General features: G+C 43.2%; 56 protein-coding genes, 1 tRNA gene and 1 pseudogene. 32 read left to right on the forward strand and 26 right to left on the reverse strand.

Going from position 1 to position 57,671, the window contains the following annotated elements; translation table 11 throughout:
• Window positions 1–69 precede the first annotated feature (69 nt).
• The 10 genes and pseudogenes from EO95_RS00510 (at window position 70) to EO95_RS00550 (ending at window position 7,610) form a co-directional block, all read left to right on the forward strand.
• The gene (locus EO95_RS00510) at window positions 70–288 is read left to right on the forward strand and encodes a nitroreductase family protein (RefSeq protein WP_235282791.1); all 219 of its coding nucleotides are present in this window, start codon (window positions 70–72) and stop codon (window positions 286–288) included.
• Window positions 289–341: 53 nt separating this feature from the next.
• On the forward strand, window positions 342–641 hold the full coding sequence (locus EO95_RS00515; protein WP_235282786.1) for a putative quinol monooxygenase: 300 nt from the start codon (window positions 342–344) through the stop codon (window positions 639–641).
• 120 nt (window positions 642–761) lie between these two features.
• Complete coding sequence (locus tag EO95_RS00520; protein WP_048131313.1) at window positions 762–1,337, forward strand: flavodoxin family protein; 576 nt, start codon at window positions 762–764, stop codon at window positions 1,335–1,337.
• Window positions 1,338–1,411: 74 nt separating this feature from the next.
• Entirely contained in the window at window positions 1,412–2,068 is a 657-nt protein-coding gene (locus tag EO95_RS00525; RefSeq protein ID WP_048131314.1) for an NAD(P)H-dependent oxidoreductase, read from the forward strand.
• A gap of 1,082 nt (window positions 2,069–3,150) precedes the next feature.
• Window positions 3,151–3,746 (forward strand): annotated as a pseudogene (locus EO95_RS16875) (IS5 family transposase).
• A 441-nt stretch (window positions 3,747–4,187) separates the two neighbouring features.
• The gene (locus EO95_RS00530) at window positions 4,188–4,367 is read left to right on the forward strand and encodes a hypothetical protein (RefSeq protein ID WP_048131315.1); all 180 of its coding nucleotides are present in this window, start codon (window positions 4,188–4,190) and stop codon (window positions 4,365–4,367) included.
• Between the two features lie 135 nt (window positions 4,368–4,502).
• Window positions 4,503–5,216 (forward strand): hypothetical protein, encoded by a 714-nt coding sequence (locus EO95_RS00535; protein WP_048131316.1) that lies wholly within the window; start codon window positions 4,503–4,505, stop codon window positions 5,214–5,216.
• Between the two features lie 15 nt (window positions 5,217–5,231).
• Window positions 5,232–5,642, forward strand: coding sequence for an NAD(P)H-dependent oxidoreductase (locus EO95_RS18100; protein WP_082105870.1), 411 nt, complete (start codon window positions 5,232–5,234; stop codon window positions 5,640–5,642).
• Between the two features lie 303 nt (window positions 5,643–5,945).
• Window positions 5,946–6,737, forward strand: a complete 792-nt coding sequence (locus EO95_RS00545; RefSeq protein WP_048131317.1) for a nicotinate-nucleotide pyrophosphorylase — start codon at window positions 5,946–5,948, stop codon at window positions 6,735–6,737.
• Window positions 6,738–6,761: 24 nt separating this feature from the next.
• On the forward strand, window positions 6,762–7,610 hold the full coding sequence (locus EO95_RS00550; protein ID WP_048131318.1) for a Rossmann-like domain-containing protein: 849 nt from the start codon (window positions 6,762–6,764) through the stop codon (window positions 7,608–7,610).
• Between the two features lie 57 nt (window positions 7,611–7,667).
• Here the strand turns inward: EO95_RS00550 and EO95_RS00555 are convergent, their stop codons facing one another.
• Window positions 7,668–8,678, reverse strand: coding sequence for a hypothetical protein (locus EO95_RS00555; RefSeq protein ID WP_048131319.1), 1,011 nt, complete (start codon window positions 8,676–8,678; stop codon window positions 7,668–7,670).
• A gap of 611 nt (window positions 8,679–9,289) precedes the next feature.
• On the opposite strand from EO95_RS00555, the gene EO95_RS00560 reads away from it, so the two are divergent.
• Both EO95_RS00560 and EO95_RS00565 read left to right on the forward strand, forming a co-directional pair.
• Window positions 9,290–9,994, forward strand: a complete 705-nt coding sequence (locus EO95_RS00560; RefSeq protein ID WP_048131357.1) for a methyltransferase domain-containing protein — start codon at window positions 9,290–9,292, stop codon at window positions 9,992–9,994.
• A gap of 163 nt (window positions 9,995–10,157) precedes the next feature.
• On the forward strand, window positions 10,158–11,165 hold the full coding sequence (locus EO95_RS00565) for a GNAT family N-acetyltransferase (protein WP_048131320.1): 1,008 nt from the start codon (window positions 10,158–10,160) through the stop codon (window positions 11,163–11,165).
• 264 nt (window positions 11,166–11,429) lie between these two features.
• On the opposite strand, the gene EO95_RS00570 is transcribed toward EO95_RS00565, so the two are convergent.
• The 10 genes from EO95_RS00570 to EO95_RS00615 form a co-directional block, all read right to left on the reverse strand.
• Window positions 11,430–12,179 (reverse strand): SIMPL domain-containing protein, encoded by a 750-nt coding sequence (locus EO95_RS00570; protein ID WP_048131321.1) that lies wholly within the window; start codon window positions 12,177–12,179, stop codon window positions 11,430–11,432.
• 259 nt (window positions 12,180–12,438) lie between these two features.
• The gene (locus EO95_RS00575) at window positions 12,439–13,740 is read right to left on the reverse strand and encodes a formylmethanofuran dehydrogenase subunit B (protein ID WP_048131322.1); all 1,302 of its coding nucleotides are present in this window, start codon (window positions 13,738–13,740) and stop codon (window positions 12,439–12,441) included.
• Window positions 13,741–13,742: 2 nt separating this feature from the next.
• Entirely contained in the window at window positions 13,743–14,132 is a 390-nt protein-coding gene (locus EO95_RS00580; protein WP_048131323.1) for a molybdopterin dinucleotide binding domain-containing protein, read from the reverse strand.
• 10 nt (window positions 14,133–14,142) lie between these two features.
• Window positions 14,143–14,952, reverse strand: a complete 810-nt coding sequence (locus tag EO95_RS00585; protein WP_048131358.1) for a formylmethanofuran dehydrogenase subunit C — start codon at window positions 14,950–14,952, stop codon at window positions 14,143–14,145.
• Window positions 14,953–14,956: 4 nt separating this feature from the next.
• Window positions 14,957–16,711, reverse strand: a complete 1,755-nt coding sequence (locus tag EO95_RS00590) for a formylmethanofuran dehydrogenase subunit A (RefSeq protein ID WP_048131324.1) — start codon at window positions 16,709–16,711, stop codon at window positions 14,957–14,959.
• On the reverse strand, window positions 16,712–17,752 hold the full coding sequence (locus tag EO95_RS00595) for a 4Fe-4S binding protein (RefSeq protein WP_048131325.1): 1,041 nt from the start codon (window positions 17,750–17,752) through the stop codon (window positions 16,712–16,714).
• Between the two features lie 18 nt (window positions 17,753–17,770).
• A complete protein-coding gene (locus tag EO95_RS00600; RefSeq protein ID WP_048131326.1) occupies window positions 17,771–18,373 on the reverse strand; it encodes an FmdE family protein in 603 nt (200 codons plus the stop codon).
• An 809-nt stretch (window positions 18,374–19,182) separates the two neighbouring features.
• A complete protein-coding gene (locus tag EO95_RS00605) occupies window positions 19,183–19,869 on the reverse strand; it encodes a type IV pilin (protein ID WP_235282787.1) in 687 nt (228 codons plus the stop codon).
• 105 nt (window positions 19,870–19,974) lie between these two features.
• Window positions 19,975–20,835, reverse strand: a complete 861-nt coding sequence (locus EO95_RS00610) for a DUF5803 family protein (RefSeq protein ID WP_235282792.1) — start codon at window positions 20,833–20,835, stop codon at window positions 19,975–19,977.
• A 261-nt stretch (window positions 20,836–21,096) separates the two neighbouring features.
• A complete protein-coding gene (locus tag EO95_RS00615) occupies window positions 21,097–21,354 on the reverse strand; it encodes a hypothetical protein (RefSeq protein WP_048131328.1) in 258 nt (85 codons plus the stop codon).
• 187 nt (window positions 21,355–21,541) lie between these two features.
• Here EO95_RS00615 and EO95_RS00620 point away from each other — a divergent pair, with 187 nt between their 5' ends.
• Together EO95_RS00620 and EO95_RS00625 are read left to right on the forward strand one after the other, a co-directional pair.
• On the forward strand, window positions 21,542–21,847 hold the full coding sequence (locus EO95_RS00620) for a signal recognition particle protein Srp19 (RefSeq protein WP_048131360.1): 306 nt from the start codon (window positions 21,542–21,544) through the stop codon (window positions 21,845–21,847).
• Between the two features lie 134 nt (window positions 21,848–21,981).
• Entirely contained in the window at window positions 21,982–22,251 is a 270-nt protein-coding gene (locus EO95_RS00625) for a hypothetical protein (protein WP_156163937.1), read from the forward strand.
• Window positions 22,252–22,296: 45 nt separating this feature from the next.
• On the opposite strand, the gene EO95_RS00630 is transcribed toward EO95_RS00625, so the two are convergent.
• The 3 genes from EO95_RS00630 to EO95_RS00640 form a co-directional block, all read right to left on the reverse strand.
• A complete protein-coding gene (locus tag EO95_RS00630) occupies window positions 22,297–22,620 on the reverse strand; it encodes a ribonuclease P protein component 4 (RefSeq protein WP_048131361.1) in 324 nt (107 codons plus the stop codon).
• Between the two features lie 63 nt (window positions 22,621–22,683).
• Window positions 22,684–23,346 (reverse strand): MBL fold metallo-hydrolase, encoded by a 663-nt coding sequence (locus tag EO95_RS00635; RefSeq protein WP_048131330.1) that lies wholly within the window; start codon window positions 23,344–23,346, stop codon window positions 22,684–22,686.
• Between the two features lie 172 nt (window positions 23,347–23,518).
• On the reverse strand, window positions 23,519–24,298 hold the full coding sequence (locus EO95_RS00640; protein ID WP_048131331.1) for a TrmB family transcriptional regulator: 780 nt from the start codon (window positions 24,296–24,298) through the stop codon (window positions 23,519–23,521).
• A 225-nt stretch (window positions 24,299–24,523) separates the two neighbouring features.
• On the opposite strand from EO95_RS00640, the gene EO95_RS00645 reads away from it, so the two are divergent.
• The 3 genes from EO95_RS00645 (at window position 24,524) to EO95_RS00655 (ending at window position 29,077) form a co-directional block, all read left to right on the forward strand.
• Window positions 24,524–26,884 (forward strand): RND family transporter, encoded by a 2,361-nt coding sequence (locus EO95_RS00645; protein ID WP_052733445.1) that lies wholly within the window; start codon window positions 24,524–24,526, stop codon window positions 26,882–26,884.
• A gap of 80 nt (window positions 26,885–26,964) precedes the next feature.
• Window positions 26,965–28,029: a COG1361 S-layer family protein gene (locus tag EO95_RS00650; RefSeq protein WP_235282789.1), complete on the forward strand. Its 1,065-nt coding sequence runs from the start codon at window positions 26,965–26,967 to the stop codon at window positions 28,027–28,029.
• On the forward strand, window positions 28,022–29,077 hold the full coding sequence (locus tag EO95_RS00655; protein WP_048131334.1) for a COG1361 S-layer family protein: 1,056 nt from the start codon (window positions 28,022–28,024) through the stop codon (window positions 29,075–29,077). Before EO95_RS00650 ends, EO95_RS00655 begins: the two co-directional genes overlap by 8 nt.
• A 317-nt stretch (window positions 29,078–29,394) precedes the next feature.
• Here the strand turns inward: EO95_RS00655 and EO95_RS00660 are convergent, their stop codons facing one another.
• The 4 genes from EO95_RS00660 to wtpA form a co-directional block, all read right to left on the reverse strand.
• Window positions 29,395–29,976 (reverse strand): TOBE domain-containing protein, encoded by a 582-nt coding sequence (locus tag EO95_RS00660; protein WP_048131362.1) that lies wholly within the window; start codon window positions 29,974–29,976, stop codon window positions 29,395–29,397.
• Window positions 29,977–29,990: 14 nt separating this feature from the next.
• On the reverse strand, window positions 29,991–31,037 hold the full coding sequence (locus EO95_RS00665; protein ID WP_048131335.1) for an ATP-binding cassette domain-containing protein: 1,047 nt from the start codon (window positions 31,035–31,037) through the stop codon (window positions 29,991–29,993).
• Window positions 31,024–31,842 (reverse strand): ABC transporter permease, encoded by an 819-nt coding sequence (locus EO95_RS00670; protein ID WP_082098482.1) that lies wholly within the window; start codon window positions 31,840–31,842, stop codon window positions 31,024–31,026. The genes EO95_RS00665 and EO95_RS00670 overlap by 14 nt, the downstream gene beginning before the upstream one ends.
• A 117-nt stretch (window positions 31,843–31,959) precedes the next feature.
• Window positions 31,960–33,051, reverse strand: coding sequence for a tungstate ABC transporter substrate-binding protein WtpA (wtpA, locus tag EO95_RS00675; protein WP_048131336.1), 1,092 nt, complete (start codon window positions 33,049–33,051; stop codon window positions 31,960–31,962).
• 448 nt (window positions 33,052–33,499) lie between these two features.
• On the opposite strand from wtpA, the gene EO95_RS00680 reads away from it, so the two are divergent.
• Window positions 33,500–35,419, forward strand: coding sequence for a sodium:solute symporter (locus tag EO95_RS00680; protein WP_048131337.1), 1,920 nt, complete (start codon window positions 33,500–33,502; stop codon window positions 35,417–35,419).
• Between the two features lie 74 nt (window positions 35,420–35,493).
• Here EO95_RS00680 and EO95_RS00685 read toward each other — a convergent pair whose 3' ends face one another.
• Window positions 35,494–36,303, reverse strand: coding sequence for a sugar phosphate isomerase/epimerase family protein (locus EO95_RS00685; protein ID WP_048131338.1), 810 nt, complete (start codon window positions 36,301–36,303; stop codon window positions 35,494–35,496).
• Window positions 36,304–37,083: 780 nt separating this feature from the next.
• Between EO95_RS00685 and mtrE the strand changes: the two genes are divergently transcribed.
• The 9 genes from mtrE (at window position 37,084) to EO95_RS00730 (ending at window position 44,304) form a co-directional block, all read left to right on the forward strand.
• Complete coding sequence (mtrE, locus tag EO95_RS00690; RefSeq protein ID WP_048131339.1) at window positions 37,084–37,998, forward strand: tetrahydromethanopterin S-methyltransferase subunit E; 915 nt, start codon at window positions 37,084–37,086, stop codon at window positions 37,996–37,998.
• A complete protein-coding gene (gene mtrD, locus EO95_RS00695; RefSeq protein WP_048131340.1) occupies window positions 37,995–38,744 on the forward strand; it encodes a tetrahydromethanopterin S-methyltransferase subunit D in 750 nt (249 codons plus the stop codon). Before mtrE ends, mtrD begins: the two co-directional genes overlap by 4 nt.
• A gap of 2 nt (window positions 38,745–38,746) precedes the next feature.
• The gene (gene mtrC, locus EO95_RS00700; RefSeq protein ID WP_048131341.1) at window positions 38,747–39,550 is read left to right on the forward strand and encodes a tetrahydromethanopterin S-methyltransferase subunit MtrC; all 804 of its coding nucleotides are present in this window, start codon (window positions 38,747–38,749) and stop codon (window positions 39,548–39,550) included.
• A complete protein-coding gene (locus EO95_RS00705; RefSeq protein ID WP_048131342.1) occupies window positions 39,547–39,873 on the forward strand; it encodes a tetrahydromethanopterin S-methyltransferase subunit B in 327 nt (108 codons plus the stop codon). Before mtrC ends, EO95_RS00705 begins: the two co-directional genes overlap by 4 nt.
• A 1-nt stretch (window position 39,874) precedes the next feature.
• A complete protein-coding gene (gene mtrA, locus EO95_RS00710) occupies window positions 39,875–40,597 on the forward strand; it encodes a tetrahydromethanopterin S-methyltransferase subunit A (RefSeq protein WP_048131343.1) in 723 nt (240 codons plus the stop codon).
• The gene (mtrF, locus tag EO95_RS00715) at window positions 40,597–40,821 is read left to right on the forward strand and encodes a tetrahydromethanopterin S-methyltransferase subunit F (protein WP_011020329.1); all 225 of its coding nucleotides are present in this window, start codon (window positions 40,597–40,599) and stop codon (window positions 40,819–40,821) included. Before mtrA ends, mtrF begins: the two co-directional genes overlap by 1 nt.
• Before the next feature lie 17 nt (window positions 40,822–40,838).
• On the forward strand, window positions 40,839–41,060 hold the full coding sequence (gene mtrG, locus EO95_RS00720; RefSeq protein WP_048131344.1) for a tetrahydromethanopterin S-methyltransferase subunit MtrG: 222 nt from the start codon (window positions 40,839–40,841) through the stop codon (window positions 41,058–41,060).
• Window positions 41,061–41,072: 12 nt separating this feature from the next.
• Window positions 41,073–42,023 carry a tetrahydromethanopterin S-methyltransferase subunit H gene (gene mtrH / locus EO95_RS00725; RefSeq protein WP_048131345.1) on the forward strand — a complete coding sequence of 317 codons (951 nt, stop codon included), beginning with the start codon at window positions 41,073–41,075 and terminating at the stop codon, window positions 42,021–42,023.
• A gap of 1,150 nt (window positions 42,024–43,173) precedes the next feature.
• Complete coding sequence (locus EO95_RS00730; protein ID WP_048131364.1) at window positions 43,174–44,304, forward strand: hypothetical protein; 1,131 nt, start codon at window positions 43,174–43,176, stop codon at window positions 44,302–44,304.
• Between the two features lie 70 nt (window positions 44,305–44,374).
• On the opposite strand, the gene EO95_RS00735 is transcribed toward EO95_RS00730, so the two are convergent.
• The 4 genes from EO95_RS00735 to EO95_RS00750 all read right to left on the reverse strand — a co-directional run bounded on the left by EO95_RS00735 (window position 44,375) and on the right by EO95_RS00750 (window position 48,381).
• A complete protein-coding gene (locus tag EO95_RS00735) occupies window positions 44,375–45,877 on the reverse strand; it encodes an RtcB family protein (protein ID WP_048131346.1) in 1,503 nt (500 codons plus the stop codon).
• A gap of 542 nt (window positions 45,878–46,419) precedes the next feature.
• Window positions 46,420–46,860, reverse strand: coding sequence for an archease (locus tag EO95_RS00740; RefSeq protein ID WP_048131347.1), 441 nt, complete (start codon window positions 46,858–46,860; stop codon window positions 46,420–46,422).
• Between the two features lie 133 nt (window positions 46,861–46,993).
• Entirely contained in the window at window positions 46,994–47,605 is a 612-nt protein-coding gene (locus EO95_RS00745) for a CDP-alcohol phosphatidyltransferase family protein (protein WP_048131348.1), read from the reverse strand.
• 215 nt (window positions 47,606–47,820) lie between these two features.
• The gene (locus EO95_RS00750; RefSeq protein WP_200894965.1) at window positions 47,821–48,381 is read right to left on the reverse strand and encodes an aldolase; all 561 of its coding nucleotides are present in this window, start codon (window positions 48,379–48,381) and stop codon (window positions 47,821–47,823) included.
• Between the two features lie 181 nt (window positions 48,382–48,562).
• Between EO95_RS00750 and EO95_RS00755 the strand changes: the two genes are divergently transcribed.
• Together EO95_RS00755 and EO95_RS00760 are read left to right on the forward strand one after the other, a co-directional pair.
• Window positions 48,563–48,636 (forward strand) — tRNA-Thr (locus EO95_RS00755).
• Between the two features lie 561 nt (window positions 48,637–49,197).
• Window positions 49,198–49,683, forward strand: a complete 486-nt coding sequence (locus EO95_RS00760) for a peroxiredoxin (RefSeq protein WP_048131350.1) — start codon at window positions 49,198–49,200, stop codon at window positions 49,681–49,683.
• A 266-nt stretch (window positions 49,684–49,949) separates the two neighbouring features.
• Here EO95_RS00760 and EO95_RS00765 read toward each other — a convergent pair whose 3' ends face one another.
• Together EO95_RS00765 and EO95_RS00770 are read right to left on the reverse strand one after the other, a co-directional pair.
• On the reverse strand, window positions 49,950–50,888 hold the full coding sequence (locus EO95_RS00765; protein ID WP_048131351.1) for a hypothetical protein: 939 nt from the start codon (window positions 50,886–50,888) through the stop codon (window positions 49,950–49,952).
• A gap of 282 nt (window positions 50,889–51,170) precedes the next feature.
• Window positions 51,171–51,914 (reverse strand): HesA/MoeB/ThiF family protein, encoded by a 744-nt coding sequence (locus EO95_RS00770; RefSeq protein ID WP_048131352.1) that lies wholly within the window; start codon window positions 51,912–51,914, stop codon window positions 51,171–51,173.
• 211 nt (window positions 51,915–52,125) lie between these two features.
• Here EO95_RS00770 and EO95_RS17340 point away from each other — a divergent pair, with 211 nt between their 5' ends.
• The 3 genes from EO95_RS17340 to EO95_RS00780 are packed head-to-tail and all read left to right on the forward strand — an operon-like array spanning window position 52,126 to window position 55,658.
• Window positions 52,126–52,320 carry a hypothetical protein gene (locus tag EO95_RS17340; protein ID WP_156161313.1) on the forward strand — a complete coding sequence of 65 codons (195 nt, stop codon included), beginning with the start codon at window positions 52,126–52,128 and terminating at the stop codon, window positions 52,318–52,320.
• 39 nt (window positions 52,321–52,359) lie between these two features.
• Window positions 52,360–53,871, forward strand: a complete 1,512-nt coding sequence (locus EO95_RS00775; RefSeq protein ID WP_048131353.1) for an AAA family ATPase — start codon at window positions 52,360–52,362, stop codon at window positions 53,869–53,871.
• A gap of 44 nt (window positions 53,872–53,915) precedes the next feature.
• On the forward strand, window positions 53,916–55,658 hold the full coding sequence (locus tag EO95_RS00780; protein ID WP_048131354.1) for a VWA domain-containing protein: 1,743 nt from the start codon (window positions 53,916–53,918) through the stop codon (window positions 55,656–55,658).
• Window positions 55,659–55,746: 88 nt separating this feature from the next.
• Here the strand turns inward: EO95_RS00780 and EO95_RS00785 are convergent, their stop codons facing one another.
• Window positions 55,747–56,529: a hypothetical protein gene (locus tag EO95_RS00785; RefSeq protein ID WP_235282790.1), complete on the reverse strand. Its 783-nt coding sequence runs from the start codon at window positions 56,527–56,529 to the stop codon at window positions 55,747–55,749.
• Window positions 56,530–57,671: the final 1,142 nt, after the last annotated feature.

A 57,671-nucleotide genomic window follows, 5' to 3' on the forward strand; every position in this document is an offset into this window, starting at 1 on the left:
TTCGTCGGCAGCGTCAGATGTGTATAAGAGACAGGGGTACAGGACTGCTCGGCAGCCACTCAGAACCTCCTGCTTGCAGCTCACGATTTTGGGCTTGGGGCAGTCTGGACAGGGATTTATCCGATGAAGGACAGGGTCGATGGTTTTCGTAAAGCTTTTGGGCTGCCTGACCATGTATTTCCTCTTGGTCTTGTGCCTATCGGCTACCCTGCCCAGAAACCCGCACTTCAAGACCGATACACTGAGGATAAAGTTTACCACAACAGGTACGGCCAGAAAAAAGAATGATTCTGTGATTGATGCTGTTCAATACTGGCAGAATCAAAAATCTGTACAAACTGGTGATTTTATTGACTATAAGAGTTGTTGCAAAAAATCATATCAAAACTGACAAAATTCAAGAATATATAGATTTGTGTAAAAATCTTGTTGAAGAATCGTTAAAAGAAGAAGGCTGCATAGAATATGGGTTGTATCAGGAATTAGAGAATCCGGGAATCCTGACGATATTAGAAGAATGGAAAGATAAAAGCAGCCTGGATGAACACTTAAACTCCAATCATTTTAGAGAAATAGTCCCTTTACTTTCAGAATATCTTGAGAAAGAAACTGAAATTAATGTATACAAAAAAAAGCTGTGATTTATCTTTTTCATTCCCCAAATTCTACTCCCATGCATTTTTTGAAGAAGTGGCATCAAACTCGATATGAGAAATGAAACTGAAGAAGAATGAGTAATGAATAATCGGAGGATACAAACAGTGAAAGTCGTCGCATTTAACGGAAGTCCACGGAAGGGAGGCAATACAGCCTCTCTCATAGAACACGTTTTTTCAGAACTTGAAAAAGAAGGCATTGAAACCGAAATGGTGCAGCTTGGAGGAAAAAGCATTCACGGCTGCATAGCCTGTATGAAATGTTTTGAAAACATGGATCGAAGGTGTGTAATCGACAAAGACATTGTCAACGAATGTATTGAAAAAATGATTGAAGCCGATGGTATAATCCTTGCATCGCCTACATATTTCGCCGATCTGACACCTGAGCTCAAAGCTCTTATAGATAGGGCGGGCTTTGTTGCGAAAGTCAATAACGAAATGTTCAGGAATAAAGTTGGAGTGGCTGTAGTTGCGGTAAGGAGAGCCGGATCAATCCACGTTTTTGATTCTATCAACCATTTCTTCACCATTTCCCAGATGATTATCCCCGGATCCAGTTACTGGAACATAGGGATAGGGCTTGCTGAGGGGGACGTTGAAAAGGACGAAGAGGGCATCCGGACAATGGAGACCCTGGGACAGAATATGGCATGGCTTTTGAAAAAGCTCCATTCATAACTTAATGAGAGAGGCAGACTTACTTTTTTATTCCGGGAAACGAATTCCATAGGTAGAATAAGGGGGGAAATAAAATGAAAATTCTTTACATTTACGCACAGCAGGAACCGAAGTCCTTTAACGCTGCCCTTAAAAACACTGCCCTTGCAACCCTAGAGGAAAAGGGTCACGAAGTCAAACTCTCAGACCTTTACGCAATGAACTTCAATCCCGTGCTCACTGAGGGGGATTTCACGGACCGGAAAAAGCCGGATATTTTCAAGCCTTTCTTTGAAGCAATCCACGCCTCAAAAACCGGGGCATTTGCTCCCGACATCAAAGCCGAGATGGAGAAAGTAAAATGGGCCGACATCCTGATTTTCCAGTTTCCGATCTACTTCACGTCCATGCCTGCGATCATGAAAGGCTGGATTGACCGGGTCCTGGCTCCGGGTTTTAGCTTTAACCCGATTACAAAAAACACCTACGAAACAGGGCTCCTGAAAGGAAAATCAGCAATGATTGTCACCACCACCGGGACTCCGCAGGCATTGTATGTAGAAGGAGGGGTTCACGGGGACATGAACAGGCATCTGGAATCCGTAACCCACTGCGTCTTTGAGTTCATGGGGATGAAAGTACTGCCATCTTACATCATCTATGAAGTGAGCAGCTTTTCAAAGGAAAAAGGGGCAGAAGAACTCGAAAAGTACAGACAGAAAATATTTAGATTAGGGTCAGATTCTGTGTAACTCCTTTGCTTAAAAAATTGGATCTTGGATCAAATACAATAGCAATGAACCAAAGTAATTCCAAAACTAAGTTATGAAAAATATTAAAATATAACATCCAACCCCATATTCCGCAGTATTTTATCCAAAATCAACATTTTTCCCGATAAAGTTTTGCAACATCTCCAAATAATGACAGAATTGTATAGAATCCTGTGAATGTACAGATGTTATAAAAATTCATATTGTGATAAAAATTTATAGCTGGAAAAATATAAAAATCAAGAAATTTGGTGCGAAAAGTTGAATTTATCATCATAAAGAAATTTAGAAATCTATATATCATTGGATACATATTATTATGAAGTACTTTTACAAGTTCCCATCTGGAAGTTCATTCTTGAACACTCGAAGTAAAAATAGTAGAGGATACAGACACTTACAGATAATATGAATAAGATCAATTTGAGATAATAGAACCAAAACTCGGGGAATAAGGGGTTGAAATGATTAAAATGGCTACATATATGAGAAAGGTATACATAGGGACCATAATTTTGTTAATCCTAGTTATATGTATAATCCTCTATTATACTTAAGTAACGGATTAATTACAAACATTGCACTTTTAAATATAATCCTTCATATTATTCTCGTTTTCACTGTATTAATATTTGCAGATGGCTTTGCAATTAAATATGCAGACCGATAAATATTATGGATGTGATAGTTTTCATTATTACTTTTTGGATTATTTTAAATATACGTATTTTAATTTTGTATTTAATACAGATAAACCACTTCTTTTTTGAGTTCGTGGGCGTGGATGTGCTGATTTGTCTAATCATCTACTATAATGTCAGAGTCAGTCCAAGAGAAAGGGGACGAAACAGTTTGAGGTACAGGCAGAATTGTTGAGGTTAGGGCGAGAGAATAGATACTTCATTGGCTTTTAAAAATTGGAATCTATGGGTCAGCGAAATTACATTAGTGGAGGGTGAGTTATTAATCGAATATCACAAAAAGGCACATTGACACATAAAAGAGCAGGTCTTAGAGGCTGTCTTAAAATTAAATACTCCTTTTCTCTTGCTTCTTCTTCAATGTCAAAACGATGTATAAGGCTTCCTTATCCCAGTGATTTATCCAACAGAGAATGGGACTTAATTAATCCTCATCTTCCCACTCTTCGAAGTACTCGTGGTCGAAAACGTGTTCATTCTTATCGAGAAATACTAAAACCACAGAAACTCCAGGAGTCCGTGGGTATGATGCTGGCAAGAAAGTTAAAGGGAGAAAACGTCACATTCTGGTGGATACAATAGGGTTACTGTTGATGGTTGTGGTTCATACAGCAGATATCCAGGATCGAGATGGTGCTAGACTTGTTCTGGAACAAGTTAAAGGAGCATTCCCTCGATTATAGCTTATTTGGGCTGACGCTGGTTACTCAGGTAAACTGATTGAATGGGTCAAGATAACATGTGGATGGGTACTAGAAATAGTTAAGCATAGAGATAATATCAAAGAATTTCAAGTACTTCCACATAGATGGATAGTAGAGCGGACATTTGGATGGCTAGGTAGATATCGAAGGTTAAGTAAAGAATACGAAGGATTAACAGAATCAAGTCAAGCATTGATATATGCTGCCATGATCAGAATGATGATTAAAAGAATCGATAATATAAAAAATTGAAGAGAAGGAGAATAATTTTAAGACACGCTCTTATAATTACGATTTTTTAGAAACGGATTTCCTAAGTTTTCAAAGCAAATAGTAAAGTTTATTATATCGAATGTTTATTATTGCTGTTGGATCTTTCATCCAAAACTCTAGAACTAAGTTCGTTAGAGATTCAATATCACCAATTGAAGTTTAAAAAGTAGAAAACTCGATTGATCATTCGGAATTTGAAATACATAGACGCGATTTTGAGTTTTGCGATCGGCTCGCAATAAAAGAACTTGCTTCAAAATGTCTCCAATACCTCTGAACCAATATTTAGGAGTAGATAAACCAAGATCAATGGAAAGAAATGGAATATCTGCTTTTGGCCAAAAACATGAGTAGTCGGATTTTAATAACCAGCTCAAGAATAGAAATATAATAGAGTAGAAACTAGAAGGCGAATAAGCTATGGAAATAATCAAAATGGCTATGCGTATGATGAGAGTATACTTCATATTTGCAGTGCTAATTATAGCTACTTCATATATTGGAAATGAATACTTAGGGTTCGCACTTTTGTTAACTGTAATTATACTCAATGCGGATTTGCTTAAAGATTTAGTCAAAGCTAAAAAAGCTGAAAGCTAAAAATAGATCCTGATATTAATTCTCCAAATGAAGGCGAATCCATATTTAGAATCTTCTTAATCACTTCATCTCTCTCATTTTCAGTACACAAACATTGCAGAGCTGTGCGGCTAAATATGCGTTTAGGTGAATTATATGATGCGGCTATTCGTTTTTTTTGGGGTACTTTTTGCTTTATTTGGACTTTACTTAACTCAATACATTAATCAATATCGAGAGGCATATGGGCTTTGGGTACAGGAAATTGTATATAAAAAGGACACTAGAACTACTGGGATCAAAAAATCAGAATTATTTAGTAAAATTGAATCTCTTGCAAAAGAGTTATGCCAACTCGCAGATGCGATATCTTTTTTATTCACCATTCTCTGCTTCACTTTTCTTATAACAGCTAGTGCAACTATTTTGAATTTGAGATTAATCAACAGTAGTACTCAAAACAGTAGCGTCCCCAATGAAACAGCTTGCGCAGCGATTTTGAGATTACTCAACATTAGTACTCAAAATGATTGCGAATGTATGATGTTAATATTATCTTTAATCCTTTCTATAATTTTGTTCGGTTCATTACCAAGAATCTTAAGATATGCGAATATAAATATAATAAACCCCAGTAAGACGAGTAAAATCGATGAAAAATTATTTGATGTGTGGTATAAACACCGGTGTTTTGAACACAAAGACGATCCCTTTAGTTTAAAATTACAACCAAGAAGACTTTACGAAATACTTGCAAGGAAATACGAGAATGAAGAAAAAATAAATGGAAAAGATATTGAGATACCTAAGAATATAAAAAACAAAATGGAAAAAGAGGGATTATTTAAGAAGAAAAACTTTAATCCATAAATATGAGATTATCGAGTGGATTTTAAATTTTTGAGAACAGAATCTGGACTTCGAGTTTGGGACAACAAACGAAAGCAAAATCCGGACCTTCATACAATCAAATTGAAATCCTTACTAGATACCCAAGGTCTCAATTATAAAACCGATATTTTAAGACATGTCTGGAGCCAGCCATACTTCAAAAACCAGACCTTTGCCACAGCATTTAACAGTAAATTTACCATGCTCGCTGCTATCACAGGCTCTCCGAAAAAAGGAGCGCATGGAGACCTGAACAGGCATCTGGAATCCGTAACCCACTGCATCTTTGAGTTCATGGGGATGAAAGTGCTGCCTTCTTACATCATATATGAAGTGAGCAGCTTTTCAAAGGAAAAAGGGGCAGAAGAACTCGAGAAATATAGAAAGAGAATTTTGGAAATTTAAATCGAGAAGAAAACACCTGTATTTATTTTTTTGAGAATTCAGGACTGGAGCTCAGCCTGCACCTTGTACAACTTTCTAATAATATTTATATACACTATTTTTGCAAAAAGCTTTATTAACCGTTATGTATGTTCAAACATATCATTTAAATCCCATACAGGTGCGTGGAAAACCAGAAATAAAGTGGACACGGACCGGAAACAAAGAAATTGATACGAAAAACAGCATCAAGGGAAAAAAGGTATCAGAGGAAATAGAAACATAAAAATAAGGAATTTATGAAGGGAATTTTTGAGGCAAAACATGATAGACCTTTTTGAGCTTTACTTTTACGAAGACTGCCCCTATCAGGATGAAAGCGCAGAACTGCTCAGGCTTGAAGGCAGGGGAAAAATGAGGATTATATCGAGAGAAAACGGGATCTGTGCCTGCGCCGGCGACCTATCGGAATATTATGAAAGAAAAGGTCTGAAAAACCTTAATTACCTCAAAGATGGTCAGCCTTTCAAACCCGGGGATGCGATTATCGAAGCCGAGGGAGACCTCAAACTCCTTTTCAGGTTCTGGAGGGTTTCCCAGACATTCCTTACCCTCATGTGCGCCATTGCCACGAAAACAGCCTCTATGGTAAGCGCAGGCCGAAAGGCAAATCCTGACCTTATTATTGCAACAAGCCGAAAGACCCACCCCGGAGCCAGGATATTTGAACTTAAAGCCGTCAGGGCAGGCGGAGGGGACATCCACAGGAACTCCCTCAGCGATTCCATCCAGCTCAGCCAGAACCACCTGGAAGTTGCCGGGGAACTGGGAGAACTCAGAGCTATGAAAAAAATAGAAATCGAGCCCCGGTCGAGGGAAGAAGCCCTCAGGTACGCAATACATGCGGATATAATGCTCCTTGACCACCTGTCTCCGGCAGAAATGCAGAAGGTCGGGCCCGAACTTAAGAAGTTGAACCCGAAACTTGAACTTGCAGTGGGAGGAATCGAAGCAAAAAGAATCCCCGAATATGCCCCTCTAGTGGACATAATCGTCACAAGTGCTCCCTATTATGCAACTCCTCTTGACTTTACAACGAAGATCGAAAGACTGTAAGCTGAGAAAATAAAAGGTGGATGCATGTCAGAAAGCAAAAATTTACAGGAAACCGGGAAAAAAGAAGAAAACGGAATCCTGCTCGCCCTTATAAGTGCGCTCAAAAAAGACCTTGGACCTGCCCTTGAAGAAATCGAAGTAAAGGAAGTAAGGATAGGGCTCGCCTATACCGGAGTCCTGCTTTCCGAAAACTACGGAGGTGTTGCCTGCACCCCCCTTTACGAGTTTTCAGGCTGCCCTGCCCTTGGTTTTGCAGATACCCTGAAAGGCAAAACTACGGATAAACTGCTTGAACTTGTTCTGTCAGAAAACCCACTTGAAGCTGCAGTTGGAGTTGCAACTGCAAACGCGCTTTCCCACATGCTCTGTGACCTGAAGCCCGAAAACTTTCCTGTTTCAAGCATAGATATCCTTGACCTCATAAAACCTGAAGATAAAGTTGCGATGGTAGGCTATTTCGGGCCTCTCGTCCCGAGAATACTGAAAATAACCGATAAGCTTACAGTCCTTGAAAAGCGTGAAATCGAATTTCCTCAAACCATGACCCTGCCCTCGGAAAAAGCCAGAGAAATACTCCCTTCATCGGATGTGATAATTCTCAGTGCAAGCACCCTCGCCAACCGGACTTTTGATGAACTTCTTTCCCTCCGGGGTGCAGCAAGGGAAGTTGTCCTGCTCGGCCCAAGCGCGCCTCTCTATCCGGCACCGTTTTTTAGTAGAGGTATTACTGCAATAATGGGAACCCGAATTATTGACCCCTTAACAATGCTTACGGTGGTCAGTGAGGCGGGAGGAACGAAAAAGTTGCACAAGTGCTGCGGGGAGAAGGTAGCTTTCAGAAGAAAAGAACAAGAAGAAAATAAGTCTGCTTGAAATAAGAAAACGGGCAGGATCGATGTGATATGAAACCATCGATCTTATGCATTTATGTTATGAACGCTTGAAAACCAGTACCGATAAAAGCCCTAAAATAACCATTATTGAAGTGAAACCAGGCATTTGATTGGTTGTCTCATTACCAGTGATCTCTTCTTCATTACCTGATAAATTGGAATCATCAGCTTCATCAGGATATGGTCCATCAACTACTGCTATGTCTTCTGTTATGTATCCTATAAACTCAAAAACGACTGGAACGTCACTTATGCCTTCCTCCTCACAGCTTTCGTCTATTACCTGATATATTTCATCAATTAACGATTCATTTACTTTTTCGGAACTATATCCCTCGAAACCTACGTTTAAATATCCATTCATGTTGGGTCCGAAGCTGCTCACTGGGCCACCGAATTCAACAAAGTACGGCGTAATTCCTGTATCAGTAATATAAGGGTTAGAAAGTGCCCGTTTACACTGAACAAGTGAATCTATCCATTCCACTTTTTCACTGGCATCTGTGATTACAGGCATTGTTCCCCGAGTAGCTACACATAATGGATTCTTCTTAGCGTCTTCAAAAACCTGAGGCCCATAGTCCGGTAACGGAAGATCTTCCTCGTCCTGTGCCCACATAAAAACCACAGGAATATCACTTATTCCTTCCTGCTCTTCGCAGTAATTCTCTATTTTCTGATACATCTCGTCAATTCTTGAGTCATCTACTTCTTCTTTATATGCAGATCCCAATTCAATAATAAGTATATCACTGGCAGCAATGCTTGATATAGAACTGTCAAATTCTGAATATGATGGCCCTATTCGGTTAAGATTTAGCCAGCAATCTACAATTGAATTTTTCCACTCCTGATCAATTGTTTCCGGTATGGTTCCCCTGTAGGCTATGAACGAGGGATCGTTTGCGAATTCCGTAATAGAATCAGAGATTTCATTAGATTCGGAATCATTCAGTTCGCTATCATCTGCACTTGCAGAACCGGATAATAAAAAATAAATAAATAATGTAAGCATCAGCCATTTGACGATATTGCTTTTTTTGAACATTTAAATCAGACCTTTATTAGTTAATTCAGGGCTCTAACTCTTACTATTGCTTTAAATTAATCTCAAAATCAAGTACTTGCGAGTTTGTGAAAAATGGCATATTTAGAAATCTTAGTGTTCTATACTACTGACTTCAGAACTCAACTGCACAATTTCCTTAAATGAGATAGTGGTAGAGTACAAAATACTTTTTAAATTTTTTAATTATATACTTACTCGCTTAAACCGAGAAACTATGACTCAAAGACTACACAATTTTTTTGAGACCATATGGATTTAAATTAAGAATAAATTGGGAAGAGATTCATATTTATGAACGGAAAGAAAGATAGAACCGGGAAGCAATGAATATTAAAAAACAAATTTGAAGAAGCTTCAACCGCCAGAGAAACTTATATATAGGCATAAAAATAGAATTATTTAGTATATATTTACAGTTTTGAGTTATTTTGGGGAATAACTAAGAGAACTGATAGTGTAGCAATTTTAGAGTGCATGGGGAGAGGTAAAAAAGCAATATTTGGGGGTATAAAGAAAATATGGCGGTGGGACATGAAAAAAAAGGGTCTGAGATTTATGAAAAAAACAGGTCTGCGGAATATGAAAAAAAGATATTGAAACCAAAAAACGTATGGGAAGAGTTTTTTGCAGATAAGAGAAGTGGGGGTCACAGATCTTCAGCTGAAGAATTTCTTGCTATGGAGGCAAGGGAAAAATTATTCCATCTGGATGGTGGAAAAACCCTTCTTGACTTTGGGTGCGGAGCTGGAGAACTCCTGGTTTACTATGCGCCAGAATATGAAAAGACGATAGGAGTTGACTTTTCCCCGTCCATGCTTGAGGAAGCAAGCAAAAAAATAAAGGAAAGGAATTGTGAAAATATAACTTTAATTCTGGCTGACGACAAAACTGTCTGGGACAAGCTGGACTCTTCCTTTGACCGAATAAATGCAGCTGGAGTATTGCAGTACCTGACATATCAAGAAATTGATGATTTTATTTTCAATGCATCAAAATATATTAATAAAGAAGGAAAAATAGTATTGTTTGACATGCTGGACCCTCGCTTATACCCATTGTGGAAAATAGGGCTGTTTTCACAGGATAAAAGCTGTAGGAAAATATTAAGCAAAGTGGTTTGTGGGGTTAAAAATTCAATATCATCAAGCTTGAAAAACCGTCCGAGAGACATTTTGGGGTATTCCCATTATCCCAATAAAATTAAAAAAATTGCAAATAAAAATGGTTTTGAAATGATTTGTGTACAATCAATGTATTATGAATACAAATATCATGCAATAATATTTAGGAGTTAAACGGCTGTTCAGATGGAGATTGAATCAAACCTGCTTTCGGCAGATGAACGTAAAAATTCATTTTATTTTTTGTTGACGAGTAACATTCACTTTACCATCAGATATCGGAACTGAGTCATTCATCGCAGATAAAAATAATTATCTGTTTGCACGAGGCTTAAAATTGGACGGAATTGAAGTTAGAGAATTATTGCCATCCGAATACAAAGAATGGAATTTGCTTGTCGAAAAAGCTCAACCCGGTATACTCTTTCATACCAGTGAATGGCTTGAAATTTGCAGGGATGCCCTGTCAATAGATCTAAAAATCTACGGTTGTTTCAGAAACGGTGAGCTTGTAGGAGGATGCCCCCTTTTTGTTAAAAATATCAGGGGGATATTGAAAGTGGCAACTTCAACCTGTAGAATGACCAGCTACAGTGGGCCTCTTATAAAAGAGAGTGCCAGCTCTAAAGCAAGTAAACGTGTACAGGAAACTCATGATATCCTCAATCCCCTCAGGGAATTTCTCTGCAAGCAGGGATTTGACAGCATTCGTCTTACGTTCGCTCCAGGCTTTGAGGATATAAGACCGTTTACGTGGAATGGATGGGATTCCGCCGTGCATTATACACATTATCTGGATCTGAAAGAAAACATAGACAGCAACCTTTCAAGGGAAAGACAGGTGGAACTTAAAACCGCAACTGAGGCAGGACTTAAAACCAGGGCATTGAATGACCCTGAAACTTATTACCGTCTGCTTTCACTGGCCTATGAAAAGCAGAATTTAGAGCCCCCCTTGCCCAGAGGTTTCTATGAAAGAGTATTTAAGCTAATTCAGGAAAAAGACATTGGATACATGTTTGTCTCAGAGACTCCTGAGGGTGAAGCTGTTGCAGCTCACTTAAATCTGTACGGAAAGAAATGCGCTGTAATCTGGACCTCAGCCCTGAACCCTGATTTTGATCGTTTGGGCACCATTGCTCTTCTGTATTATAATGAATTTCTTGACCTGAAGTCCCGAGACTTCAAATACATGAACGTAATGGCAGCAAATATTCCTGCATTTGTGGATTTTATTATGGGCTTTTCTCCTGAGCTAATTCCATACTATAGTGTGACCCTGGAGAGCAAAAAATATTCAATCGCGAAAACCTTATACAAAACCACTCATAAGGAAACTTATTGATAGAATACGAAGTTTCTTTAAAAAATACAAAAGTAAGGATTTTGACTCCGTTCCAAAATCCAGTGATTTTTTCATTTTTTGATTGAAATATCGAATTTTGGTGGAAGATCTTGTGGAAAGCAAAATTAGTATTAAAAATTGCATTACTACCTGAAAAAATGAGCTTGAAGACACATTGACCTTAGAAGTTGCAAACAACATTCGTCATCTGCAACTCCTGATCATTTGTATACTTCAGTGTTCAAACTACTTAATCCAAATTTCTTATTCAATGTAGTACGTGACCTGTACTGACATTGAAACGGTAGACTCGCCTGGCTGAATAGGAGTGGAAGCTGCCCCTGCGCTCTTTGCTTCTGTTGCCATATCGTATTCGTAATATACTCTGGAACCGCTGTTTTCACTTACAGATGAAGTCTGCACACCAGTAATCTCAACCCCCAGGCTCTTAGCAAGCGTAGTGGCTTTTGATGATGCATCAGCTACTGCTTCATTCATCAGGTCTTCACGAAGCTGCTTTTGCATGTCATCAGATACTGAGAAAGAAATGCGTCCAATATCATTAGCTCCGGCGGCTGTGGACCTGTCAATGATCTCACTCAGGTTGTCGAGCTTTGTGGTTGTGATCTGCACACTGTTGGATGCAGAGTAACCTGTGATTGTTTGTGCGGCATCATAGTTGTATACAGGGGACACGGAAACATATGAAGTCTTTATTTCCTTGTCCTGCAATCCCATTGCTTTGAGTTCTGCTATTACAGCGCTCATAAGGGCTGCATTTTCATCGGATGCTTCCTTTGCAGTTGCAGACTGAACTACAACACCTATGCTCAATGTTGCTGTGTCAGGGACAACTTTCTGTTCAGAATACCCACTCATGGAAATAGTATTTTCCGTATCCTTTTCAGACCCACTCTGTGAAGTGGAGTATATCGTTGCTGCCATCAGCACCAGAACAACTGATAGCGCAATGATAACGTAATAAGATTTATCGTTTTTATTTTCCTGTGACATTTTCACATACTCCCTGTTCAATGCTTTATTAACTGGCGATTCAGCTAATTCTAACAAGCCATAAATGTACGCACACATATTAAAGAATTACTTAAACTTCAACTACGGTCGCAGTTATGATAATCACATGATATTGCAGGAAAAATTGTGTCCACAGGAAACTGAAAAGAGAAAAAAGGTGAGAGCTTTATATCACTCTCACGTCATCTGTTTGTTTTGCACTATCCTTTAACTGAGAATCCGTGAAAACAGACTTAACTTACTTCCTTGCTTTGATCTTAGCAAAGAGCTGTTTTAAGGTATCTTCGTTGCTCTTCGTAAATTCGAAGGGCGAGGTTGTGAAAGGTTCGAAGTGTACTGCCACGTCGTCGAGCCTGTAGAAGGTTCCGTCACATTCCATGGCATCAAGGACTCCGGGAAGTACAACATCCGAAGCAGCTGTACTCGGGCAGGGAGCAATGTCCAGACAGACCAGGGGGATTTCGGCAAGATAGGAAGCACAGTCCGCAGGGATGTGGCAGACAAGGTCGGCGCACATCACAAAAGCTGCATCCACGTCCTTTTCCCGCAGAACGTCCACGGTTGTAAATTCCCCGGGGTTGTAGCGCGGATATCCGCGTGTGAAGTCAAGCCCGAAGGGGTAGCCGTACATGTAAGAGGCGACCTGGTTAAAGCCTGCCACGTTGCAGTGGCCGCGGAGTGCGCCCAGGGTGAACTTGGAATAGTTGTTCAGCTCCTTTACCAGATTCATGGCAATTTCGGCATTCCTGTGCTTTCCAATTGAAGAAGAAAGCCCGAGCCCCACTGAGATGGCTCCGAAGTTGCAGTTCTTCATCATGTCAAGCATCTCTTCCATCACTGAGATGGGGATACCTGTGACCTCTTCAACCGACGGGTGAGGAGTTTTTCCATGGAGCATGGTCAGGAGGGCACTGGCCAGTTCGTAATCAGAGTTAGGTTTGAGCTGAATGTGCAGGTCTGAAGCCTCTGCCGTGGGAGTCTTTCTCGGGTCGATGGTGATGACTGTCCTGTCGAAACGCCCGCGTTTGGTCCAGTAACCTCTCGGGAAAACCCCATACCTGGACATCTGCCGCGGCATGGACTCAAGAGGATTTGTTCCCCAGTAGATGATAAGGTCGCCCCTGTTTTTCTTCTGCCCTTCCGTTGCGCCGACTTTTCCGGATTCCTGGATTCCCATGGCTGTTGGCCCGTGGCAGATTGTTGCATTGGAGTCAACAATCGCACCCAGGTATTCCCCTATCTTGAGCCCGACTTCATGCGCTTCACAGGAGGTTTCGCTGCCCATGAAAAGCAGGGGTCTCTTTGCCGAAACAAGAATATCAGCAGCTTTTTCAAGAGCTTCATCCCAGGCTGCAGGGGTCAGTTTTCCTTCGCCTTTTATAAGGGGCTGCCTGAGCCTGTGGGAACTTACAACTTCCTTGAACTTGGCGTTTCCCATCTTACATGCATTTTTAGCTTCAATCTTTCCGTCTCCGAACTCGACCTGGATATCGTCACAGGACGCCCCGCAGACCGGACAGACTATGTTTTTGTAAATCATACTCACTGCCCTCCCATATACACTTTCAGCACTACATCTTCGGCGCTCAGGACCTCTTCTTCCGTGGGCTCAACCTGCACGGGGGCACCTTTGTAGAGGGGAGAGCCCGTAGAAAGGGTGTCCGGGTCGATGATAACATTGGACCAGATAGCCCTTGGCATGAACACATGCCCCGGACAAACTGAATCCGTACATTTCGTATAGACCACGACAGAATGCTTTCCATTCCGGCTTGTAACCTTCACTTTTTCAGGGGAGCAGAGGGACCCGAAATCCACAGGGGAAAGCCAGCAGGATGCGCATTCCATGGTGTAATCGTCCGTGAACTTGTCCCCGCCTTTGGCAAGCCTGCCTTCATCAATCGTACTTCCGGTAATGAGTAATACTTCCATGCTTCTCACCTCAGAGTTCCGGATTTGCATTTGCAGCCGCGTAGAGCACTCCTTTTGCCCGCTTGCTGATCGCATAGTCCCCGGTGAACTTCTTGAATTCTCCTGTTAGCTCAACCCCACCCTGGGTGAGTCCGTCTACCATACCTGTATATTCGAAACCCGGAGTGAAGCGTTCGATTAACCCCCCGACAACTATGGTACCGGCTGCCATTTCGGCGCCAACGCCGCGAAGAGCTCTGCCCTTCACAACGATGACCCCGCCATTCTGGCGAATCCCGCAGAAGCCTTCAACATTGCCTTCCACCAGAATTTCTCCGCCGTCCATACCGCCTCCGAGCTGGTGCCGCGCCGAGCCTTCGATCACTATGCGGCCGCCTTTCATGCCGTGCCATTTACCTCTGTAAGCACAGCCAACATGGTCTCCGGCATTGCCTTTGATATGCAGGAGCCCGCCCAGCATTTCCATGCCTGCCCAGGAATCCGCATCTCCGGATACGAGAATCTCGCCTCCTTTCATCCCTGACCCTACATGCATGCCTGCAGAACCTTCAATTTCAATTTTTCCTGCACTCATGCCTTCTCCGATCCTTTTGACCCTCATTACGTCGCCTTTTATGCGGATCAGAGTCTCAGCTGCAGAGCTGCCTCCATTACCTTTAACTTCAAAAAAATCGGAAAGAGGGTAGGTCTTTGGCCCCTGCCAGATGGGTAGGCTTCCGATTTCTTCGGCATTTTTATCTGCAAAGGAGTCAGGAGTTATGACATCTGCCTCCAGTTTAATGTCGATCTCTCTCTTAAGAATAAGAATTACTTCTGACATCACTTCACCTCTCAGCATTAACCTTTATAGGAGTCGGATTTTCCAGATACTTTTCCGGAGTCGGGTAGTTGGCAAAGCCCAGGGTATAGTACCTGAACCACTCCTTAACGTCGGCCAACATCTCCTTTTCCCGTTCGTCTTCTACGTGCACTTCGGAATAATAAGTCCGTTTTTCGGGAACAGCGACGATTTCTCCTTTAACAGCCACAATTTCCCCGCCCTTCACGGTGTATTCTGCTTTCCTGAAGGTCCTGATGAGAGCCTCGTAATTGTTCGGGTCAAGCTGCTGCGGGTTTATGTTATAGACTGTAACATCCCCGTCTGCGCCCACGCCAAGAGAACCTTTCCTGTGAGCCATGCCAATTGTCTTAGCAGGGTTAGCTCTGGTCAGTATCGCAAGGTCATAGAGGGAAAGTTCCCGATTTACGCCTCCGAGTGCACTCCTGTCATTTGCCCACTTGTGGCATTCACTGAAAGTCTGTTTCCGGAAAGCCTCGGACATGAGCCAGGTCATGACCTCAGGATATTTCGTAAACGGCCCGCCGTTGGGACTGTCTGTAGTCATGATGGTCTTCCAGGGGTCGTTGATAAGCAGGAGACATTCAAGTCCCATTGCCCACTGCAAACTGTGTACCGGGTTGGACTTTAGGTAAGTAAAGGGAATGACACCTGACCCACACTCCATCTCAACATCAGTATTCGACCACTTGTTTCCTGTAAGCGTGTAAAGGTCGTGAATAGCAGGTCCGTCTCCGGTCATGACAGTGGCTTCTCCGAAGGGCGTACATCCACTGTCGATTACTACGTGGTCTTTGTTGTTGATGTAGTCAGCAATGTCTTTAACACCGGATTCGCAGTCTGCCCAGGTGGTGCCTGCAAAACTGTTGAACATCAGGTGGGTGAGGTATACGGAACGGTCCCTTGAAGGGTCCATTTTGGTTTCCGCCCATTCAACGTCCATGTTCTGTCTGGTCTTTACTCCATCAGGAATTTTCAGGGAATCTTTGGTAACTGCATAACAGCCGGGGTGTCCCAGGTTGTTGGCATGCAGGTGGACAGGCATTGGCATTCCAAGGCGTTCGTTGATCTCGGTAAGCCCTTTTATGACCTCCCTGGGGGTAATTTCGAAATGGATGTTAGCCTCATCAAGCGAACTTACGTTTTTGCCCCAGCCCCAGTTTTCAACTCCGGCAGGGTTGACGCATTTGATCCCATAGGTCTTGTGAGTCTTCATCATCCAGGCAACATAAGCCGCAGCCTTTTCTATGTCCCCATCCCGGAGGTAACGCATTAAGAAAAAGTTGTTTCCGAGCACTAGATACCCGCCCATGTCAAGAAGTGGAGTTGCCTTCATCTCTTCATGGGTGTGGCGGGCTTCAATAGGAGGGACTGCAGCTTCAAAGACAGTTGTGTAACCCATTGCTGCATAATCGTACCCCTGTTTGTAGACCGAGGGGACAGTGTAACCTGAACCCGAATGGGTTAGTGAAGTTTTCTGGAGAGTCGCCTTATAATGGTCTTCGGGACGCATCGACCTGCCAGCGTTAACCTTTGCCCCGGCCACGTGAGAATGAGAGTCAACTCCTCCGGGCATGACCGTCATTCCTGAAGCATCAATGACCTTTGAATTTATCAGTTCGGCCGCAGAAAGTTCTTTTACAACTTTTCCGTCCCTGACGAAGACATCCATTCTCTCCCCTTTTATTTCGTTAAGGGGATCAAAGACGTATCCGTTCTTGATTGCAATTGTTCCTGCCATTTATTCCACCTCTTTTTTCACAAGCCGGATCGCATTAACAGGACAGATAAGGGCACAGGCTCCGTCTGCTCCGCAGAGGTCCTGGTTTACGACTGAAATAATTCCGTTCTTAACCCCAAGGAGAGCTTTTTCATCCATGTTGTTAAGGTGCCCTGCAGCAAGTTCACGGTTATTGAGAGCATTTACCGGACAGACAATCACACAGTTTCCGCAACCCAGGCAAGCAGCTTCATCCGTTTCCAGGCAGGTACGGAGCAGAGCCTCCGGAACAGGGGCTTCAAGTATCTTTTTCTCGAGGGGGCCCTTTTTCTCAACATCCGGCAGAATTGCGGTTTTTCTAACATCAATGGCCTCCACAGGACAGGAAACCGCGCAGGCCCCGCAGTAAATGCAGGCATCAGGTCTGTGCGTAATCTTTTCGACTATTTCCCCGGGTTTAGCCTTTTTATTGAAAATAGCATTTGCAGGACATACTTCCACACAGGTATGGCAGGTCTGACAGACAGTCTCATCCCGGGTCCAGCGTCCTTCAAAGGGTTTTTCCACGGAAATAGCATTCACAGGACAGACTGCAGCACACCAGCCGCAGTGGATACAGCACTCCGAATCAATGTGGGTCTTTCCGACCAGCTTCAGGCTCCCATCAGTTGAAATCTCCCTTGTGACCTCAATACAGCCTCTGGGACAGATATCTTCACAAAGCCCGCAGTGGACGCAGCTTTCATTTACTGACGTCGGCCTCATGGACCTGGAAATATAGGACATGTCAGTGAGGGGTTTTCCTTCCTGCTTCAATTCAAGAGCGCCTGTGGGACAAACTTTCGCACAAATTCCACAGACAATGCAGTCTTCACTCTCTTTCATTCCCAGGAAATCAGCATCCAGGAGCCCTCTTGCTATAGCTCCCACAGCCCCTACAGCCAGGGTGCCTTTAGGGCATGCCTGTACACAGGTCCCGCAGCCAATGCATTTTTCAGGCTTATAGACCAGCTGCCTATCTTTTTTTTCGGAAAAGACAGACAATCGCATATCATCTTGCATTTTGATTACCTCTCAACGTTATTCTGTGCATCCGCCGCACAGCAGCTCATTATCGTGTTGAATAAACATTTCACCGCAATTTTTACAGCACTGTATCCGCTTTTTCTTCCGGACCGGAACTTCCAGGTCCATAGATTTCCAGGAATACACCTTTTCTCCTGCAGCCAGGAGGATGGGTACAACCTCTTCATGGGGAAGCTTTTCAGTGTTCAGGTACCAGGCGTGGAGTTTGGGATAGTCCTTTGTCTTCTCAGTGTCGAGGATGATTCGGACACCTTTTATGCTGTGCATTCCTTCAGGCGCCTGTTTGTTTACCGTGACCGCCATCTTCCCCAGGTTCCTGATCTTCAACCCGTTGTTCCCGATGGTAGCTCCGGCAAGGATCTGGAAGGGGTCAGGCATGCAGCTTTTTGTTTCGCAGGTCACGTATATGCGCTCCCCGTCCAGGACATCGAGCTCCCGTCTTGCGATATTGAGCATCTGAATGCCGATTAACGCCCCGGAGGTCAGGAAGCCGTGAAAGGGGACGACCTTTTCAATCTGTGAAAGCAGCTCAGGATCCTTTACCTGTTTCAGGATCGCCTCCATGTTGTGTTTCTCTTGATCTGAATTCTTATGCAATGTGTACACCGCCGTAGGTTTCGCCGTTATGTTTAAATAAACATAACGCCAAAGATGTTGAATGCAGACAGGATAAATGTAATACAGCCAGCATATTTGAAGGAATCGCATTATGTAGATTTCAACATAACGCAGAAGGATACACTGTATTTATAGGTAACTTTTTCACAGAAATTCATTAATTTATGTTATAATTCAGGGGCAAGATTTCAATACAAGGGACAGAACCCCTCATAATTGGCCGGTCATAGAAAAAAACACCAGCCAGAACTCTACAGCTTCCCGATATGTAAAGCTCAACATATCTATAAAAACGGAAGACTGGACTCTTGCGCTCAAAATATATAAACCACTATTTTATAAAATTATCGATGGAAAAGGGATTTTCCTTCAAAAATAGAACAAAGGCGAAAAATTCGATTTCTAAAAAGCCAGTTCTCCCCGGGAAACAAAAAGATGTTATTATTTAGGAGCAAACAGACTGAAATCTTCAGGCACTTCTTATTCTGCGCCCCGACCTGGCCGGAGCCATTGGGATTCGACCAGATGAAGACATAAACTTCAACCACACTGGAAAAATCAAGTATAAAAATATCAACACTTCAGGAGAAGGTGAACTTTCGTATCCAAGCTCCAGATTATTACATGCAATATTCCCACATTTACTTAAGTTGCCCGTTCTCTGATTCAATCCATATTTTAATCCACAACTTAGACTCTTTTTCTGGAAACGTTCGTTGGGAAAGGAAAATAAAAGAGGATTTGGTACTATCAATTAATGTCAATTACTGGCCATAGCTTTTGTTTAATCACTCGGCGAGTTTGACAATAGCTGCTCTTTCAGCAAGAACATTCCTGCCTTTGCGGTCAATAACCATCAGGGTAATTTCAGTGCCTGCTTTGAAACCATAATTATCAGAAGTGTTATCGTCCCCATCCACACTTGCTTTTACGCTGGATTCTACGGTTCCCACTGCACTGTCCTGCCCACATAGCACAAGCCTTTCCCCGACATCCCATGAGCCGTCTTCAAGAGTATCCCTGTTGTGAACAACATAGCATGTGGAATTTTTTCCTCCAGGACTCAAATCCAAGTAGAGGATGGAGAGAGTCCCACTGAGGGAACTTCCCCCATGTCCAGGAATGCCCTGGTAGGAATTTCCATTTCCAGAAATCCTTATCGATATAGAGTCTAATGGAAGGGGATCTCCTCCTTCATGAATGAGGACAATCTGATTTTCTTCAAGCCTGGCTCTCTCAGCCGTTGGTCCAACACCGTAAAGCCCTCCTTCGCAGGATTCAAGAGTAATTTTTGCAAAAGGAGGCTGAAAATTTGTCCTGCCTTCGGAGAGATTAATGCTGCTAGCAACTGCCCCCACAAGCACAAAAACGATTAGAAGAAGGAGCAGGGAACCGATAACAGGAGAGAGACCTTCCGGTGCAGACTTTAAGAAATAAAAGAATTTATGCCGGAGATTTCCCCACGCCTTCATCATGAATATAATATGTAAAACTTGAATAAATAAGTTATTACTTGTTTAAAAATCGTCGAGGATTTAAAACAAAACCTGGAAAAAAATGAGGAGAAGATTTGTCCCGGGTTATTTCTTTTTCCGACGTGCTTTTTCCTCATATTCCTTTTCGAGTTCGAAAATATCCCGAACGCTTTCCAGTTCTTTTTTGCTCCTGGAATAACGCGAAAGTACCGTAGCAACCCCGAATAACAGAGCTATAATTGCGGCGAAGAAATACATGGGCGCTGATTCAGCATAGTATTTAACCTGAATAGCCTCTTCCCGTGCTCCCATCCTGGAAGAGATCCACAGGAGAGTCTGCCTTCCTTCCTCATCGAAGCTTGTGTCATAAGGTTCAGGCCTTGCTATCCCGAATACCCTGTTACCTGTAGCAAAACCCTTTGGAAGAACCACACGGATAAACTCGGAGTCAGGTTTCATAAAGGCAAAACTCTGAGTTCCGGGCGTATCAAGGGTGTATGCAATAAAACCCGTAACAGGTTCTTCAAATTCAAGGTTTATTACCTTCATATTCCGGGTAATTTCCTGCGTAAGAGTATAATTGATATCCGAAACGTTGCTGCTGTTTGAAAGCCTCATAAAAGTTTTTGAACTTGCTACAGTTTCGTTTGCAGGTTCCGCCAGAAGCACGAGATTTTTAATGGGGTCTTCATTAGAACCTCCACCAAGGGAATCAGGCGGAAAAATTTCAAGCTTGCTGCTATTTATGACGAGCTGGACGACCTGCACCTCTGTGTTGTCTCCCAGAATATAATATGTGGTGGTATTTGCTGGAATTTCATTATCCCACTCATCCAGAAAAACCTCATATTCATAATTGGAGATATTGCCAGGCTCATCCAGAATGATCTCCTTTTTTTGGTCAATACAGCCCGACATGAAGACCACCAGCAGGGCAAGGAGCATAAATATACTTTTTGTTCTCATTTTCACGGAAGAATTCTCCCTTGGGCTTGAAGCGATCTCTTTTCAGCCTGCAGCAATTTTCCTTTTATTTAGAGCGAAGCTTGCAGGATCTGTAACAGGTCAGCCTTTATCCTATGCTCTCTCTTCTTAATAAACAAAACGGATAACCTGTCAGAAGAAAAACACAAAATAGCTCCGGTTTAGCTAACAGAAAAGTAAAACTCATTGCATAAAAATAAAAATAGGAATAGCCACAATAAAAATAGCAATCAAAGCTCAAGTTCAGGTTTTTGATTCTCCTGAAGAACTCAGATACCTTTCTACCATAGGCCAGTCAATTTTTTTGATATATTTTGCCTGAAGTTTGGAAACGTAAAGAATATTGCTGCCAACAAGGATTTTCAGGTCAGAGGGTTTGGAAGAGGATTCCCCAAGCGGGAGAAGCACAGGCCCCTCCGGAGAAGTGGAAAGCCTGAAGTCCTGCTCGCTCTTCCTGATGTAAGCCCTGACTTTTTCATCAATTGAAAACACCGGAATCATATAATGCACCGTGCAGAAATTGTCCGGGGAAGATAAATAGTTACAGGGTATCGGATCTGGAGAAAAACCAGAAACTTTACATTGGCAAAAAGAAACTTTACATTGACAAAAAGAAACTCCGAAACTCAGAAGCTGCCGGGCAGTTTTAAATTTGATGAAAGCAATTTAGAACGAAGATAACATGATGATGAAAGACAAAGGAAAACTTGTAATCTGGCCTGTATACATTGACCAGACTAAATCCAGAAGCAATGGAAGGATAATCTCTCGAAAAAATGCCGTAAAGGAGCCGCATCTGAATGAGATTAAGGAAGCTGCCAGGCAGCTGGGCCTGAACCCTGAAGTAGAGCCTGAAAAAGCCTATCCAAAATCCTGGTGGGAAGTCAGCGGGAGAGTGCTCGTGGATGATAAGGGTCCAAAATCCGTTATTGCAAAGCAGATCTCTTTGTCAATAAGAAAGATGAGAGGGCAGGAAATCCCTTCTAAAGCGTAAACTCACAGGCTGACACCTTTATGGCAGGGAAAGAGCACCCTTAGGGAAAGCCTCATCCATATTCGGGAAATATGCCGGATATTCTTGAGATTTAAAAAGAACGTTTATATCATTTGGATACAAACCCTGCATACATGTCCGAAAACAATAAAAAAATACTGCCTGTCATAAACAACAGTTCAGGTAATATCAAAAAAAGTGTTAAGAGCCCCTATCAAGAAGTCAAGCTGGGATGCGGGTGTGACTCTGCTTCCTGTGGTGGCTGTGCCGGATCCCTGGGGATGAAGGCAGGTTCCGGAAAAGACGTAGTATACAGAAACGTATTCTCGTATCTAATGATCGTAAGCGTTATTCTCCTTGTAACTTATATTGTGAAACAACTTCTAACTTCGATACTAACTTGAATCCGGTTCAGGAAGAAGCAGCCGGAAACAATAAGTCCAACCTTTTTATTTCAACCTTTTATAGGGGTGCCTCATTTCCTTTCCACAGTGCTCGCAGGATACGACAATAAACCCTCCTTTCAATCTGTAACGGGCATTGTGTCCAGGCATAAGGAACGCATAACAGTGTTTGCAGATCCTGCTTTTAATTTCCCCTGGAATGCTAATCCTGTTCCTCATAGAGATATTTCGTATGAGCTGCACGTAACGCCTGCTGCGCTCAGGGTTTTCTGGAAACTCAGCTTTCGCAAGCTCAAAAAGCCGCCACATACGCTGGACTGCTATATTCAGAATAAGGTTTTTCTGCTTTTTTCTAGCTACTTTAGGCATTGATAGACCGATCCTTTTTTTCTGATCAAGGAGTCCTGTTTCAGCCCTTCTCAAAAAGCGAAATCAGGAATCAAGAATAATCACGTTAATATCTGGATTCTTGCTGTGTACAAGGGCTTTAAACCTTTCGGGGTCTCCGTCCATTCCTTCTGAATACCCGTAGTGCATGGGAATAACAAACCTCGGAGAGATAACTGCTACTGCGCTGGCAGCTTCTTCTTCATCCATGGTATATGTACCCCCGATGGGCAGAAGAGCTATATCGGCACTGAAAGTCTCCATCTCCGGGAAGAAGTCGCAGTCGCCTGCATGGTAGATCCTCAAACCTCCAAGTTCTATGATATACCCCACTCCAAGGCCCCTGGGATGGTAGGGTTTATCAAGGTTATAGGCTGGGACCACCTCAATCCGAACCCCTTTGATCTCAAGCCCGTCAGCCAGGATATCCCCTTCAGCAACCCTCCGGGCATCACCTCTGAACTCAAGGGAACAGCTCTCAGGGATCAATGTGGTTGTGTCAGACCTCCGGACTTTCCGAATATCCGCAGGGCTGCAGTGGTCAAAGTGCTCATGTGTAATGAGAAGAATATCTGCCTTGTCATCAAAAGTCGGTTCTGCACCGATCTGATACGGGTCGATATAGATTTTTTTGCCATCCCCTTCAAGCAGAAAACCGGAATTTCCGAACCATTGAATACTAACGCCTTCAATTTTTACACTATTCATATTATACACCTGCTTAACTCTGTTCCCTGCATCTGTGAAAAGAGCCCTGTTAGAGAACTCTACTTTCAGCTCATATTAGATCATATTAGATCATATTAAATCATATTAATAGTAGCCAAATAATAGTATCCGAAAGTATGAACGTCTTTAGATCGGCAACATGTTAAGGTTCTTAAACAGAGTTAAGATCTTTTTTAATGAAACTCGGCTCAAGCACCCTGTTATAGATCATTTTTTGCAGGTAGCAAACGACTGGCAACTTGATTACGACTGCTTCTCTTTTGTTTCCTGCACTGTGGACTCCTATTGATTCTTTTCCATCCGCTATCATGAAGAATTGTTCATCATACTGGAGCCCATCAATTACAATATTATTCATGAAGTCCGAGAATTCTTTTGTAGTCTCTCTAAACTCAAACGGCAGCAATTTGAACCTGTCCAGTTCATTCACAATAAAGGTTAATCGACAAGTTTTTTCCAATTTTTTAAGATCTGCCTCAAATTCCTGCAAGAACTCGGGGCTGGATGCAAAAACAATCAGCTCTTCCTTTACTCCACTGAGAATTTCACGGATTCTATTTTTTATTCCCCACTCACTCTGGATACACCAGACAGGAGATGTTTTAGGAAGTTCATAACTCAATTCATTGAGTTGGTCAAGCGCCTCGATTGCGCAGTTGATGAATTCATCTTTTATCTTGCCTATTACCTGCTTAGGGTCAACTGCACGAAAATAGGTTGGAGAGCCCTGGCGGACTTCCAGATAACCCTTCTTTGCCAGCACTTTAAGAACTTCGTATATCTTGGCTCTTGGCACATTGGTGAGTTCATGGACTTCCCTGGCCGTAGCCTCCCTCAAACTGACAACCCCCACGTAGGCTTTTGCCTCGTTTTCAGTTAGCCCTAGCCTCTCCAAATTATGAATTAACTGAGGATTAAGTTGTGAAAACATTTGTTACCCCTAAAGTAACAATAGATTTAAATCTTTTCTATATCTATAAGCCAGCAAATCTATGAGACTTAAGAACTGATCAAACAGTATAAAAAGGATAGAAATGTAATAATAACAAACCTTGGATGGGGAACCTCCAGCCCAAAGGAAAGCCCGACAGGTTGAAGATGTGAATCCAGGTTCCTAAATGAGACTTCATGTTAAAAATTATGAGAGGAATCAAATATTAAAAAATCTTTTGAAAAACTGGGGTTTATTATTCAGAATAACCGTTTTTCCGTACTCCTGATAGCTTTTCTGTTCATAATCATATCAATGCAGGGAGCACAGCTAATAGAGATGAAAGCAGGAACGGAAACCTTTGTCGGGAAAGACTCTCCTCTCTACCAGAACTACGATCACCTTTATCAGAATATTTTTCAGACACAGTCTATTGTTGTAATGGTAGAGGGCAACGAGGTGAGAAATGCTGACCTGATGGAGGCTGTGGACAGGTTAGAACATCAGCTTGCGGCAACGGATGGAGTGATTGAGACTACAAGCCCTGCCTCCCTTATCAAAACGATCAACTACAAGACAACAGGGAGGTATGAACTTCCCAAACCCAATGAAGAAATAGAAGCTATCATAGACGGAAATCCGTCTATATTCAGTCAAATTATCCCTGACAATACCCATATGTTGATATCGGTAGTAATGGCCGGATCAGCCAATGACAAAACTCAGCAGGATATCCTTACTGCTACTGAAGATGCAGTCCCATTTGCGGAATTTCCACCTTCTTACAATATTATCGTTACAGGTGACCCGGCATTCCAAATCTCCATGAACAAAGAAATGAATTCCAGCATGGGTGTACTTTTAGGGCTTTCAGCTATTTTCATGGTTATTGTACTACTCCTGGTGTTCAGACATGTCCGCTGGTGTCTTCTTCCTCTGCCAGTAGTTCTTCTAGGAATTGTTTACACATTCGGAGCTATGGGTTATGTAGGGATTCCCATGTCCATGGTTTCAATGTCTGCGTTCCCGATCCTCATAGGCGTAGGGATCGACTATGCCATCCAGTTCCATAACAGACTTGAAGAAGAACTGCAGGAAAAAGGGAACAAAACAAGAGCAGTTATAGAAACCGTAAAGCACACCGGACCTGCAGTCCTCATCGCCCTGGTAATGACAGCCCTTGGCTTTTTCTCCCTTTTCACCTCCACGGTGCCAATGATCCAGGACTTTGGAAAACTTCTCCTGATAGGCATTGCTATGTGTTACCTCTCTTCCATATTTGTAGGAGTTGTAACGATTTCAATATTTGATAACTATTCAGATAAAAACCCCTTGAGGAAAGTCGCAAATAAGATTAAACCTGCAAATTCGAGAAAACAGAAAAAGCCTGAGGGAGAGAACGGAAGCGACCATCTAATCGGAGATCTTCTCCAGAAAACCACAGATCTGACGATCAAGTATGATGTTATCGTACTGGGGATAGCATGCTTACTCTGCTTTAGCGGCCTCTACCTTGATCAGTCCGTACCTATCCAGACTGACGTTCAAGAATTTGTACCCCAGGATATGCCTTCCCTTGTGGATCTCAAACACATGGGAGATATCATGGGCGGAAGCGACGAATTAAACCTTATAATAAAAGTTGATGATACAGCCAACCCTGATGTCTTGAAATGGATTGACCAGTTTTCCGAACATGAGGTGGCAACCAGTAGCCATATTTACAGCGCTTCAAGTATCGTATCTCTCGTAAAAGAAAGGAATGGGGGAGTGATTCCTGACACCAGCCAGGAGATAGAGGATATTTATTCCGAAATCCCTGAAGCGCAGAAGAACCGCTATATGTACGGAAAAAACATGCTCCTCCTGAACTTCAATATAGGGAATGCGGTTGCAGACATCAAGGTAATGGGTATTAAAGAACTTACAACCATCGTTAAGCAGGATATGCAGTGGATGCCAGCTCCCCCGGGTATCACGGCCACGATTACCGGAAACTCGGTCGTCTTTATAGAGGTCATTACTGCTCTTACCAGTGGAAGGATAGCAATGACTTTCCTCGGCCTTGTCCTCGTACTCGCAGGGCTTTATATTGTTTACAGAGACTGGGTGAAAGCTCTGGTCCCTATAATTCCAATGGTCATAGTTATCGGCTGGTCAGGAGGGGTCATGAGTTATCTTAACATCAGCTACACTCCTCTAACAGCAACTCTGGGAGCGTTGATCTTAGGAGTAGGGTCCGAATATGCGGTCCTCATGATGGAACGTTACTTTGAAGAAAAGGATAAAGGGCAAAGTCCTATGGAAGCAATCCATATGGCCAGTTCCAAAATAGGAAGTGCAATCGTTGCTTCAGGAGCAACTACCGTATTTGGGTTTATGGCCCTGCTGGCTTCTCCTTTCCCCATGATAGCCGACTTCGGTATGGTTACGGTTATCGATGTCGTGCTGGCTCTCCTGGCAACCTTTGTGGTCTTCCCACCACTGATAGTTTTCCTTGATACCTGGAGGGATAGGAGAAAAGGAGCTCGGACGACAGAAAAAGAAACAGAGATAAAAAAACAAATTCAGGGGGCCGAGATATGACACAAGTGCCCATAAAAAAATTAAGGCAAAAAATGATTAAAAAAGTTACTACGTTTGCGTTAATTCTATTACTAGTATCAGTGACTGCACTTCCAGCCCTCGGAAACGATGACGATGACGAAACGAACTTCATTATCCCAGACCATGGGTACACCGTAGACTATTACAGGAGTTACGGGGAACCGGTCATGCAGGTATCAATCACAGGAGACCCTGAGTTCAGCAGGGGAGAAACTGCCGATCTGAAGGTAAAAATCGCAAATCGTGGAGTTATAGATGGTTTTCAGAGGCTGAACGTAAACCAGAAAAGAATAAACGATTCCATGGAGGAAACGATTGCACTGGAAGAGATGAAAGAAGAAAAAGAATGTACGACAGCAAAAGACATCGAAGCCACTCTTCAATCGGGAACGAAATATGTTGAAATTGAGTCCACAACCAGTGTCCAGAGTGTGGAAGAACTTGAAACAGGACATACTTCAACCCTCAGCTATACGATAAAAATCGACGGCGATACACCTGCAGGGGATTATGAACTCCTCCTACCTGTAACCTATGAATATCAGGCAAACGTCCGAACTGTAACTGCAGATGTAATAAACCTGGGGCTTACAGATGTGGATTACACAAGAGAGTATAAAACGAAAACAGAAATTCTCAGAATACCTGTTTCCATAAAAAGTGAACCTAAATTTGAAGTAACCGATGTTTCCGGCAGCCTGGTGCAGGGAGAAAGTAAAGTTATTGAAGTTACCTATAAAAACACCAGAGAAAGCGTAGCAAAAGATTCCTTGGCCCGGATAATTGTCATGAGTCCCCTGAGCACTGAAAAATCTATAGTAAGGCTAGGAGATGTAGGACCCGGGGAGGAAAAGACTGCCAGATTCGAGATTTTGGCAGACCAGGAAGCCATTGTGAAAAACTATGGCATTAACAGCGAAATAAAATATGTTGATGAAGAGGGGGAAACTTCCTTTTCAGAAAACATGAAAGTGAATGTGCCCCTTGAAGCTACAGAGAAGAAATTCAGCACAACAGGCATAGCAATCGTACTGATTATCCTTATCGCCCTTTACCAGATCGGAAATGCACACCGGAAAAGAAACCAGAATAATGAGAACGCATCAGGTGATGAAAATGAATAAAAATGGATTTTTTATTGCTGTCACGACCCTTCTGATCCTTTGCTCTGCAGTCCTGCCAGCACAGGCATCTCTACCAGAAAATTTTGATATTAGTGAAAACTACTACACAGTATACGGAGGGCCTGACCTTAATGCAACACTCATTGGAGACAATGAGTATTCCAGAGGAGATACTGTAACCCTTAACATAGAAATGATGAACAAAGGCACTATATCCGGATTTAAGTCTGAAAACGAAGCAACTTTTGGAGATTATGTGGATTTGATGCTCCAGCAGTCAGAAATGCAGTATGAGGCACAGGCTACAACAGCAGTAGGCATCCTTGCAACCCTTAAATCCGATGATCCGAATATTAAGGTCAAATCGGGTTCCCAGCAAGCAGGCACTCTCAAGCAGGGGAAACAAAGCGCAAGTCCCACAAAGTTTGCGATAGAGATTAACAAAAATACTCCTGCAGGTACCTATCCCTTGACTCTTGAACTTTCATACCAGTACCAGAACAATGTTCAGGTTGGAGGAGATGAATTTGATAGCATTACAGGCCTTGTGACAAATAAGGAAGTAGGCATCTGGTACGAAAACAAGACTCAGACTCAGACTATAGAGATAGAAGTCAAAAAAGAACCTTACTTTGAAGCCACAAATGTAACAGGTGACCTTTACCCTGGCGAAAGCGGGATGCTTTACGTCGTATACAAAAACACCGGAGAAGAACCTGCAAAAGATGCGACTGTAAGAGTCAGTGCAGCTGACCCCTTCAGTACCACCGATGACCAGGCTTATCTAGGAACTTTGAACCCGGGAAAAAGCGCTGTTGCTGCGTTTGAAATGGATGTAGATGATACAGCAACTGCAAAGCCATATTCCCTCAATAGCGAGATTATGTATGAAGACGCCGACGGACATGACCAGATCTCAGATACCGTCAAGATCAACACAGAAGTCCTGCCTGCTAAACAGACGCTCCCAGGATATGAGCTGGGGACAGGTATTGCAATGGCTCTTGGAGCCTGTTTCATCATGTTAAGAAAAAAGAAACAGGACTAAAGTGAAGAAGAAGAAGAAGTGAAAGGGTCAAAAGAGAACGATACCTGAGAAATAACAATTAATCAGTTGCCATCCGGTTTGAGAGTTAACTCAAGCCGGAATAGAGCAATTGATTTTTGCAATCGGGAAAACATTTTTTCAACGATTAGTTCTCAAAAAATTTTTTTGAAATTTTAATCTGAGAGATATATAAAAAGACTCAAATCCCTGATAACTATGGATCCTTGAATTGAATAGGCCTTGAATTGAATAGGCCTTGAATTGAATAGGCCTTTAGATGTAAATGATTTTAAGAGACTAATTTTCAGCCGGAGAGATTATTCATCAGAATCTGCTGAATCAGTTTTTATCTGCCCTTTTTCAATGACAGCTTTTGCGACCATTACCTCAGTGGATTTTATGACCGCATAAATCCTGTCTCCGGGCTTTATATCCAGCTTTTCCACTGCCTCTTCCGTAACTACAGAGGTAAGGACTGAAGGTTCCAGCTCAATGGTGATCTTGGAGACAAGCCCGCTTTTCTCGACTTCAAGTACCCTTCCGGGAAGCTTGTTTCGGGCTGAAAATTTGAAACCTACGTTTTCCCAGGAGGTTTCGTCTTCTACGGCTTCATTGATCAGTTTTTTGTTCAGATCGTATTCAACCAGCAGTTTTCTTCCCAGATCGGTCAGGAAGGTACCCTGGTCCTTTCCCCCGCGCACAGTAACTACCGCAGGTTCGCCGAGAGCTTCATTCATTTTTTTAAGCATCATCCAGGCGTGCTTGTACGAGATTCCGAGTTTCTGGCAGGCTTTCCGAAGAGATCGTTCTTCGTCAATTGTTTTCAACAACTCAGCTCTGCCAGCACCCATAACCGTTCTTCCATCTTCAGTAAACCAGAGCTTTGTTTTCGCTTTCACAGACATTCACCTTTTTAGCGGAGCACATGGACAGAACTTGCCTTGAACTGGGCATAGACCGGGACACCCGGAGAGAGATCCATCTCTTCTGCCGACTGCCGTGTTATGAGGGCGTTCAGGGGGACCCCGCAATCAACCTTCACCCGCACAAGAGCTCCAAGTATCCAGACTTCCGTAACCCTGCCCTGCAGAGAGTTTCTGATGCTGGATTGTGTGGAAGTTTTACTTAAAGCTATGTTTTCGGGCCTCAGGAAGGCATAGACCTGATCTCCTGCTTCCATATCTCCCGAGGCGTCGATTACTGCTCCCCCGGTCTCGATCCGTAAAAGCCCGCGGTCAGCAGAGATGACCCTGCCTTTCAGCACATTCTCAAACCCTACAAAACTGGCTACCTGGCTATCGACCGGATTTTCGAAAATATCTTTAGGAGTACCGACCTGTATAAGCTTACCATCCATTACGACTGCAATCCTGTCAGCCATTATGCGGGCTTCTGTCTGGTCATGAGTAATATGCAGCACAGTCAGTTTATTCTTTTTATGGAGAACCGAAAGCATTTCCCTGGCATTTTCCTGCGTGCGGGGGTCAAGCGCACTAAGGGGCTCGTCCAGGAGGAGAATTTTCGGGTCAGTGACAAGGGCTCTTGCAAGGGCGACTCTCTGCTGTTCTCCTCCTGAAAGCGTTAGAGGGTTTCGGTCAAGAAGATGGGTGATTTTCAGATCTCGGGCAGTTTCCAGAACACGTTTCGGGTCTTTTATTCTTTTCATCCTCATCCCGAACTCGATATTCTTTTTCACGCTCATGTGAGGGAAAAGCGAATAATTCTGGTAAACAAAAGCAAGGTTGTGCTTTTCCGGAGGCAGGTGTGTTACATCTTTCCCATCAACCAGGACCCTTCCGGAATCAGGGATATGAAAACCTGCGATCAGTTCAAGAAGCAGGGTTTTTCCGGCCCCTGTGGGCCCAAGGATCACAAAATATTCCCCTGATTCAACTTTAAGGCTAAGCTCGTCCAGGGAAAAATTCTTCCATTTCCGGGAAAGGGATTCAATCTCTATCATATATACTCCAGCCTGCGGAAATGACTCTTATTACAAGAAATATCGAAAGCGTGACCAGTATAAGCAGTACGGCTATGGGTCTGGACGCCGAAAGCCCGTAAGAGAGAAAACGGTCATAGATAAGAGTGGGCCCTATCATAGGGTAGTAGGCGATAATCACGACTGCTCCAAACTCACTTATAGCCCTTGCCCAGGTCATGACTGCGCCTATTAAGAGATGCCTTGCTGAAAGCGGGAGGGTTACAAAGAAAAATGCTTTCCAGAGAGGAGCTCCCAGAGAACGGGCTGCATTTTCAAGTCTAGGGTCCACACTTTTGAAGCCTTCCCTTGCAGAATTTGCCAGATAAGGCAGGGACACGAAAAGCATTGCGACCACAATTCCCGGAAGAGCATCGCGGAACTGGATATAGGGTTCAAGGGGTCCGCCAATAAGCCCCCTTGACCCGAAAACCGTAAGAAGGGCAATTCCTGCAACCGTATGCGGAACTACAACAGGCACATCAATTATGCTCTCAACCAGCCTTTTTCCGGGAAAATCAAACCTTGCAAGAATGTAACCTGTCGGAGCTCCGAGAAAAAGAGCAAGGAGGGTTGCAAGAAAACCCGCATATAGAGAGAGGAAAATAGCGCCCATTACTGAACTGTTTCCTGCGGCTTTTACCAGGCCCGAAAAATCCCCCACCAATTGCCCGAAGATCATGTTTGCAAGAGTCAGGAAAATAAAAAGGAAAAGAACGAGCAAGATAAGGGAAAAGACGAAAGTCATAGGCTCAATTCGACGGATTTTTCGGGTTGTGGCTTTCATTCTTATACCCTTTTACTGCCGTTTTTGTTTTTAAGTAATTCCCTGAGTCCCTGAATTCTGAAGTTCACCTTATCAGAGGTGTTTGAAACAGGTTTCCGGACCAGGGAGAGTTCATCTTTATTCCACAAGAGCCTGCAATTCTTCAGGCATTTTATCTTTTCCTTCGGAAATGGCAGGGACAATCGGAGGCTGTCCGTTCTCTATGAAAATCTGCTGACCAGGCTCATCGAGGAGGAGTTTTACGAATTCAGTGGCAAGTTCCGGGTTTTTCGCATTTTTGGGAATTGTTACACCGTAAACGATAGGAGATCCCGTAACTACTTCTCCGTTTGCCATTTCCACCTGGACTTTCGAGTAATTGTCAGCATATTCGATAGACCCCAGATCAATTTCAGGTGGGAGCTCCACGTATTCAAAGCCGTGCTGGACAGCAACACTCCTGTAGATATAGAAATAGTCGATTTCCCCGGTCTCAAGGGCAGAAGAAAGTTCAACTTCCATACTCCTGAGCATGATCTTGCTGGTGTCAGGAGAGAGGGCTTCGGATGCAGGGACGTGTACCAGAACTGTCCCGTTTTCCTCTGTTGTGGCAGTCATGCCAGTCTTATTCAGGATCAGGTCGTCATAGATCGTGCTGTTATCGTAATAGAACTCTGCGAGCTGTGTCACCATCTGAGTCCTGTAGCCGCATGGATCGTCGTTAGGGTTAGAAAAGCCGTAGGTTACCCCGGGACGCCTGAGGATCTCATACCAGTTGTTTGCATTGATCTCGTCGCTGTACATGCTTTCATTCGTGTAAGCGATTACGATCTGGTTTCTTGCAAAAGCCGCATACCAGTCCGCATATTCCGGCATCATCAAGGATGGGATCAGGACATAATCCGCAGATGCCAGAACATCAGCCTGCTTTCCAAGTTCGGTGATCTTTCTTACACTCTGAGCACTCCCTGCAGCTTCCCGCTGAACATCAACCCCCGGATGCTGGGCTTCGAACTCGGCTTCAAGCTCCTCAAAGGGCACACTCAGGCTTCCGGCATGGAAAATCGTCAGGACTTCTCCTGAACCTGAAGAAGGATTTCCAGAACCATTTTCCATTGTTCCGGCACTTTCGCCCTCTGCCTGGTTGTCAACGCATCCAAGGCCTCCAAATATAGTAATCAGGATTAAGAAAACCGCGATTACCTTGAAAACTTCGATTTTACCTTTCATGGTTATGTGGTCTTTAACATAACAGATATAAACCTTTTGAGTAAAACTACCACGTTTTCACATAAAGGGAGCCTGGATAAACAAAAAAGAAGGAGTAGAGGCTTAAAAAAGCGTTTTCCATGCGAAAAAACGGTCCATATAAAAAAAATGTAATTCAGAATTAAAATCAAGAATCAAAAATCAAGAATCAAAAATCAAGAATCGAAAATCAAGAATCGAAAAGAATGAAACCCAAGTTAACTTGTATTTATTTGAAAAAGGCAGCTCGTAAAACATCCAAGGAATAAATAAAATAGTAGAATTGAAGTAAAATTTACTTACCCATATTTAATAAGATGAGAATATATAAAAGCAAAGTACTCCTGAATGATTGTGATATTTTCAGGAAAAATTTCTATAAAATGGATAGTACTCATATACATTATTTGATCCTTTTAAAGGTGTCCTTATGGATGGTTATAATATATTCTTGACGTTGCTTGCGGTCTACATAGCCGGACTTGTGGCTATTGGCTGGTACTTTAATAAAAAACAGAAATCTGTTACTGACTTCTGGCTTGCGGGACGCCGGATTGGCCCCTCAGCCCTCGGATTTTCAGCTGCAGCATCATGGCTGACAGCCGGAGGACTTCTTGCGGTTATCGGGTTTTACATGCTGCAGGGAATGGGTTCTATATGGGCTTTTGTCGCCCCCAACATCCTCGCCCTTCTTATCATTGCAATACTTGTGGGGAAGATCAAGAACCTGCCTGCAATCACACAACCCGAACTTCTGGAACAGCGCTATGGCAGCGCAGTCCGATGGCCGATTGCCCTGATCATTACTGTAGTGATGATTCTTTTTGCGGTAGCAGATGTTACAGGGCTCTCCCTGGTGCTCCAGGTCTTCTACGGCCTTGATCCTCTTTATGCTGCAGCCATCGTTGCAATTGCAGTCTCCCTTTACGTAACCCTGGGCGGGCTTTCGGCGGTAGTCTGGACAGATGTTGTCCAGTTTGGTTTCCTTGCGATCTTCACAATAGCAATGGCTTTTGCCGCAGTAGGAGCAGTAGCTGATGGAGGCCTTAATACTCCTGCAATAAGCAGCTCAGAGCTTTTCGGAAACGTTCCGGCTACGTGGTGGAACCCCTTCTCAATTGGCATTCCCATGGTTCTTATCTTTGTGCTGGCAATCATCCCGGGCTGGATCACAGAACAGGACCCCTGGCAAAAGGTATGGGCTGCAAGGGATGCAAAATCAGCCCGTCTTGGGATGATCATAGGATCCCTTATGATCACTGTAGTTTTCGCGGCATGTGCTGTAATTGCAATAGCTCTCAACGCCATTTACCCTGAAATAGCAGGAATGGGTTTTCCTGCAGGAATGGCTCTGGCAGAACCTGCGCTTCTTGCCTTTGTCAGTGAACGTTTCGCCTCAGCCCCCCTGGTAATAGCCCTCAGCGCAATCGGGCTTGCAGCAGCTTCCATGTCATGTGCGGACACTTTTGCAACCTCAGGAGCATCCTGTATCTCAAGGGACATTTACCAGAGATACATAAAGCCTGATGCTACAATGAAGGAAATGCTGGTTGTAAACAGGATCAGTGTGCTTATTATTGTGCTTGCTGCGACTGCAGGCTCATTTGTAATCCCCAATATAATCGATGCAATTCATATTGCAACCTTTATTGCAAGCGCTTCCTACTTCTTCCCTCTCATGGGAGGCCTGTACTGGAAAAGAGCTACGAAAGAAGGAGCTTTTGCAGGGATGCTGGTAGGATTTGCAGTCCAGGTAACCCTTGTAGCCCTGGACTTAATAAGGACTCCTCCCATGGCACCTTATTACCTTGAAACAATCCATCCGGCCCTGATGAGCCACGGTGTTATTGTGGGAATGGGCCTGAGTGCCATTGCCTTCTTCGGGATCTCCCTTATGACAAAGCCCTCAAGCAGGGTTAATCTTGCGCCCTTTTTCGAAGAGGAAGCCGAAGAGCTTGCCCGCTACGAAACACGTGAGATCAATGAGGCAGACCCCTCATACAGTGCTTTCCTCAAAAACGTGGATGAGAACATTGCAGGGGAGCGCACCCACCTTCAGCTTAACCTCCGGGCTTCAGGAACTCTCACCTGGCACGAACTTGTGGAAAGGCTAAAAACCAGCTCCCCGGCATGGGTTACTCCAACAGGGCTTGATTCCGTATACAGGCTGACCCATGGAGACATGCTTGCCTGCGTAGCTGTTACAAGGGGAAGCGGAGAGCGGGATATCTGGCTCAAAGCCGAACCAAAACTTGAAACCGTTGGAAGACAGAAAAAAGAGCTTTTTACAGCTTATGAAGAGCTTAAAAAAGTGCTTGGCCAGAAAGGAGTTAAACTGGACTTTTACTAAAAAAGGGTTATTAAGAAAGGCTGAGGTTCTTAACAGACCCCGGCCATTTATTTCTTTTTTGGAATTTAACCGCTTCAAGAATATAGAGCTTTTTCAACGATTTTTTTCCCAAGCTGAACATCTTCCAGGGAGAAGACTTCCAGGTTATAGACACCCCTGTAGTCGGAAAGCAGTTTGAGGACCGAAAAATCGACGCATCCCTCCCCTGGCACCATATGTTCGTCCCCATCATATTTTTCAGTCCACTGCCCACTGTTGTCATGCAAATGAAGGTGAATAATATGTTTCTGCAGGGTCCGGACAAACGTCCTGAGTTTTTCAGAGTCTCCCCCACAGGTGAGGTTCGCGTGCCCGATATCAAAAGTAGCCTTAAGATGGTCGGAGTTCACAATTTCAATGGTCCGAGAAAGTTCTTCTGCTTCACAGCAAAAGTTCGAGGGATCTGTCCCTTCCTTATTTTCAAGCCCCAGCTTAACTCCATAGTCTTCAGCCAGAGAGGCAAGAAATTTGAGGTTATTGACCATTGAAGCAAAGGATTTTTCTCTCTCAGTCCCAACTCTGCCAGGGTGCAGCACCACTACATGAGACCCTATTTTGTTTGCAATTGACATGGACTCTTCAAGGAGAGTAAACTCTCTGTCCCCCATTTTTGCAGTATCCACCTGCAGGGCTGCAGGGTACTTAGGATCTGCTGCAGAATAGGGGGCGTGAACAGTGCCTGCGAAATAGTATGCTGACATTTCGTCAAGGATACGCTCAAGTTCTTTCTTTTCAAGTACCGAACCATTATAAATTCCCAGTTTAGGGACATATAATTCTATAGACCCCACATTTTCCTTTAGTTCCTGAAGGGAACCAGCAAAGGATGAAGCTCCGAAAATCACACATTTAGCAAGGAAACCAGATATAAAGTTCTTTTGCGGTGCTCGTAACAACCAGAAAACGGCAAAACTGTGCAAATTTATGACAGAGCTTGTGCCCTGACGGAAAAAAAGATGAGATTTGCATGTAACCCGGGGCAGAAGGCTTTAAATTGCTATAAAGACGGAAATATAGCCAACATATTTATATATAATAAATTGTTACCAGCCCTTCTTATTAAAAGAATTAATAAATAGTTTCTAAATAAATAGATAGTTGTGTCCTGAAGAATATATTTTTACTGAGAAGACGGACAATAGAAAATAATTAAAAGTTATAAAACGGAAAAATGTCCTTTTTGTCCCTGAAAAAAATAAAGGATATTGGTGAGATTTACATTTTATAAAAGTTAGTAATATAAAAACCACGTTGTGATAACCCATTATTATAAAAATAGATAATATATTATTAAAAATAAATAAAAAAATTCATTCGTAACAATCGGAATCTTTATATGATACTGGAGAAAGTATAATTTATTTTTTTTTATATATATGGAATTTTGTTTATTTTAGCCGGTCCAATACATCTTATAAAATTGATTGTATAATATATAATCATATAATAATATTTTAAAAGCGTCCTTAATTCGAAAGGTTTATGAATGATCCTCTCTAATCCAAAATTTAATGCTCGTCATCATCATTTTTATTTGCAATGAGATGGCAGACGTTTTTAAAAAAATGTATAACGTTTTTGAATCCAGCTTATTAACATGTTAATAACATAAAGGAGGAAAATGAATGGAACCACTCATAGGCATGGGAGTGCTGGCACTTATTGGCGTAGCTGCAACCATTGCAGGTGCCTCAGAGGACCTCGAATCCGATGTCGGATCCCAGAGTAATCCCAACTCACAGGTCCAGTTAGCCCCCCAAATGATGTTTCCGCACAGAATATATAATAAAGCGGTATCGGGGGAACCACCCTCAAACGCGTTAATGTGCTCGGTAGGTGCAGCCGTAGCTACAGTATTAATAAGTGAATTTACTTTATCTCCACTCTTTGCACTGGTAATCGGTTCCCTTGTTGCAGCATGCGTCCACGGCACCTTTGCCGTCACCTCTGTAATGGGCCGTTCAGCCAGCCAGAGGCGCTTCAAGCAGCCAATTTATCTGGATATGATAAGAAGTCACACCCCGGTAATCATGGGATACGCATTCATAACAACTTTCTGTATCCTTATTGTATCTTATATGATGACCGTCGTGCTTGGACATCCATTCCCGCTAACCATGCTTGCCTTTATCTGGGGTATTACAGTAGGTGCAATTGGTTCATCTACAGGTGACGTCCACTACGGGGCAGAGCGTGAATTCCAGCAGTTCGAGTTCGGTTCCGGGCTCAATGCTTCAAACTCGGGAAACATTGTCAGATATGGAGAATCCGGGATCAGAAACGGGTACGATAACTCCTGGTTCTGTGCCAAGTTCGGAGGTCCTGTCACAGGCATTGCTTTTGGTATGACTGTATTCCTTGGTAGCTGGGTTACCACTATTTTTGATCCTGCTAAAGGCCTCACACAGGGTTGGTTCTCTGTTATCGCAGGTGTCGCCATTGTCCTTATCTTAATTATCTGGAACTGGAAGATTGAAGTCGAAGCTCGCAAGGCATTTGGGCCTTACAAAGAAGACAAAACCGAGGAGGCTTCAGCATGATTGACGCCCTTATGGCTAATATCATTTGGATGGCATTCATTGTAATTGGTGGCGTCCTGATTTCCTGGAGTGTCCACTTCGTGCCTGTGGGTGGTGCACCTGCAGCTATGGCTCAGGCAACCGGTATCGGTACTGGTACCGTGCAACTGGCAGCCGGAGCAGGTCTGACAGGACTTGTCAGTGCCGGGTTCATGATGAACGTGACAAAGGATCTTCCCTTAATTCTTGCCTCGGGTGCAGTAGGGGCAATGATCATGATTGCTGTAACCATGATCGTCGGAACCTGGGTCTACGTCTACGGTGTGGGCTGTGTGCCTTCCTCAGCAAAGGTAAAAGTCGACCCTATTACAAAATACAGACAGGACCTGTATGTCTCCCAGGGTACTGAGGGGCACGGACTTCCAACAGTCTCATTTGTCAGTGGTGTAATTGGCGGCTGCCTTGGTGGAATCGGCGGAGCCCTCATATATTATTCTCTTATAGAAGTGGGTATTACTGCAGGTCTCAGCGCAGGCGCAAGCTCTTCGGTTACAGGGAATGAACTTGTAGGAATTGCTGCAATGTTCGCAATAGGCATCTTCTTCGTGAACGCTGTGATTCCCTCCTATAACATCGGAGGTACAATCGAAGGTTTCCACGACCCCAAGTGGAAGAAGTGGCCAAAGGCGGTAATATCTTCCTTTATAGCAACGATATTCTGTGCCATTGTGGCAGTAATCGCAATTTCACAGCTCGGAGGTATCTAAAAATGTCTGCAGGTGGAGCAGGAGGAGGAGCCAAAGGCGGGTATCCTCAACAAACAATAATGGCTATTGGTGCAGTCGGCGGTCTCGCAGGGATTTACCTGGGCCACTTCATGCCTCCAGCATTTTCCTTCTTCGGAGGCCTTGGAGCAATCTGCGCCATTGTATGGGGTGCTGATGCGGTTCGCCGTGTTGCAAGCTACGGTCTTGGTACCGGGGTTCCATCCATTGGTATGATCGCCCTTGGTATGGGAATTGTCGCTGCCCTGTTCGGGCTTTCCGTAGGAGGCATTGCAGGACCCATAGTGTCCTTTATTGCAGCCGCAGTTATAGGTGCCATTATCGGTGTCCTTGCAAACAAGGTAATCGGAATGGGCATCCCCATTATGGAACAAGCCATGGTGGAAATTGCAGGTGCAGGAACCCTGGCAATTATAGGATTAAGCGTTGTCATTGCAGGGGAATTCACATATGGCCCAGTTATTGAGAACGTAGTCGCAAATGGATACATTGCACTGATCTTTATCATAGGCGGCATGGGAATCCTTCACCCCTTCAATGCTAACCTCGGTCCTGATGAGAAACAGGACAGAACTCTCATGTTAGCTGTTGAAAAGGCAGCCATCGCAGTAGTTATTGCAGGTTTTGCATCTTCACTCCATGAAGGACTGATGGCAGCCGGATTAAACATCTTTGTAGGACTTATTATCTGGGCTTTTGCCTTTATGAAGTACTATGGACTTGTCAAGAGAGATGCACACGCGGTTGTTGGAACCGGGCTGCTGCCCAGTGCGGAGGAATTGCAATGAGCATGATTCGCATAGCTCCCGAAGTACACCTGGTCATGGACCCTGACACTGCAGTTGTAGCAGAAGAAAGGGCAGACTCGGTTCTCTATTCCATGGAACCTGTCTTTGAGAGAATGGACAAACTGGACTTAATTGCAGAAGATCTGTTAAACTCACTTTCGCCCAGCAAACCGCTCATGAACTCATGGCCCGGCCGTGAAAACACCTCCTATATGGCAGGAATTTATGGGAACTCTTTCTACGGAGTCGTTTTAGGTCTTGCCTTCAGCGGGCTGCTTGCCCTGATCATATTCATACAGAGACTGATCGAGGGAGGTATGTAAAATGGTAAATAAAAGAGAGCCCGCACCGGGATGGCCAATCCTGAAAGGAGAATATGAAGTAGGCGATGTAAAGAGCTGTGTCGCAGTCATTACCTGTGCGTCACACCTTCCCGGAAAGCCAATTCTCGATGCAGGAGCAGCAGTTACTGGATCCTGTAAAACCGAAAACCTGGGTATAGAGAAGGTCGTTGCCCACGTAATTTCAAACCCCAATATCAGGTTCCTGGTTGTAACCGGAGCTGAAGTAAAAGGGCACGTTACAGGACAGGCAGTGCTCAGCATCCATGCAAATGGTGTAAAAGACCATAGAATTGTAGGTGCTGTAGGTGCTATTCCGTATGTAGAAAACCTGAACGATGATATAGTTGCCCGCTTCCAGCAGCAGGTCCAGACCGTAAACCTGCTGGACACAGAAGACATGGGTGCAATCACAGCCAAGGTAAGGGAACTTGTATCAAAGGACCCTGGTGCCTTTGATGCAGAACCAATGGTTGTGGAAATCAGCGAAGAGGGAGAAGAAGAAGAAGAGGGCGGAGTCGTCAGGCCGGTCTCCGGTGAGATTGCAGTCATCCGCAGCAGGTTGAAAGGCATTGAAGCCCGGATGCTTGACATAGGAAACTTGAACAAGTTCCACTCAGGGATTCATGCAGGAAAGATTGAAGGCGCCATGATCGGGTTGACAGTAACCATATCCCTGCTTGGGTTATTACTGCTCGGGAGGTAATGAGAATGGCAGAAGAATACGGAAAAGGAGTGCCAATGGTGCTCAACCCTCAGATGGGCGCAATTGATGCTACTGTTGAGAGCATTCGGTACAGAGCACAGCTGATTGCGAGGAACCAGAAGCTGGATTCCGGGGTAATGTCCACCGGAATAATTGGCTTTGCCGCAGGCTTCCTCTTTTCACTGCTGATGGTGATCATACTCCCGTTAATGGCCGGTCTCTAAGCTTGAGAGGTGAAACTATGGATGGAAAAGCACCAGCAGCGTTTGTAGATCCAGCTGAGTTTAACGAAGTAATGAAAAGGCTCGAAAAGATCGATGAAAAGGTTGAGTTTGTCAACAGTGAAGTTGCACAGAGGATCGGAAAGAAGGTAGGAAGAGACATAGGAATTCTGTACGGTGCAGTGGTAGGACTGCTTCTCTTCCTGATCTATGTCTCGGTATCATCAATGTTCACAATATAATGAGGGATCAAAATGTTCAAGTTTGACAAGAAACAGGAAGTTTACGAAGTAGGTGGAGTTAAGTTCGGCGGGCAGCCGGGTGAATACCCAACCGTGTTAGTCAGTACCATGTTCTATGCAAGGCACAAGATCGTGACCGATGAGGACAAAGGTCTCTTTGACAGAGCCGCTGCAGAAACTCTGTGGAACACCCAGGTGTCAATGAGCGACGCCACCGGAAACCCCTACGTAAACCAGATCGTGGGTGAAACCCCCGAAGCAATCAAGAATTACATCGACTGGTTCGTTGGGATCGACGACAGGACCCCCTTCCTGATCGACTCCTCAGCCGGAGAAGTGCGTGCATTCGCAGCAAAGTACTGTACTGAAATCGGAGTTGCAAACAGGGCAATCCATAACTCCATCAATGCAAGTATTGAACAGTCAGAAATGGACGTACTCGCAGAGAGCGATGTGGAAGCCGCAATTGTCCTGGCTTTCAACGCAACCGACCCAACCGTAAAAGGAAAGCTTGACATCCTTGAAGTCGGTGGTTCCGGGCAGACTAAAGGTATGCTCCAGGTCGCTGAGGAATGTGGAATCAAGATTCCCCTTATCGACGTTGCTGCAATGCCCCTTGGCGCAGGTTCTGGCGCAACAATCCGCTCAGTGCCAACAATCAAAGGAAAGCTCGGCCTTCCTGTAGGCGGCGGATACCACAACATGGCCTCAGCCTGGGACTGGCTCCGGAAATTCAAGAAAACCCAGCCTGACCCAAAAGCAATCTACATGCCTACAGACATTGGTACCAACCTGGTAGCCCAGATTGCAGGTTCTGACTTCCTGCTCTACGGTCCTATCGAAAACGTCAACCAGATTTTCCCGGCTGTAGCCATGGTAGACATCATGCTTGGCGAAACCGCAAAGGAACTTGGCGTTGAGATTGCCGACCTGGCTAACCACCCGGTCACCAAACTGACGTAAGTTCAAAATATATTAAAGGGATCGCAAGATCCAGAAGCAAAGAGGCGTTTTCTCTTTGCTTTTTCTTTTTTTGTTTTACCGTGGATTCAGTAATTTATTTCAAAGTTTTCTCATCATTCCCAGTCCATAGTAGAGGTAACTGTGAGGCCATACCAGCCCCTGAAGGTACACCAGTCCTAAAGGTACCTTTCTCGTGGAATTATTTCTCCTTCAAGTAGTAAAGAAAAATTATGAGAGAAAAATTATGAGAGAAAAAGAAACTTAAACAGAGAAAAAACAACAGAGAAAAAACAACAGAGAAAAAGTTAAACCTGAAAGAATTTTTTGTATTCTCAGATTATTTATTATAAGGAAAGTACCTGACAGACGAGGAAGTATTAAAGAGCCTGCCAGATACGATGAATCCACTCCCAACTCGCTTTTGTTGGGGAACAAATATGCCCTGTAGAAGATCAGATTATTAAGGATATGTAAAGTCCTGACGGGATGTTTATACAGAACCCCCACCCAATCAGAAGGTATACAAATCCATTTCCAGACTCACCATTTGTCAGAGAGTTAACCAGTGTCTTTAGAAACTGGAGAGGACAACAAAGACCATACAAACTGTGAGCATATAGGGAATAAGTAACCTGATTCTCAAGGCTATTCGAGCCCCCATTCACATTCTAATTTATTTAATTTACATGTCGTACACTGTTTTACATATATATATAAAGAATTGTGAACTGATATTATCTGTTTTAGATACGGTGTCACTTCCCCACTTTAGTACATGGGAGGAAAGTTCTACCTGATGCGGGCCATACAGTAATGAACCGAAAATAATGAAGCAGATGGATTTGTCAGAAGTTCCAAACAGGGAATATTATGTGTAACTGCAGATTGACTAACCTTCCTGAAGAATAATATAAATTTACAAAAATTATCAAAAAATGGCACTAAACAGAAAGATTTAATATTCGGTAGCACTTACCATTATATAAACTACTGATAAAGATTTTTAGATTTTAAAATAATATATTATATATGATAAAACAAATTTTCTAAGCTTTGAGCCGGAAGAGATAAAAAAGCCATTCGTATCAGGGGCACAGACTATGGATCGTAGCATAAAGGACCGGAAAGCCAGACCATCTTGGGTGAAAATATGCTGATCAGAAAAAATATATCCCTTGATGATAAATACCTTAAAAAGTTGCAGCCCCTTCTAGACGCCAATGACGGGAATCTTAGCGCCGCAGTCAGGGACACAATTGAAATTGCAGATACAGCACTTATGTATCATAAAAGCATTGATGAAGCAATTATATTTTTAAAAGAAACCCCCGCAAAAGAAGAACTGAACGACACAATCAAGAACGGGGAAAATATCATTATAAATAAAACAATGCTCGAATGGCTTTTCAGGAATACAAAAGGAAGGCTTACGGATGAAGAGCTGGTTAATGAGCTAATCAATCCTTTTGAAATTAGTGATATGAGAGAACTAGAGGACTACCTTAACAAGGTTTCCAGAAACTACCAGTGGACAATCAGAACATCAATCAAGTGTGAGGATATCCACAACCCTGAGTCTGCCCTTATACTCATTTCCAATGCCACCATAAACAGCAGAGAGTTTTTTGCCCAGCTTATAGCCCATTTTCTGGCCAGATGGAAACAGCTTGATGTGGAACACATTTTCAGACGGGCAAATTCAACCCAGATCTCATTCAAAAAGAACCTCTCAGTGTCTCTTAATGAGACCATGCCAGGGATCCGAAAACACTTTGGTTGCCTTGATATAGTCTGCAGAGAACTTGACGATAATACAGAGTTCTGGACCCAGTTAATGAATACATACAATGTTGAAAGATACAACCTTGTGACTTTGCACCGAACCCAGTTCGAAACTTTTGCAGCCGGTGATGTCCCGAACCCGACAAAGATACTGGAACGCCTGTGCAAACAATCAATAAGCGAAATGTCTCTTCCAGATTTACTGGTTTACTTCAGGAAGATGTACCTGACAACCCAACTGGTAAAGAATATAGAAATCTGTCTTGAACCAGAAAAAGAATCAGTAACCATCTATCATGATTTCAAAAATGAAAACGTTATCCATAACCTTGCAGAATATTTTTCAAATATATTCAGAGAAAACGGTACACCTTTTGTAACTTCTTCATATTCAAGTATGATCGTGTTCAGGTTTTATAAAGAACACCAATCTGCAGACAGCTCCGACTTATATGGAATGGAAGAATTCAGAGAACCTGATTTCTGTTCAAAAGACTAAAACTCCTGAGAAAGACGGGCTGCTCAAAGAATCTGGAAAAAATAAAAAAGAAGGTTAAATTTCTGCCAGTTTAACCTTTTGCGACCCCAAGTGGGATTACTCTTGCAACCTTGCGGGCAATACCAAGTTCATGCACGACATTTACTACCTCACTGCTGGACTTGTACACGCCAGGAGCTTCTTCAGCAATTACTGAAGGGTGAGTTGCCCTTACAGTGATTCCGTGGGCTTCAAGGTTCTCTTTTATGCTCTGACCATGGAACTCTTTCTTTGCATGAGCCCTGCTCATAATCCTCCCGGCTCCGTGACAGGCACTGCCGAAAGAAACGTCCATAGCCTCTTTTGCACCGCAGAGTATGAAAGAAGGTGTTCCCATGCTTCCGGGAATTAAAACCGGCTGTCCCACGTCCCTGTATGCGGCTGGAACTTCCGGGTGTCCTGAGGGAAATGCTCTTGTTGCCCCTTTTCTGTGCACGTAAACCTCTTTTTTCCTGCCGTCAATAGTATGTTCTTCCAGTTTTGCTACATTATGAGCAACGTCATACAGGAGGCTCATTCCCAGGTCATCGGCGTCCCTGCCAAATACCTTTTCAAAAGACTCGCGTGTCCAGTGAGTGATCATCTGCCTGTTTGCCCAGGCATAGTTTGCAGCGCAGAGCATAGCTTTGAAATAGTTCTGTGCTTCCCTTGACTGAGCCGGAGCACAGGCAAGCTGCTTGTCCGGAATTTCAATCCCGTACTTTTTCACAGCCTGAGAGAGTTCTTTTAGATGGTCCGTGCAGACCTGATGCCCTGCGCCTCTTGACCCGCAGTGGATCATTACCGTAACCTGGCCTTCTTCAAGTCCGAAGGCGGAAGCCACTTCATTGTCATAAATCTCGTCCACATACTGGACTTCAAGAAAGTGGTTGCCGCTCCCGAGAGTTCCTATCTGAGGTTTTCCGCGGGTCCTTGCCTTTGCGCTCACATGAGAAATATCTGCTCCTTCCAGGTAGCCATTCCCCTCGCAGTGTTCCACATCCGCTTCCACACCATACCCGGCTTCTACTGCCCACTTTGCACCCTCAAGAAACGCACTGTCAAGTTCCCGGTCAGAAGCCCTGAACCGGCTTTTGGATCCGACACCTGAAGGTATATTATTAAAAAGCTCATCAGTCAGCCTTTTTATTTCAGGAACTACATCTTCCTTTTGAAGGTTTGTGCGGATTAGCCGTACCCCGCAATTGATATCAAAACCCACTCCACCGGGGCTGATAACTCCTTCCTCTGCATCAAAAGCGGCAACGCCTCCTATAGCAAAACCGTAGCCGAGGTGGGCATCAGGCATTGCCATGGAATATTTCTGAATGCCAGGAAGAGTTGCAACGTTTGCAATCTGGTCGATAGTACCGGGCTCAATGCTTCCAAGTAAATTTTCAGATACAAACAGGCGCCCTGGAACCCTCATATTAGGAATGTGCCCTCTTGGGATTTCCCAGCTATTATCGGAAAGCTTCCGGACCATGCTATTTATGTCTCGGTGTACATTTTCCGTACCCAATTCCTCAGTACCGATATCTTCACTCTCTACCATAATTGATACTCCCTGCTCCTTTACGTGTTATGAATATAATTCTGATATTAATATAACCCTGATATTAATATAATCCCGATATGAATATAATCCTGAAATTACCCATTTACCTTACGTTTCCTTGATGATCTACAAATTACTCCGGAAACACAAATAAGATACACTGTTTCAGACTGCATTAAAGACCAGGAATTTTACAAAATGCCTGGAACGAGTATAGCTCGATAATAACAAGCCGCAAGAACCTGATTGAATTAATTAGTTAATATAGCGAGTTAACTTAAATTTGGCTGTTTAAACTCACTTAACCGGTTAAGTGGGATAGGTAAATTTAGCATATAAAAATTCACCCCAGATTTATAGTGCAGAATAGGATAATAATTCACGTACATGAAGATATGTATGGCGTGAAATAATAGAAATAAACAAGAGGCATACATGAGAGTCATGCATAGCAGCCATACATTCCAGCCATACATAAAGAAATCAAAAAGCAGCTATACATTCCAGCCATACGTAAAGAAATCAAAAACTACTGCTCCTTAAATATCAACAACAACCTGAGCCTTCCAGCCGGCGGCAGTCTTCTCGAGTTCCAGCTGATTATAAGTGACAGCCTTAATTTCAGTTTCAAAGGGATGGCTTCCAGGATAGTATTTTTCACCTGATGCCAGGGCTTTTATTGAGTACTCGCCTTCTTCTTCCCTGATTTCCTCTACCCGGAACTTCCAGAAAACAATCTCATCGACCTCAAAAAGATATAAAAGCTCAGAAAGCCAGTCCACAAGCAGAGATTCCAGATCAGGGGACTTAAGGGAAACATCTCTAGCCGTCTCTCCTGAAACCTTCCCCGTATCAATTATAACATTGAACATAGCAAGAGCTGAGTTTTCAAATACCTCTTCCAGAGTATTTCCATAGGCAAGGAACTTTACATCTGCAGTGTGTTCCAGATACTCATACTTTTTTCCTTGAGACGACATAGTCCAGTATTGGGTTTTGTCTTACATTAACCTATCCGCCTCAGGAGCCTGTTTTCAGGCATCAAAAAGATTTAAAAACGATTTCGCCGGCTGAACCCTGAAACCAGCTAAAATCAAAAAACGCTGAAAGGTATCAGTCCAGCCTATTCCAGATATAAATAATCCGCTGGACTGCAGTAATGTGGCTGGTCACAGCAATCAGGATAACAGCCCAGCCAAGGATGGTAAAACCTACAATCGAAGCAGGATAAAACGAATTGGCGAAGGCGGCAAGGATTATGACCACAAGACGGTCAGCCCTGCCCATGATCCCTCCGTAATATCTTCCGAGATTGAGTGCCTGGGCCTGAGTCCCGAGATAACTCGTAAGAAGCACGCCCACGATTGCCGCAACCCCTATCTGCCAGGACACATAACCTGCAAAAAAAATGCTGCAGATAATAAACACGTCCGAATAGCGGTCAATTACATGGTCGAGGAAATCACCCCTCGGTGTTGCCCTGTTGGATTTGCGTGCAATTACCCCATCAAGGGCATCGAAAAGTGAGTTAAACACTACCAGGATGCCTGCTAATAGGGTGAGTTCGTTATATACAGGAGAATAATAAAAACTGAGCCCCGCAAAGAAAGCACAGATCAGGGAAACTATGGAAATCGTATCAGGTGAGACCTCATATTTTATGAAAAAATCTGCCAGCGGGTCAATAACTCTCGAGGCAACGGGTCTCAGGGCATTAAATGTCATGGTACTTGGGATCTTCCTTTTAGTTGTATATCCGTTATAGAAGACAGGCCTGAAAGAATAGCAGCTTATCCTGCGTCTTATGCCGATTTGAATCTACTTATTTATATTATTTCCTTGTTTACCTGCCTTTTGATATTTATACTTAAGGCTGTATGTTTGATTATCAGTGCACTCCATAGATAATACTTACTTAACTCACTTTATACTGTTTATTTTCACTTTTTTACAGCTGCAAGCTCATACAGGTACTTTATTCTGCAGGAGTGCTCAAGCTGCGTTGTCACAATATACGCCTCTCCGGAAGTCCTTCCGATGGCAAAAGTCCCATGGCTGAAGACCACAGCCCCCCTGTGCCCTGAAAGAGCATCTGCCAGGTTTTCGGCAAGTTCCGGGCTCCCGATCCCGCCGCTTACCACAGGGATATTCCCAAGGAAGTACTGCCCTTCACTATCCACAGGAACGATCACCTCTCCGGGGCCGGCAAGCAGGGACTCCACCACTGCATAAGGACAGTGGGCGTGAATTATTGCAAGAGCAGAGGTCTTCCTGTAGATTTCCCTATGCACTACAGTCTCGGAAGATGCAATTATATCCAGGGATGAAGTATCCTGAATATCGACCTCAACAACATTATCGCCGGTGATCTCATCAAGGGCAGTTCCGCTCCGGGTAATAAGCATCTTATCCCCGGCTCTGACACTGATATTCCCAAAATTTGATTCCACAAGCCCGTGTTCTACCAGCTTGCGCCCGTATTTTGCCATTTCCTGCCACATCTTATGTGAGATATAGAGAAAGAATGCCATAAGGTTTATGCGCCGCAACATTCTGAAAACAACAAAAACAGGGAAAAGGCAGACAGTTAAAACATTGCGACAAACTCCCGAAAGGGAGATTCTGCCATAAAGTTTATCTGTGAGTATTGTATTTAGATAAGTTTGCTGTCAGCTTCATTGCGCCTCGTTGGCTCAGCCCGGTAGAGCGAGTGACTTGTAATCACTAGGTCGCGTGTTCGAATCACGCACGAGGCTTTATAAAAAAAGTGTTTAAAGTCCACTTTCAGGAATAGTGAGAGTGTGGACATAACAATTTAGAAATTAAGTCTTCAGGAAAAGTTAAAATCTTTAAATTACGCCTCTATTTTTGATGTAAATAAGGAATTAATTTTGAATTTTGTTGATCACTGTTTTACTGAGAGACTGAGCCAACCCAGTATTTTAAAAAATATCTCAGCTCTGAAAGTTCTCGCTCTGAATATTGCTTGATATTGATAAAGTTGAAAAAGAGATCTTTTTATTTGGCATGAAAGTAATGTGATTTGAAAAGTACTTTCATTTCTTTGTGCCTGTTATTTGAAGAATTTCATGTTTGTTTTCATTTCGGAGTTGGAGCGGTCAAACAGATCAGATGTTTTGAAACTGATCTAATATGTTGAGCATAAGAGATAAAACAATAATAGCCCTTTTTGCTCCTTTTTTCATGATTTCCGGAATAACGAATCAATATCGGCAAACACATAAAAATTGGATAACTAAAAGATTTTAATAAACAAAAGTTATTATTAAATAAATGATTTTATTAAAGGAGGAATTATGATGAATGAGATAAAAATCGGGGATAAAATTCAGGATTTCAGGTTAAGAGACCATAAGGAGAAAGAAGTGCATCTCTATGAATTAAAAGACAGGAAGGTGCTCTTATCATTCCATCCTCTTGCCTGGACAAACGTCTGTGCAGAACAAATAAGATCCCTGGAGAACAACCAGGAATTGTTCACCAGACTGAACACAGTGGCGTTTGGTATAAGCGTAGACCCCATACCATCAAAGAGAGCCTGGGCCATGGAACTGGGGATTAAACACATCAGACTTCTTTCGGATTTCTGGCCACATGGTAAGGTTGCCAAAAAATATGGCATATTCAGAGAAAAAGAAGGAGTTTCTGACAGGGCGAACATAATTATTGATGAGGAACATAGAGTGATATTCTTCAAAAGATATCTGGTTCATGAACTTCCCGATATGGATGAAATAGCAAAAGTCCTGGAAAGATCTGACCTTCCACAGATGTCTCTGTAATTTAGAGATTTTTCTGAGCACCAATAATTTGTCAATCAAAGTTATGCTGGCGCACCCCACAGCAAGGTGCGGATATTCGACTGAAATTAAGCAATCTTAATTTTATTTTTAGGGCCTTCTTGTCGACTAATTCATCATTTTTGGCCATTGATATTCACAAGAGAAGAATAATGTCATTTTTTGAAGAGATCTGCAGAAACTGGGAAAGAAGAGGTCAATGTGGATAAGAAAGAGGAGAAACAGAAGGAAAAGATGAGTCATCCTGCTCAATTGCCAAGCAGCGCATCAATCCCATTATACAACCCTTTCAGTGCAATGCTGAGCCTGCGGACTTCCACCTTCCATACATTTTTGCTGACCTGGACATCACCTCCGGCTTTGACAGCTGCCACCCAGATGTATTTCCGGGTTATTTTTTCATTGTTAGAAGGGGAATGAAAAACATTACCCGTTTTCTGGTTACTATATTTTTCATTAATAAGAAATTCATAGATCTCCTGAACTCTTTCGAGCAATGTTTGTTCACTTTCGGAACCTGAAGCTCCAAAAAGGACAAGATTCCAGAGGCGGAACTGCACCTCATGACGTTCAGATGACAGTTTTTTAGAGTTGGAGATCTCAAGCATCTTTCTGAACTCAAGATAGATATCCGTATTTCCGAAACCTGAAGGCAGGATATTTCCAAGCGAGATCATAAGATGAATGCACTCATGAAAAAGGATTCTGGCTATAAGGAATTCTACTCTCTCCTGCAAGTTCCAGAATTTGTTTACAAGAGCCTCGTCCCAGAGCTGGTAAGGGTTAACAAGGATTATGGACCTGTAAATAATCTTTTTTTCTTTCCTGGAAACCAGACGTTTGGGATAAAGAACCATCCCCTGCATTTTTCCAAAAAACTGAACCCTGACCGCCAGGTCCCAGCAGCATTCCCATTCCCCGGAATTTACACACTTTACCCGGTAGTATTTTCCATCAAAATTAACCTTCCCGAGCAGCCGGTACATATCCTTACTGTGTACCTTTATCAACGACTTAACCCTGGATTCTCGATAGATTCCAAGGTCAAGGTAAGGAACGTTCGGGACAGAAGCATAAGAGAAATAAGGTGCATATGGATTAAGATCTTGAAATCCCTTAGACAATGAGCCTGAATAATCTTGCCAATTGCCGCCTTTGCCCTCAACTGGCGGAACCTTTCGTTTCATGAAATATCCCCCTTTGACATATCCCATAAGATATTATTATTAAGGATATATAAAAAATGATCAACAGGCAGGAAAGTCAACTACCCGCCACTGAAGTGACGGGAATCCTGCTTATTTCATCTTGAAACAAAGGTTTACCCTTCCTGAGAAAAGGCAGATATCTTATTCTTTTTCAGTTATTTTCAGTTATTTTCACTTATTTATACGTATTTTCACGCATTTTCACTTATTTTCACATATTTGTACTTATTATCAGTTATTTTCAATTATTATCAGTTATTTTCACATATTATCAGTTAATTCATTAAGAGATCCACAAACCGGACAATTATTTAACTTCGAGAGAGAGATTTCACTGAAATGTCCTGAAAGCCCATTCCAGAACAGAAGGCGGCCTTCCAGAAGCTTTCCTTTTCCAGTCAGAAACTTAATTACTTCATTTGCCTGAATAGAGCCTATAATACCCGGAGTTGCACCCAAAATCGGAAAAACTTCTTTTTTGGAAATTCGCGGAAAAATACAGTAAAAGCAAGGAGTTTTTCCAGGAATTATCGTAGTGACCTGACCGTCATACCCTGTAACCGCCCCATGAATAAATGGAATTCTCCTTTTTACGGCAAGCCTGTTAAGCAGATGCCTGGTTTCGAGGTTATCAAGGGCATCGACAATAATATCACATTCAGGAATCAGGGATTCGATGTTTGATTCGGCAAGCATTTCTCCAATGATTTCAACCTCAATTCCGGGATTCATGGAAAGAAGCTTTTCCTTTGCGGATTCAACCTTTGCCCTCCCAATATCCTTCTCATGGTGGAGAAACTGCCTGTTCAGGTTACTGAGATCCACAGAATCAAAATCTGCAAGAATTATTTTTCCGACCCCGGCTATTGCGAGATATGTAGAAATTGGGCTTCCGAGTCCGCCTGCACCGACAACCAGTACTTTAGCATTCTTCAGCTTTTCCTGCCCCTCTTCTCCAAAAAGAAGGATTTGCCGGCTGTATTTTTCACGCTCAAAATCATTCATGAAAGATCTTCCAGAATATTCGTCTCGAATATTGATTTTGTTGGCCAGTCTCTGAAAATGATATTATCCAGAGAAGTTAAAACCATTCCAGTAGTGATTGACTTCTTAATGCATAACCTCTTCGGACAGCCGAGGAAAGGCAAGGAATGGAAGCTTTGATTAAACCTTGAAGTTGATTAAACTTTGATTAAAGAGAATACTTCAGATTCCAGTGTTTAAGGCAAAAAGATATATCACTGCAAAGAGGGGGATAACCCGCAGGCATACCAGGGGTTACGAATCAGAATTTGTTTTGGAAAAATTAATTAAGGCAAGGCCCATAAAAATAGTTAGATCATTTTTAAGATTACTGGACCCGGGTACTGCTGCTTATTATTGCAAAGCCCTTTTACAGGCTTACAGATGAGATGCTGGAAAAGAGATATTTATAAAGGTTTTGAAATTTATGAAAGTTCGGGATTTGAAAAATAATATCCTCAATATTAAACAGGAATTCTCTGGCTACTTTAAAGAACGAGATGCTGAAATCAACGGTTCTCTTCTTGCCCTGCTCTCGGGAGAACACATTCTTTTGCTGGGTCCTCCGGGAACTGCAAAAACCCTGCTTGCAAACAAAATCTGCGAAACTATCGAAGGAGGGAACTTTTTCCATTATCTCCTTACTCGTTTTTCCACTCCGGAAGAAGTATTTGGACCGCTTTCTCTAAAGGCGCTTGAGAAGGACGAATTCAGCCGGAGGGTAGAAGGCTACCTGCCAACTGCACATATCGCCCTTCTTGACGAAATTTTCAAGGCGAACAGCTCTATCTTAAACAGCCTTCTGACAGTTCTGAACGAGAGGAAATACCATAACGGCAAGGAGGTTATGGATGTCCCTCTCTTTTCCGTATTTGGGGCTTCCAACGAACTGCCCGAAGAAGACGAAAGCCTTGAAGCCCTTTACGACAGGTTCCTTTTCAGGTATAGTGTGGACTATATTCAGAATGAAGAAAACCTTGAGGACCTCATTTTCGAAAATACGGAGGACTTCCTGCCTTCAACAAAACTCTCAATTGAAGATATAAGGGAAATCCGGAAAAAAGCAAGGGATATGAGTGTAGACCCTGAGGTCCGGGCAATTATAAGAGGGCTGAGAAGAGAGCTTAAGAATTCCAATATCTTCGTTTCGGACAGGCGCTGGAAGAAGATTATAAATGTGCTCAGGGTCGCTTCAGCCGTAAACGGGCACACAAGCGTAAACAGGATGACTGTTGTCCTGCTCCAGCACATGCTCTGGGACCTCCCCGAACAGAAGGAAACTATCAGGAAACTTATCCTGGATAGAGTTGTCTACGGAGGCACTGATACCGGAAAGCTCAAACAGAATGTGCTTGACCTTAGAAATTCTGTTTACATCTGCCTGCAGCAGGAACTTCCGGACCCTGTGTCCTGTAATAAGTGCTTTGAAGAAGAGAAAAAGACGACAGGCGGCATGAGGACTTCCAGGTTTACGGGGGCGAAAGCCCCGAAGAGTCTCACATTCAATAATGCCCTTGATTTTTTAAAACACCATACCGAATTTCCGACCCACACCTACAGTTTCGGGCTTGAGTACAGCAACATTAACGGGGCGCTGAGCTTCGAAGCCGTGGCAGAGCAGTTCCGCCGGAGGAACGGTTTTGAGTTCAAGCTCAGCCTGGACTACGGAGACAAGAAACTCTACGAAAAAGAGTACGAAAACCTTGAGGAAAGGCTGAACTACTTTAGAAAGCAGGTGCAGGAAGAAGAAAAAGCCCTTGAGGAAATCCTCAGGGAAAACATCTGGGTTTCCGGACAGGACAGCAAGGAAATCCTGATGAAATACCGCTCAAAAAACACGGATATTTACGAGATTGCAAGCCATCTGAACGAAATCCGGACCCTGCTAGAAAAACCTAAAATATTCGATGTAGAACTCGAAAAAGCAGAAGTCGCCTGAAAAGGTGGTTCCTGAAAACCCGAAAAAGGCAGGAAACAAAAAATATGCAGAACCTGAAAAGCTCGAGAAGAGATTTCGAAGATCTTTCCGGATCAAAACGGGCATTATCTTTTGATCAGGCGTTTAACCCCTCTACGATATTGAATATTGAACTACGGGAATTCCTGGCAACTCCCCGAAAAGTGCCTCACGGGCTCAGAGAAGAGATTGCAGAGGTGCTTATTTATGAACTCCTCTCAGAAAAAGACTACGAAATAAAGGACGAAAAACGCTTTATGGAAAAATTCGGGGTTTTTTATCCGATCTTCCTTAGCATGAGAAACCAGCAGGCATGGGAAGAAATAAAAATCCTTGCAGGAACCAACCGGATGGCAGGGATTTTTATCCTGAAAAGTCTGCTGGAAGAACTTTTTACGCTTCTTGATGATTACAAAAAAGTAGAACCGGATTTGTTCAGGAAATCCCAGAAAGGACTGGAAAAAAGTCTGAAAGCCCTGAAAGAGCTGATCAGTGAAACTCAGGCTGTATGGGAAAGGAGCAGGCTGGAAAGGGCTGAAAGCCCTAAATACTCTGACTGGCAGAGAAATGCGAACGAATGGCAGGACAGAAAGAGAGAAGGCAAGAATAACCAGGGAACAGAAGAGAATAAGGGAAATTATCTTAGAAATGCTGGAAACCGGTCAGAGGATAACCAGGATCAGGAGCCTGAAAACAAGGCGGCGTCGGAAAGACTTGCCTCAATTACCCGGGAATTCATGTTCAGCGAAAAGGCTGGAGAAGTGGTTGACTCTGTAATAGGAGAAAAGATAGCTGCAAAGCTTGAGGAGCTTATCCCTGCCCTCGAGGACCACTTAGAAATGCTTGAGATCCTCTCCATGCTCTTTCCGGGAAGAATGTGGGACTACTCCTTACAGGCTCTGCACAGGGAGTACTTTGAAAACCTTGAAAAGTATGCGGCAATCCTCAGGAAAAGTTATGACCTGAATGAGATTCTCGAACAGGTTGGCAGAATTGAGCTTGAGTACGGCTCAAAGAAACTGCAATTGTCGCCGCACAGCAAAAGTGAAGTGCACTCAATTACCTTTTCAGGTGAAATCCAGACCCTGCTTCCGATAGAAGCCGTAAAACTCAAAAACCCGGTCCTGAAACTCAAGTTCTATGCGGATATGCTCGAAGAAAAGCTCCTTACATACCAGCTCAGAGGGAAAAACTGGAACTCGAACTCTGCAGGAAAAAAGAGAAAAGGACCTGTTGTCGCCCTGGTTGATACCTCTGCTTCCATGCGGGGAGCCCCCGAGATTCTTGCAAAAGCCGTGGTCCTGGCAATTGCGAGGAGGATGTTAAGAGAAAATAGGGATGTAAAAGTAATTCTTTTTTCATCGAAATGGCAGACAGTTGAAATCGAGCTTACGGATAAAAAACGCATGGGCAAAGAGTTTCTGGAGTTTCTCAAGTATACTTTTGGGGGCGGCACGGACTTCAACACAGCTCTTCGGGCAGGGCTCAAAGCAGTAAAAGAGGAGAAAACCTTTCAGGGAGCAGACCTCCTATTCCTGACCGATGGTGCCTCCGAACTCTCAGAAAAACCCCTTATCCGGGAATGGAATGAAATAAAAGCCAAAAGAAAAGCCCGCATCTTTTCCCTGATAATAGGAAACTATGATGCAGGAGGGCTGGACCAGGTCTCAGACCATACCTATATTATTCCTGATGCCGGAAACTGGCAGGTTGAGGAAAGTCCTGCAAGATTTATAAAAGCAATCAGCAGACCTGTGAGGATGTTTTAACTGGTTGGGTAAATTGAAAGGATAATTTCCATACAGATCGGAATTTCCGAGATCTCCAGCTTCATTATAAAAAGGGGAAGATGTACAATTAATGCCTGCGCTTAAAACGCCTGCTAACCTCGTCTATGAACTCTTCCAGATCTTTCTTACCGGGCGGTTGATGCCTATAGATGCTTGACAAAACAACAAATGCCGCCTTTCTGCCTTTGGTGGAATTCCTGAGCAGCCCGATCTCGATCACTGTGATCAGAACCTCAGAAATCATTTTGCGGTCGCCGGGACTTAGATTACTCCACCTGTCATTGAGTTTTTTCGAAGAGACCTTTACTGACTCCTTCCCCTCGAAAGCTATTGTTGAGGCTTTTGAAGAAACGGTTTTTGAAATTTTTATTACCCGGTCCTTTCCGAAGGAGGCAGTTTTCGTAAATGTCCTGAAAGCTCTTCCCGGGAGATCCTTCATCCGCACTTTTTCAGAAGCAGACGACTCCCCCATTGGGTCTTTAGAAAATCTGCCTTCGGAAGTCCTGCTTTCCAGGATTTTGTGAATTTCTTCAAAGATTTCAGTGATTTCCTCCTTAGATCTCGTTCTAAGGTATTCTCTGAGATTTTCAATCAGTTCGGAGTCCAGTCCAGCAGAATCAGCTTCTACAGAATCGTCTTCGATGGAGGCAGGGTCTTCGCGGACCTCGACAAAGTCGGCGTCAATTACAGGACAGAACCCTATGAGAGAGTCGCGTAAGGAATCCTTCCCGGACCCCGGGGTTTTCCTGAGCCTGCAGCCGGAGCTTGAGAATCTCCTGAATATGTCCTGTTTGTTATTGAGCAAGAAAATCACATCCATGCCTGATATGAAGAAAGAATTACCTAACATCTACCAAAACCATTCATAGCCTGAAGTGGTTTCAGTATCATATTTACCACACATATGGTTCGTAATTACATAAACAGGTTTCATGCCGGGGTTTAATATCTTTTTCTGTTCACATTGCTGCTAAACCCGAATTATCGTGCCGGAAGATTGCGGAATATTGCAAACCCTGAACTGTCATACCTAACCGCTGATAGTAACGAAACGTCGTATTGAGAAAAAAAGCAACATTGAAAAAGGATAAAACGGGCTTTTTCCTTTAATCAAAGTTGCGCTGGCGCACCCCGCAGCAAGCTAGCGGGGTATTCGACTGATAATAAACAGCCCCCATTCATTCTTTTTTGGGGTATTCCCTTATAAAAGGCGCCCGTTCTTTTTTTGATGCCCCCGATTATAAAGGGTCCCCATTCTTTTTCAGATTCATTTCCCTCTTCATCAGAGAGTCAGGACGCTGTGAAAGCCCGGAATCTGTTGACCAGCTCCTGAAAATACAGAACAGGCTATTTCAGGGATTTTGAAGAAACTTTTTAATATATCTCTACCTGGATTTCAATCCCCTTCCTGCCCATCTCACCCCTGCCCCTGCTACAACAGTATGAAGGGATACATAATTCCGGACCTTCATATCCCAGAACCCTGATGGACAAGTTTTTGAAAGCTGAAACGGTCAATCATTATTATAGATGATAACATATAATATTGGATAGCATATAATTAAATTGGGAATTATTGAATAGCATATAAATAAATTGAGCATAATTCCAGGAAAAATAAGAAAAAAACTTGTCTTTAAAATTTGTCTTTAAAACTTGCCTTTTGTTCTGCACGTGCTTGAAAACGAAGGAGCGCTGGAAAAGATATCCTGAATATATGAAAGATATCCTGAATATATAATTGAAATAGAATGCCGAGAACCGGACATCAGGTGGGGGAAGGGGTGATAAACTTCCGGCCTCCAAAAACAGGAAGATAACAAGCCCGAAGGAATAAAATAGTCTCAGGGATAAAAGAGAGGAAGTTTCATAAGATAAAGAGTTAATGAGAGAACATTATTCACGATTATCTTTAATCCATGATTATCTTTAATCCACAATTATCTTTAATCCATAATTATCTTTACTTCATATTTTTGCCGGAGGTAGAAA

Origin of the sequence: Methanosarcina sp. 1.H.T.1A.1 (genome assembly GCF_000979295.1) — an archaeon.
GTDB lineage: Archaea > Halobacteriota > Methanosarcinia > Methanosarcinales > Methanosarcinaceae > Methanosarcina.

What these genes read in the sequence shown, in the direction of transcription:
- EO95_RS00535 (WP_048131316.1), top strand. Translation starts at nt 4,503, where the DNA reads ATGATGCGGCTATTCGTTTTTTTTGGGGTACTTTTTGCTTTATTTGGA.
- EO95_RS00770 (WP_048131352.1), bottom strand. Translation starts at nt 51,914, where the DNA reads ATGAATGATTTTGAGCGTGAAAAATACAGCCGGCAAATCCTTCTTTTT.
- EO95_RS00775 (WP_048131353.1), top strand. Translation starts at nt 52,360, where the DNA reads ATGAAAGTTCGGGATTTGAAAAATAATATCCTCAATATTAAACAGGAA.
- EO95_RS00735 (WP_048131346.1), bottom strand. Translation starts at nt 45,877, where the DNA reads ATGGTAGAGAGTGAAGATATCGGTACTGAGGAATTGGGTACGGAAAAT.
- EO95_RS00630 (WP_048131361.1), bottom strand. Translation starts at nt 22,620, where the DNA reads ATGCCTAAAGTAGCTAGAAAAAAGCAGAAAAACCTTATTCTGAATATA.
- EO95_RS00680 (WP_048131337.1), top strand. Translation starts at nt 33,500, where the DNA reads ATGGATGGTTATAATATATTCTTGACGTTGCTTGCGGTCTACATAGCC.
- mtrE (WP_048131339.1), top strand. Translation starts at nt 37,084, where the DNA reads ATGGAACCACTCATAGGCATGGGAGTGCTGGCACTTATTGGCGTAGCT.
- mtrH (WP_048131345.1), top strand. Translation starts at nt 41,073, where the DNA reads ATGTTCAAGTTTGACAAGAAACAGGAAGTTTACGAAGTAGGTGGAGTT.
- EO95_RS00525 (WP_048131314.1), top strand. Translation starts at nt 1,412, where the DNA reads ATGAAAATTCTTTACATTTACGCACAGCAGGAACCGAAGTCCTTTAAC.
- EO95_RS00615 (WP_048131328.1), bottom strand. Translation starts at nt 21,354, where the DNA reads ATGATTCCGGTGTTTTCAATTGATGAAAAAGTCAGGGCTTACATCAGG.
- mtrD (WP_048131340.1), top strand. Translation starts at nt 37,995, where the DNA reads ATGATTGACGCCCTTATGGCTAATATCATTTGGATGGCATTCATTGTA.
- EO95_RS00530 (WP_048131315.1), top strand. Translation starts at nt 4,188, where the DNA reads ATGGAAATAATCAAAATGGCTATGCGTATGATGAGAGTATACTTCATA.
- mtrA (WP_048131343.1), top strand. Translation starts at nt 39,875, where the DNA reads ATGGTAAATAAAAGAGAGCCCGCACCGGGATGGCCAATCCTGAAAGGA.
- EO95_RS00595 (WP_048131325.1), bottom strand. Translation starts at nt 17,752, where the DNA reads ATGCAAGATGATATGCGATTGTCTGTCTTTTCCGAAAAAAAAGATAGG.
- EO95_RS00605 (WP_235282787.1), bottom strand. Translation starts at nt 19,869, where the DNA reads ATGATGAAGGCGTGGGGAAATCTCCGGCATAAATTCTTTTATTTCTTA.
- EO95_RS00640 (WP_048131331.1), bottom strand. Translation starts at nt 24,298, where the DNA reads ATGTTTTCACAACTTAATCCTCAGTTAATTCATAATTTGGAGAGGCTA.
- EO95_RS00590 (WP_048131324.1), bottom strand. Translation starts at nt 16,711, where the DNA reads ATGGCAGGAACAATTGCAATCAAGAACGGATACGTCTTTGATCCCCTT.
- EO95_RS00620 (WP_048131360.1), top strand. Translation starts at nt 21,542, where the DNA reads ATGAAAGACAAAGGAAAACTTGTAATCTGGCCTGTATACATTGACCAG.
- EO95_RS00705 (WP_048131342.1), top strand. Translation starts at nt 39,547, where the DNA reads ATGAGCATGATTCGCATAGCTCCCGAAGTACACCTGGTCATGGACCCT.
- EO95_RS00545 (WP_048131317.1), top strand. Translation starts at nt 5,946, where the DNA reads ATGATAGACCTTTTTGAGCTTTACTTTTACGAAGACTGCCCCTATCAG.
- EO95_RS00550 (WP_048131318.1), top strand. Translation starts at nt 6,762, where the DNA reads ATGTCAGAAAGCAAAAATTTACAGGAAACCGGGAAAAAAGAAGAAAAC.
- EO95_RS00670 (WP_082098482.1), bottom strand. Translation starts at nt 31,842, where the DNA reads ATGAAAGCCACAACCCGAAAAATCCGTCGAATTGAGCCTATGACTTTC.
- EO95_RS00760 (WP_048131350.1), top strand. Translation starts at nt 49,198, where the DNA reads ATGATGAATGAGATAAAAATCGGGGATAAAATTCAGGATTTCAGGTTA.
- EO95_RS00610 (WP_235282792.1), bottom strand. Translation starts at nt 20,835, where the DNA reads ATGAGAACAAAAAGTATATTTATGCTCCTTGCCCTGCTGGTGGTCTTC.
- EO95_RS00780 (WP_048131354.1), top strand. Translation starts at nt 53,916, where the DNA reads ATGCAGAACCTGAAAAGCTCGAGAAGAGATTTCGAAGATCTTTCCGGA.
- mtrF (WP_011020329.1), top strand. Translation starts at nt 40,597, where the DNA reads ATGAGAATGGCAGAAGAATACGGAAAAGGAGTGCCAATGGTGCTCAAC.
- EO95_RS00745 (WP_048131348.1), bottom strand. Translation starts at nt 47,605, where the DNA reads ATGACATTTAATGCCCTGAGACCCGTTGCCTCGAGAGTTATTGACCCG.
- EO95_RS00580 (WP_048131323.1), bottom strand. Translation starts at nt 14,132, where the DNA reads ATGGAAGTATTACTCATTACCGGAAGTACGATTGATGAAGGCAGGCTT.
- EO95_RS00655 (WP_048131334.1), top strand. Translation starts at nt 28,022, where the DNA reads ATGAATAAAAATGGATTTTTTATTGCTGTCACGACCCTTCTGATCCTT.
- EO95_RS00570 (WP_048131321.1), bottom strand. Translation starts at nt 12,179, where the DNA reads ATGTCACAGGAAAATAAAAACGATAAATCTTATTACGTTATCATTGCG.
- EO95_RS00665 (WP_048131335.1), bottom strand. Translation starts at nt 31,037, where the DNA reads ATGATAGAGATTGAATCCCTTTCCCGGAAATGGAAGAATTTTTCCCTG.
- EO95_RS00585 (WP_048131358.1), bottom strand. Translation starts at nt 14,952, where the DNA reads ATGTCAGAAGTAATTCTTATTCTTAAGAGAGAGATCGACATTAAACTG.
- EO95_RS00785 (WP_235282790.1), bottom strand. Translation starts at nt 56,529, where the DNA reads ATGTTAGGTAATTCTTTCTTCATATCAGGCATGGATGTGATTTTCTTG.
- wtpA (WP_048131336.1), bottom strand. Translation starts at nt 33,051, where the DNA reads ATGAAAGGTAAAATCGAAGTTTTCAAGGTAATCGCGGTTTTCTTAATC.
- mtrG (WP_048131344.1), top strand. Translation starts at nt 40,839, where the DNA reads ATGGATGGAAAAGCACCAGCAGCGTTTGTAGATCCAGCTGAGTTTAAC.
- EO95_RS00750 (WP_200894965.1), bottom strand. Translation starts at nt 48,381, where the DNA reads ATGTGGCAGGAAATGGCAAAATACGGGCGCAAGCTGGTAGAACACGGG.
- EO95_RS00730 (WP_048131364.1), top strand. Translation starts at nt 43,174, where the DNA reads ATGCTGATCAGAAAAAATATATCCCTTGATGATAAATACCTTAAAAAG.
- EO95_RS00625 (WP_156163937.1), top strand. Translation starts at nt 21,982, where the DNA reads ATGTCCGAAAACAATAAAAAAATACTGCCTGTCATAAACAACAGTTCA.
- mtrC (WP_048131341.1), top strand. Translation starts at nt 38,747, where the DNA reads ATGTCTGCAGGTGGAGCAGGAGGAGGAGCCAAAGGCGGGTATCCTCAA.
- EO95_RS00765 (WP_048131351.1), bottom strand. Translation starts at nt 50,888, where the DNA reads ATGAAACGAAAGGTTCCGCCAGTTGAGGGCAAAGGCGGCAATTGGCAA.
- EO95_RS00575 (WP_048131322.1), bottom strand. Translation starts at nt 13,740, where the DNA reads ATGATTTACAAAAACATAGTCTGTCCGGTCTGCGGGGCGTCCTGTGAC.
- EO95_RS00740 (WP_048131347.1), bottom strand. Translation starts at nt 46,860, where the DNA reads ATGTCGTCTCAAGGAAAAAAGTATGAGTATCTGGAACACACTGCAGAT.
- EO95_RS00555 (WP_048131319.1), bottom strand. Translation starts at nt 8,678, where the DNA reads ATGTTCAAAAAAAGCAATATCGTCAAATGGCTGATGCTTACATTATTT.
- EO95_RS00635 (WP_048131330.1), bottom strand. Translation starts at nt 23,346, where the DNA reads ATGAATAGTGTAAAAATTGAAGGCGTTAGTATTCAATGGTTCGGAAAT.